The following is a 56,984-nucleotide window of genomic DNA, read 5'->3' as shown; positions in this document are numbered from 1 at the left end:
CGTCGTCGCGCGCGACGGAAAAATGTATTTCACGGCAATGCGCGAAGATGCACCGTCGATCGACATCGTGCTGAATCTGCCGGGCACCCACAACGTGCAGAACGCGCTCGCAGCGATCGCGATCGCGACCGAGCTCGAAGTGAAGGACGAGGACATCCAGCGTGCGCTCGCCGACTTCAACGGCGTGGGCCGCCGCTTCCAGCGTTTCGGTGAAATTCCGGTCAACGGCGGCGGCACTTATACGTTGATCGACGACTACGGTCACCATCCGGTCGAAATGGCGGCAACCATTGCGGCTGCGCGCGGCGCGTTCCCGGATCGCCGTCTCGTGCTGGCGTTCCAGCCGCACCGCTATACGCGCACGCGCGACTGCTTCGAGGATTTCGTGCGGGTGCTGTCGACCACCGACGCGCTCGTGCTGACCGAAGTCTATGCGGCCGGCGAAGCGCCGATCGTCGCGGCGGACAGCCGTGCGCTTGCGCGCGCGATCCGCGTGGCGGGCAAGGTCGAGCCGGTGTTTATCGAAACGGTGGATGAGATGCCGGACGCGCTGGCCGCGGTGGTCCGCGACGGCGACGTGGTGATTACGATGGGTGCGGGTTCGATCGGCGGTGTGCCGGGCCGGATCGCACAACAGGAACAGAAGGCGTGAGTGACATGAGCAGCATCGATCCGAAATTCGATCCGAAGCAGTTTGGCAAAGTGGCGGTCCTGTTCGGCGGCGTGTCCGCCGAGCGCGAGGTGTCGCTCAAGTCCGGCTCGCTCGTTCTTCAGGCGTTGCAGAGCGCGGGCATCGACGCGCATGCGTTCGATCCGTCCGTGCGGCCGCTGTCGGCGCTCAAGGACGAAGGCTTCGTGCGCGCGTTCAACGCGCTGCATGGCGGCTATGGCGAGAACGGCCAGATCCAGGGCGCGCTCGACTTCTACGGCATCCGTTACACGGGTACGGGCGTGCTGGGTTCGGCGCTCGGCCTCGACAAATTCCGCAGCAAGCTGGTGTGGCAACAACTCGGCATTCCGACGCCGCCGTTCGTCGCTGTCCTGCGTGGCGACGACTATGCCGCCGCAGCGCCTGGCATCATCGCGAAGCTCGGCCTGCCGATCTTCGTGAAGCCCGCGAGCGAAGGCTCGAGCGTCGCCGTCATCAAGGTGAAGACCGAAGCCGAACTCGTGCCGGCGCTCGAAGAAGCCGCGAAGCACGACAAGATCGTGCTGGCGGAAAAGAGCATCGAAGGCGGCGGCGAATACACGGCGTGCGTGGCGGGCGACCTCGATCTGCCGATCATCAAGATCGTGCCGGCTGGCGAGTTCTACGACTACGACGCGAAGTACATCCTCGACACGACGCAGTACCTGATTCCCTGCGGCGTCGCGCCGGAGAAGGAAGCAGAACTGAAGAAGCTCGCGCGCCGCGCGTTCGACGTGCTCGGCTGCACCGACTGGGGCCGCGCCGATTTCATGATGGACGGCGCGGGCAACCCGTACTTCCTCGAAGTGAACACGGCGCCCGGCATGACCGATCACTCGCTGCCGCCGAAGGCCGCGCGCTCGGTGGGCATCGAGTATCGCGACCTGGTGGTGCGCGTGCTGGCGCTCACGCTGAAAGACTGAACCTGAACACCCCGACCAATCCGTTGCACGAACCCGATTCGCCGATAGCGCACTGAACCGACGACCTCGACATGTGGAATAACGTACGCCAGCTCAACCTCGCCGCCAACGTGTTGCACGTGCTGCTCGTGCTCGCGCTCATGGTGGCCGGCTGCTACTGGCTGGTGCAGCGGCCGAATTTCGCGCTGCGCGAAATCCGCATCGAGGGCGACACCGAGCACATCAACTCGCCTACGGTGCGCGCGAGCGTGGTGGGCCGCCTGAAGGGCAACTTCTTCACCGTCGATCTGGACACGGCGCGCGCCGCCTTCGAGCAGATGCCGTGGGTGCGCCATGCGAGCGTGCGCCGCGTCTGGCCGAATGCGCTCGCGGTGTCGCTCGAAGAGTACAAGCCGCTTGGCACGTGGGGCAGCGATCAGCTCGTGAGCACCGATGGCGAGCTCTTCACGGCCAACCAGGGCGAGCTGGACGAAGACCTGCCCGCGTTCGACGGCCCGGACGGCACCGCGCCCGAAGTGGTCGCGCGCTATCGCGACTTCGTGAAGTGGTTCGCGCCGCTCGGCCTCGAGCCCGACGAAGTGACGCTCACGCCGCGCTACGCATGGACGGTGAAGTTGTCGAACGGCATGCAGGTGGAACTCGGTCGCGAGCGTAACGCCGACACGCTGGCGGAACGCTCGCATCGCCTCATCGCCGCGTGGTCGGCGCTCACGCAACGTTGGGGGAAAGACATCGAATATGCGGACTTGCGCTATCCGAACGGTTTTGCGATTCGGGCGGCGGGCATGCGCTTCATCAGCGACACGCCAGGCCCGGGCAAGAAGTAACAGCACATCACACGCAACGAGCACGATATGAGTAAAGACTATAAGGATCTGCTGGTCAGCCTCGACATCGGGACGTCGAAGGTGGTGGCCGTCGTCGCTGAAATGAAGGGGGATGGCCATTACGAGGTGATCGGCCTCGGCCAGAGCGAATCGAAAGGTCTCAAGAAGGGCGTGGTGGTGAACATCGAGGCCACGGTGCAGTCTATTCAGCGTGCGCTCGAAGAAGCGGAACTGATGGCCGACTGCAAGATCACTAATGTGTTCACCGGCATCGCGGGCAGCCATATTCGCAGCTTCAACTCCAGCGGCATGGTCGCCATCAAGGAGAAGGAAGTCACGCAGACCGATGTGGCGCGCGTGATCGAAACCGCGAAGGCGATCAACATTCCGACCGACCAGCAGGTGCTGCATATCCTCACGCAGGAATTCATCATCGACGGTCAGGAAGATGTGCGCGAGCCGATCGGCATGAGCGGCATCCGCCTCGAAGTGAAGGTGCACATCGTCACGGGCGCGGTGAGCGCGGCGCAGAACATCGTGAAGTGCGTGCGTCGCTGCGGCCTCGAAGTGAACGACCTGATTTTGCAGCCGCTGGCTTCGTCGCTGGCGGTGCTCACCGACGACGAGAAGGAACTCGGCGTGGTGCTGGTGGATGTGGGCGGCGGCACGACCGACATCGCGATCTTCAGCGAAGGCGCGATCCGTCACACGGCCGTGATTCCGATCGCGGGCGATCAGGTGACGAGCGACATCGCGATGGCGCTGCGTACACCCACGCCCGACGCCGAAGACATCAAGGTGAGCTACGGCATCGCGAAGCAGGCGCTCGCCGATCCGGACGAGATGATCGAAGTGCCGGGGCTGGGCGAGCGCGGCCCGCGCACGCTGTCGCGCCAGGCGCTCGCGGCCGTGATCGAGCCGCGCGTGGAAGAGTTGTTCTCGCTCGTGCAGCAGGTGGTGCGCGAGTCGGGCTATGAGGAATTGCTCAGTTCGGGTGTCGTGCTGACGGGCGGCGCCGCGATGATGCCGGGCATGGTGGAGCTCGGCGAAGACATCTTTCTCAAGCCGGTGCGCATTGGCGTGCCGGAGTACGCGGGCGGTCTCGCCGACGTCGTGCGCAATCCGCGCTATTCGACGGCGATGGGCCTGCTCGTCGAGGGCCGCGCGCAGCGTATGCGTGGCCGCAAGGTCGCTGTGCAGTCGGGGTCGATGGGCCAGGTCTTTTCACGCATGAAAGACTGGTTCCTCGGCAACTTCTGACGCAGTGACTCGCGCATTGCAGGTGCAAGACAGGCGCGAAGGGTAAACGCAGGGACCGAATGAGCGCTGGTGACGGCGGCCAGCGCGCAGGAAAGGGTTGCCCGACTCTTTCCTGAATAACGGCCGAGGAGCGGAAATCTTTTTCTTGACGGAGGCAACATGGAATTCCAGATGCTGGAAACGGAAACCAACGGCACCATCATCAAGGTGGTGGGCGTAGGTGGCGCTGGCGGCAATGCCGTGCAGCACATGATCAATCGCGGCGTCCAGGGCGTCGACTTCATCGTGATGAACACGGACGCACAGGCGCTGTCGCGTTCGCGTGCATCGGCCGTGATCCAGCTCGGCAACACGGGTCTTGGCGCTGGCGCCAAGCCGGAAATGGGCCGCGCAGCGGCTGAAGAAGCGCGCGAGCGTATCGCCGATTCGCTGCTCGGCGCGCACATGGTGTTCATCACCGCGGGCATGGGCGGCGGCACGGGTACGGGTGCAGCACCCGTGGTCGCGCAGATCGCCAAGGAAATGGGCATTCTCACGGTCGGTGTCGTGAGCAAGCCGTTCGAATTCGAAGGTGGCAAGCGCATGCGCGTGGCGGAAGCCGGCTCGCAGCAACTGGAGGATCACGTCGACTCGCTGATCGTCGTTCTGAACGACAAGCTGTTCGACGTGATGGGCGATGACGCCGAGATGGACAAGTGCTTCCAGTGCGCGGACGACGTTCTGAACAACGCAGTCGCAGGCATCGCCGAAATCATCAACGTCGACGGTCTGGTGAACGTCGACTTCGAAGACGTGAAGACGGTGATGGGCGAGCAGGGCAAGGCGATGATGGGCACGGCGACGGTTGCCGGCGTCGATCGCGCGCGTCTCGCGGCGGAACAGGCCGTGGCGAGCCCGCTGCTCGAAGGCGTCGATCTGTCGGGCGCGCGCGGCGTGCTGGTCAACATCACGTCGAGCCGTTCGCTGCGTCTGTCGGAAACGCGTGAAGTCATGAACACCATCAAGAGCTACGCGGCGGAAGACGCCACGGTGATCTTCGGTGCGGTCTATGACGACGCGATGGGCGACGCGCTGCGTGTGACGGTCGTGGCGACGGGCCTGGGCCGTGCGGCCTCGACCCGCCAACAGGCTGCGCCGATGACGCTGCTGCGCACGGGCACGGACAACCATCCGGTTGCCGCTGCTCAGCACACCTACGCACCGCAGCAGGCGCAAACGGCCGACTACGGCGCGCTCGACACGCCGGCAGTCTGGCGCACGTCGCGCGACACTGCGGCTTCGCACGTGCAGGCGCTGCAGGAAAAGGGCGTCGATACGTACGACATCCCGGCGTTCCTGCGCAAGCAGGCCGACTAAGGTCTGCTTCAAGCGGACTGCGCGACGAGCGAGTTCTGGCTGCGGCGCCGGGCACGGCGGTAACGTGCCCGTCCGCGGGCGGAGCGTTCGGCATGACGTTGCGATGAGAGCGAGGAAGACCCGCAAGGCCGTATCCGTGAGGATGCCCGGCAGGGACGCGTGCCCGCTGCGTTTTGACGCGCGGCACGGCGTATGCGCCGGTGGCAGGGTGGGCTTTGGCGCGATATCGCGCGTGGTGGCGGGCGTGCTGGTGACTCATCAGCAAACATCAGCGAACTCAAGCGCTTTGCGCATCGATGTGAAGGACGAGTGATGATCAAACTGGGTGAAACGCTGCCCGACGCCACGCTCTTCGAATTTGTCGAAGACGAGCGCGCGGGCTGCACGCTGGGGCCTAACAGCTTCAGCGTGCGCGAGCAGACGGCGGGCAAACGCGTGGTGATCTTCGGATTGCCGGGCGCGTTCACGCCCACGTGCTCCGCGAAACACGTGCCGGGTTATGTCGAGCACTACGACGCGCTGCGCGCGGCGGGTATCGACGAAATCTGGTGCGTATCCGTCAACGACGCGTTTGTGATGGGCGCGTGGGGGCGAGATCAGCGGACCTCGGGCAAGGTACGCATGATGGCCGACGGCAGTGCGGCGTTCACCCGTGCACTCGGTCTGGAGCAGGATTTGTCGGGGCGTGGCATGGGCATCCGGTCCCAGCGCTACGCCATGGTGATCGACGACGGCGTGGTCAAGACGCTGAATGTCGAGGCGCCCGGCAAGTTCGAAGTCAGCGATGCAGCGAGCGTACTCGCCGCGTTGAGCTCCACATGAGCGCTTTTGCTGCGCTCGCGTTGCCGCAATGCAACGGGCCGGCAGGGCAAATGTGACGGGCTATTACTACCAGCCGTGCGGGCCGATGGCCGGGAACGCCTCCGTTCCGGCCATCGGCCCGTCGTCCATCGCCGTGGAGTAACAACGGGAAACAGATTGTCACGCCCGGGACAACGACGGACTTGCCATACTTGGAGTATAATTCCCGCTATGAGTTAAAAAGTCCCGATTGGGATTTTCAATGAGCAGAACACTATGTTGAAGCAGCGAACCATCAAATCGATCGTGAAGACGGTTGGCATCGGCCTGCACTCGGGCCGCAAAGTCAATCTGACGCTACGCCCGGCGGCGCCGGACACGGGCATCGTGTTTTCGCGCGTGGATTTGCCGAACCCGGTGGACATCCCCGCGTCGGCGATGGCGATTGGCGACACGCGCCTCGCCTCGGTGCTGCAAAAGGACGGCGCACGCGTCTCGACGATCGAGCACCTGATGTCGGCGTGCGCAGGTCTTGGCATCGACAACCTCTATATCGACGTTACCGCGGAAGAGATTCCGATCATGGACGGCAGCGCATCGTCGTTTGTGTTCCTGATCCAGTCGGCGGGCATCGAAGAGCAGAACGCCCCCAAGAAGTTCATCAAGGTGAAGAAGACCGTCGAAGTGCGCGATGGCGACAAATTCGCACGCCTCGATCCGTTCTTCGGCTTCAAGCTCAAGTTCACCATCGACTTCCGTCACCCGGCCGTCGACAAGACCGGTCAGGCGCTCGAAGTCGACTTCGCGAATACGTCGTACGTGCGCGAGATCGCGCGTGCCCGCACCTTCGGCTTCGCGCATGAAGTCGAAATGATGCGCGAGCTGGGCCTCGCACGCGGCGGCAGCATGGACAACGCGATCGTGCTCGACGAGTACCGCATCCTCAACAACGACGGTCTGCGTTACGACGACGAGTTCGTGAAGCACAAGATGCTCGACGCGATCGGCGATCTCTACGTGGTCGGCCATCCGCTGCTGGCTTCGTACGATGCGTACAAGTCGGGGCACGGGCTGAACAACGCGCTGCTGCGCGAGCTGCTGGCGCATGAAGATGCGTATGAAATCGTCACCTTCGACGACAAGCAGAAGGCCCCGCGCGGCTTCGGTTACGAGGCGCAGACGGCGTTTGCCTGATCCGCATCAAGCGTGAGACAAAATGAAAAAGGGTGGCCATGCCACCCTTTTTCATTTGGTGCGACTTTTTAGCGCCGCTTCAGATGCCGTGCCGCCATCTTCGCGAGCGCTTCCTGTAGCGGCGAAGGCGGAAGGCTTTCGCTGAGGGTGGCGAGGGCGGCGGCGCCCACCGGCGTCATACGTGCCTGCTTGGGCTGCGGCGGCTCCTTCACGGCTTGCGGACGCACGCGGATGCGCACGCCGTCGAGCGCCCAGCCGCGCGCCTGAAGATCGGCCACGAGGCGCGGCTCCAGATGCCGCAGACGCGCCGCGAGCGCGTTATGCGCCGCGAAGAGCGCGAGCTTGCCGTCCTTGATGAAGCCTGGTTCGATGCTGGCCGCGAGATAGTCGGGCAGCAGCGCGTTGAGGTCGCGCTGGATCGCCGCGATCTGCTCGACGCCGGCTCGCAGCGGCGCAAATGCGTCGGTGCGGCTCAGGACTTCAACGAGCGGCTGCGGCGCGCGGGCCTTGCCCAGCGTGCGCGTGGAGCGTTGCGCGCGCGGCGCAGCGGCGGCTCCCGGCCTTGAAATCGGCGAAAAACGGCTCATGTGGCGAATAGAGGTGCGCGCGGGCTGCGCGGCGATGATGGAATTGTAGCTTGCGGGTCCTGGCTGCATGTCGTCGGCTTTTCAGCCCCCGTTTCACCTCGACGCGCTGTGCTCCGTTACGGAACCACCAGGCTTTCGTCATGCCGCTCGAAAACGGGCTGCATGAGCGGCTCGCGAGGCGCGTCAGCGTGGGCGTTTCACGCTGTACCCATCATGGTGCTGACACGGGCGGTGCCCAGGGTGCGTGCTAAAATGCCCGATTCGAATCCACCAATTTGGGCTTAAGCCGCCGAGGTCCTTCCGATCCGGGTGCGTGGCGCAAAACGTATGCAAACCAGATGGATTGCAACGAGCCGCGCAGGAATCCTGGCCGAAGCCGCGACGCAGACACCGATCCGATGACCACCGGTTTCTTACAGAAAATCTTTGGCAGCCGCAATCAGCGCCTGATCAAGCAATATCAGAAGACGGTCGTGGCGATCAACGCGCTCGAACCGACCATCGAGCAATACACCGACGAACAGCTGCGCGCCAAAACCGTTGAGTTCCGCGAGCGCGTCGCTAACGGCACGTCGCTCGACCAGCTGCTGCCCGAAGCGTTCGCTGTCTGCCGTGAGGCCAGCAAGCGCGTGCTGAAGATGCGTCACTTCGACGTTCAGCTGATCGGCGGCATGGTGCTGCACTACGGCAAGATCGCCGAAATGCGCACCGGCGAAGGCAAGACGCTCGTCGCCACGCTGCCCGTGTACCTGAACGCCCTGTCGGGCCGTGGCGTGCACGTGGTGACGGTGAACGACTACCTCGCCCAGCGCGACGCCGAGTGGATGGCGCGTCTGTACAACTTCCTCGGCCTGTCCGTCGGCATCAATCTGTCGCAGATGGACCATGGCATGAAGCAGGAAGCCTACGGTGCGGACATCACCTACGGCACGAACAACGAGTTCGGCTTCGACTACCTGCGCGACAACATGGTCTACGAGACCGAGGCTCGCGTGCAGCGCGCGCTGAACTTCGCCGTGGTCGACGAAGTGGACTCGATCCTGATCGACGAAGCGCGTACGCCGCTCATCATCTCGGGCCAGGCCGAAGACCATACCGAACTCTACGTGCGCATGAACGCGCTGCCGCCGCTGCTCGAGCGCCAGATCGGCGAAGAGAAGGCCGACGGCACGGGCGTGGAAAAGCCGGGCGACTACACGCTCGACGAAAAGGCGCGCCAGGTGTTCCTGACGGAAGCCGGCCACGAAAAGGCCGAGCGCATGCTCGCCGAGTGGGGCCTGATTGGCCAGGGCGAGAGCCTCTACGCGCCGCAGAACATCACGCTGATGCACCACGTGTACGCCGCACTGCGCGCGCACACGCTGTTCTTCAAGGACCAGCACTACGTGGTGCAGAACGGCGAAGTCGTGATCGTCGACGAATTCACGGGCCGCCTGATGGCGGGTCGCCGTTGGTCCGACGGCCTGCACCAGGCCGTGGAAGCGAAGGAACACGTCAAGATCCAGAGCGAGAACCAGACGCTCGCCTCGATCACGTTCCAGAACTACTTCCGCATGTACGCCAAGCTCTCGGGCATGACGGGTACGGCGGACACGGAAGCCTACGAGTTCAACGAGATCTACGGCCTCGAAACTGTCGTGATCCCGACCAACCGTATTCCGAAGCGGATCGACAAGCAGGATCAGATCTACAAGACCGCGAAGGAGCGCTACGACGCGGTGATCCGCGACATCCGCGACTGCCACGAGCGCGGTCAGCCGGTGCTGGTCGGTACGACCTCGATCGAGAACTCGGAAGTGCTCTCGCATCTGCTCACGCAGGCGGGTCTGCCGCACGACGTGCTCAACGCGAAGCAGCACGGGCGTGAAGCGGCCATCGTCGCCGAAGCCGGCCGTCCGAAGCGCGTCACCATCGCCACCAACATGGCGGGCCGCGGTACCGACATCGTGCTGGGCGGCAACGTCGAGAAGCAGGCCTCGTTCATCGAAGCCGACGAATCGATTCCCGCCGACGAAAAGGCGCGCCGCATCCAGCAACTGCACGACGAATGGCAGACGCTGCACGATCAGGTGAAGGCCGCGGGCGGTCTGCACATCATCGGCACCGAGCGTCACGAGTCGCGCCGTATCGACAACCAGCTTCGCGGCCGTGCGGGCCGTCAGGGCGATCCGGGTTCGTCGCGCTTCTATCTGTCGCTCGAAGATCCGCTGCTGCGCATTTTCGCGGGCGACCGCGTGCGCGCCATCATGGACCGCCTGAAGATGCCGGAAGGCGAGGCGATCGAGGCGGGCATCGTCACGCGTTCGATCGAGTCGGCGCAGCGCAAGGTCGAAGCGCGCAACTTCGACATCCGCAAGCAGCTGCTCGAATACGACGACGTGTCGAACGACCAGCGCAAGGTGATCTACCAGCAGCGTAACGAACTGCTCGAAGCGCATGACATCACGGAAACCATCGGCGCGATGCGTCATGGCGTGATCACGGACATCGTGCGTCAGTTCGTGCCGGCCGGCAGCATCGAAGAGCAGTGGGACGTGCCCGAGCTCGAGGAAGTGCTGCGCAACGAATGGCAGCTCGATCTCGCGATCCAGGAAATGATCAACGAGTCGTCGTCGATCAGCGCGGACGAAATCCTCGAAGCCGTGCTCGCCGCCGCCGACGAAGCCTATGAGCAGAAGGTGGCGCTCGTGGGCCGCGAATCGTTCAGCGGGTTCGAGCGCTCGGTCATGCTGCAGACGCTCGACCGCAGCTGGCGCGAACACCTTGCCGCGCTCGATCACCTGCGCCAGGGTATCCATCTGCGCGGCTATGCGCAGAAGAATCCGAAGCAGGAATACAAGCGTGAAGCGTTCGAACTGTTTGCCGCCATGCTCGACGCCGTGAAGCAGGAAGTCACGCGCATCGTCATGAATGTGCAGATCCAGTCGCCGCAGCAACTCGAAGAAGCCGCCGAACAGATGGAAGAGCAGGGCGGCCATCTGGAGAACGTTGAATTCCGTCACGCCGAATTCGCGGAAACGGGTGCCGATGCGGCGCCGGTCGCAGCAGCGGCGCCTGTGGCCGACGCGGCCGCAGCGATGGTCGGTGCGGCCATGAGCCACGAGGCGCTCGACGCCGACGGCGTGCCGAAGGTCGGCCGCAACGATCCCTGCCCGTGCGGCAGCGGCAAGAAGTACAAGCAGTGCCACGGCAAGATCGCGTGATGAACCGCAACGGTGCGCGTATCGTCAGATGGACTTCGATACCCGCACCGCGCGCTTCATGACGCACTTGCGCGTCGATTCCGGTGGCCCGCTCTCCATGGCGGGCCTTGCGTTTTGAATCCCCAATGCCGGCCAGGCTGACAGACGTCACGGCCGGCATTGCCTTTTCGACAGGTCGCCATCATGGCTGTCAATTTCCCTTCGATCGATCCCGCACAACTTCATCCGGTCGCCGGCGTGACGCTCGGCTGGGCGGAAGCCCATATTCGCAAGCCCAACCGCAAGGACGTGCTGGTGATTTCCGTCGATGAAGGCGCGAGCGTCGCGGGCGTGTTCACGCTCAACCGTTTCTGCGCTGCGCCGGTCACGGTGTGCCGCGAGCATCTCGCGAACGTGCGCGAAGGCGGCAAGGGCATTCGCGCGCTGGTCATCAACACGGGTAACGCGAACGCGGGCACGGGCGAGCCGGGTCTCAAGCACACGCGCGAAACCTGCGACGAACTTGCACGTCTCGCGGGCATCGAGCCTTCGCAGGTGCTGCCGTTCTCGACGGGCGTGATTCTCGAGCCGCTGCCGGTCGACCGTCTGAAGGCCGGTCTGCCCGCCGCGCTGGCGAACCGCAAGGAAAACAACTGGTACGACGCCGCCCAGGCGATCATGACCACCGATACGTTGCCGAAGGCGGCTTCGCGCCAGGTCACGATCGACGGCCACACCGTCACGCTCACCGGCATCAGCAAGGGCGCGGGCATGATCAAGCCGAACATGGCGACCATGCTGGGCTTCCTCGCGTTCGACGCGAACGTTGCGCAGCCGGTGCTCGACGAACTCGTGAAGTACGTGGCCGATCGCTCGTTCAACTGCATCACGATCGACGGCGATACCTCGACCAACGACTCGTTCATCCTGATCGCCTCGGGCAAATCGACCCTGCCCGCGATCACCTCGATCGATTCGCCAGCCTACGCCGCACTGCGCGACGCCGTCACGGAAGTGGCGCAGACGCTCTCGCAGCTGATCGTGCGCGACGGCGAAGGCGCAACCAAGTTCATGACCGTGCAGGTCGAAGGCGGCAAGGATGTCGCCGAATGCCGCCAGATCGCTTACGCGATCGGCCACTCGCCGCTCGTGAAGACCGCGTTCTACGCATCGGACCCCAACCTGGGCCGCATCCTGGCCGCGATCGGCTATGCGGGCGTGACGGACCTCGACGTCGGCAAGATCGACCTGTACCTGAATGACGTGCTCGTCGCGAAGGCGGGTGGCCGCAACCCCGACTACAAGGAAGAAGACGGCCAGCGCGTGATGAAGGAAAGCGAGATCCTGATCCGCGTGGTGCTCGGCCGCGGCAACGCCGAAGCCTTCGTCTGGACCTGCGACCTGTCGCACGACTACGTCAGCATCAACGCCGACTATCGTTCCTGAACTCTTCCCGGCAAGACGCAATGGACAAGCTCGAACAGTTTCTGACCCGCGCCGAAGCGCTGCTCGGCCGACTCGAAGCCGTGCTGCCGCCGGCAACGCCTGAAGTCGACTGGAGTGCGGCGATCGCGTTCCGCTGGCGCAAGCGCCAGGGCCGCGGTTTCCTGCAACCGGTGCCGGCGATCTCGACGATCGCGCTCGATGATTTGCAGAACATCGATCGCCAGAAGGACCTCATCGACCGCAACACACGTCAGTTCGTGCAGAAGAAGCCCGCGAACAACGTGCTGCTGACGGGCGCGCGCGGCACCGGCAAGTCGTCGCTGATCAAGGCCTGCCTGAACGCCTACGCGAACGACGGCCTGCGCCTGATCGAAGTCGATAAGGACGATCTCCACGATCTCGGCGATATCGTCGATCTGATCTCGACGCGCCCCGAGCGCTTCGTCGTGTTCTGCGACGATCTCTCGTTCGAGGAGGGCGAATCGGGCTATAAGGCGCTGAAGGTGGCGCTCGATGGCTCGGTGGCTGCGCAGTCGGACAACGTGCTGATCTACGCGACCTCGAATCGCCGCCATCTGCTGCCCGAGTACATGAGCGACAACGAGTCCTACAAGCACATGCCCGACGGTGAGATTCACCCGGGCGAGGTGGTGGAGGAGAAGATCTCGCTGTCGGAACGCTTCGGTCTGTGGGTGAGCTTTTATCCGTTCAAGCAGGACGACTATCTGACGATCGTCGGACACTGGCTGCGTCACTTCGGCTGCAATGACGCCGAAGTCGAGGCGGCGCGCGGCGACGCGCTGATCTGGGCACTGGAACGCGGTTCGCGTTCGGGCCGCGTGGCGTGGCAGTTCGCGCGCGACTGGTCGGGCAAGAAGGCGCAAGAGGCATGAGCGAGGCAACCGGCGACAAAGCGCAGACGCGTCCGGTCACGGAAGTGGCCGTGGGCGTGATGGTGCAGCCCGACGGCCGCTATCTGCTGGCGCAACGCCCCGAGGGCAAGCCCTACGCGGGCTACTGGGAGTTTCCCGGCGGCAAGCTGGAGAAGGGCGAGACGGTCGAGGCGGCGCTGGCGCGCGAACTGCACGAGGAACTGGGTATCGACGTGAAAGCGTGCCATCTGTGGCATACGCTCGAACACGACTACCCGCACGCCTATGTGCGCCTCTTCTTCTGCAAGGTGACGCAGTGGAGCGGCGAGCCGCATGGCCGAGAAGGACAGGCGTTGGCCTGGCAGGCGCTGCCCGCAAGCGTCGAGCCGCTGCTGCCCGCGACGATTCCGGTGCTGGAGTGGCTGGCGGCGGAGTGAGCCGCCGTAGCTCTTAAAGCGCAGAAACACAAAAGCCGCTGCACGATCGACGTGCAGCGGCTTTTTTCTTGTCTGGCGCGAGAGGCTGATTGACGCACTTACTGGCGCGTATCGGTGGGCGGCGCCTCGTCATCGGGCGGCGTGTCTTCCTCATTGCCGCCGATCCGGTACTTTTCAGCCGCCCACGCACCGAGATCCATCTGCTTGCAGCGCTCGGAGCAGAACGGGCGGAAGCGGTTTTCCGGCACCCAGCGGACATCCTTGCCGCAGGTTGGACATTTGACGACGGTGGTCATGCGATTGAATGTTCAGTGGCTGGGCGGCACCCTGAGGACGGCGCCGCCGCGGTTGGCAAAATTCGCTAAAACAAACCCGGCTAAAACAATGCTGGCGATGGTGCCAGATTGTGCCGAATGGGTCGTTTTTAAAGGCTGCAGAGCGTGAGCTGGAACGGTACGTCCTGATCGACGGCACGCGGACGCAGATCGCCGTCCTGCACCGTGAAGCGCACCCACAGCATGTACTTGTTGGCGCTCGCTTCAGGAATGACGCGCAGATCGGGCGCCACGCGCACCTGCATCAATTGATACGTGCGGCCCGACAGCATCTGCTGGTAGCTGCCCTGCATAGCCATGACCTTCGACGCCTGACCGGACTCGCGCGCCAGACGCAGCACGATGCTGGCGGCGTCGCGCAATGGCAGCAGCGGTGTCACCCACTTGGCGATGTCCTGGCGGCGCTGGTCGGGATGCAATTGCTGCCATGCGTAGTACGAAGGCAGATCGAACTTGCAGGTGCCGCCCGGAATGATTGCGCGGCTACGGATGCTGGTGAGCCATTCGTTGTCCGCAAGATGCTGGCCGGTCTTGCCCTGCATCTGCGTGAGGCCGGCGAGGGTCTGCTCGATTTCACCGAGCACGCTCTCCAGTGCATTCTGTTCAATGCCGGGATTGCCGCGGAACGGCGCGAGCGTCTGACGCTGCCTTTCGAGCTCTTTCATCAGGTCCGATTTGAGATCGGCACGACCTGCGACTTCCGCAATTTCGAACAGCGTCGTGAGCGCGACGTGATGTTCCCTCGGATCCTCCTGGGTCAGGAAAAACGTGAAACGCTCGAACAGGTCTTCGAGGCGCAGCAGCGTCCGGATTCGCTCGTTGAAGGGATACTCGTAAAGAATCAAGCGCGCTCGCCTCGGGCGTGGTCGGTGAAGGATTGCAGGACATTCTAATGCGCTGGGACTAGCGTCGCAATCGCACGCGAGCGCGCAAGCCTGCCACATCCGTGTTTTCTTGCAGATTCCCGTGAGTTTTCGCTTGATGTCCCGTATTTGCGTCCTGGCGGCGCTGCTGCAAGCGCAGCTGGGACACTACGCGCGCGCGAGGGCGAGATAACGCTGATGCAACATTTCGACGTTCTGCGCGAGCGTGTCGAGCGTGGCGCCATCATTGACGATCACATCGTCGGCGGCGGCGAGGCGGGCTTCGCGCGTGGCCTGACGCGCGATGATCGCCAGCACCTGCTCGCGTGCGAAGCCATTGCGCTGCATCACGCGAGCGATCTGCGTTTCCACGCTGCAATCGACGCTCAGCACGCGATCCACGCGCGATTTCCACGTGCCCGATTCGACCAGCAGCGGCACCACGATGATCACGTAAGGCCCGTTGGCTTCGCGCGTTTCGCGCTCGGTTTCGGCGCGGATCAGCGGATGCGTGATCGCTTCGAGTTGCTTGCGCGCGGCCTCGTCGCCGAACACGAGCGCACGCATGCGCGCGCGGTCCATCGAGCCATCGGCCGCGACAAATTCAGGGCCGAATTGTGCGGCGATCTGCGGCATGGCCAGGCCATGCGGTGCGGTGACGCGATGCGCAATTACATCGGTATCCACGAGCGGTACGCCGCGCGCCGCGAACAGATCCGCGACCGTCGATTTGCCGCTGCCGATACCCCCAGTCAATCCGACCGCAATCATCGTTTCATTCCCTTACGCAAAACTTCAGGCAAAAACGCCATAGAGGGGAGTGCCCATGAACAGCGTGACGAACGCACCCGCGGCCAGATAGGGGCCGAACGGCAACGGTTCTTCGAAACGCATGCGGCCACTCAAGGTGGCTGCGAGGCCGACCACCGCGCCGGCCACCGCGCCGATCACGACGATCTGCGGCAACGCGGCCCAGCCAAGCCATGCCCCGAGCGCGGCGAGTAGTTTGAAGTCGCCATGTCCCATGCCTTCGACGCCACGCAACAGACGGAATATCCAGTACACGCACCAGAGCACCAGATAACCTGCCACCGCGCCGATCACTGCGCTTTGCAGATCGGTGAAGGTATCGGCGAGATTCACAAGCAGGCCGGCCCAGACGAGCGGCAGCGTAATGGCGTCGGGCAGCAGGTGATGTTCGAGATCGATTGCGCTCGCAGCGATGAGTGCCGCGCTCAGTGCAAACGCAGCAAGTGCCTTGCCCGTGGGCCCGAACGCGAGCAGCGCACCCACGGCGCAGACAGCGCCTGCGAGTTCGATGGCCGGATAACGCACGCTCACGCGCGTGCCGCAGTGCGAGCAGCGGCCGCGCAACGCGAGCCAACTCAGCAGTGGAATGTTTTCCCACGCACGCAATACGTGACCGCAGTGCGTGCACGCGCTGCGCGGCAGCCAGAGGTTGTAGCGTGCGGGCAGGCCGTCGCTGAAAAGTTCGCCGCTCGTGGGCGTGTGGCCCAATGCTTCCTCGGCGTCGGCGCGCCACGCGCGCTCAAGCATGATCGGCAAGCGATGCACGACGACATTGAGAAAGCTGCCGATCACGAGGCCGATCACGATCGCGAAGCCCATCAGCAAGCCGGGGGGCAGAGCACTGAGCGCGACGGAGAGCGGCGTGGACGCATCGACGGTCGAGGCGAGTAACGCGGGAGCAGCGGAGGGCGATATCAGGACGGACATGTGCGGGAACCGTAATCTGGCAGCGATGCTACACCACGTTGCCCAGTTGAATGATGGGAAGATACATCGCGACCACGAGGCCGCCGACCAGCGCGCCGAGCACCACGATGATGAGCGGCTCGCACAGGCTCGCGACGAGCGCGATCTTTTCGTCCACCTGACGGTCGGCGAGCGCGGCGACATCGAGCAGCATCGCGTCGAGCGCGCCCGATTCCTCCGCGACCGCGACGGGCTGGATCACGTCATCGGGAAAGCAACCTGCCGAGCGCATGGCGGAGGCCAGTCGCTCGCCATGACGCAGTCTTGCACTGATGCCCGCGCTCGCATGATCGAAGAAGGCGTTGCCGCTGGCGTGCGTGAGCGAATCGAAGGCGTCGGCGAGTGGCGTGCCGGCACCGAGCAGCGTGCCGAGCGCGCGGCTCCAGCGTGCGGCGCATAGCGTCGTGAGCAGTGCGCCGGCGAGTGGCAGCGCAAGTACGAAGCGCCCAAAGGCCAGGCGTGCCGCTAAGGATTTGCGCAGCAGGGCATGGAGCGCGAAGGTCATCGCCGCTACGCTTATTACGACCGGCACGCTCCAGCGCGCAGCCGCCGCCGAGAGCATCAGTACGAACTGCGTGGGCGCGGGCAGCGCGGCGCCGAAGCCGTCGAAGATCTGCTTGAACGTGGGTACGACCCAGATCAGCAACGCCGAGGTGATCGCGAGCGCGAGCAGGAGCACCGCGACCGGATAGGTGAGCGCCGCCCGCACCTTGGCGCGTTGTGCCGCAGCGCGTTCGCGATCGTCGGCGATACGTGCAAGCACACCGGCGAGCGCACCTGAAGCCTCGCCCACGGCCACGAGCTGGCAATAGAGCGAACCGAAACGCGATGGATGCTGCGCAAGCGCTTCGGCGAAACGCCGGCCTGCCGTGATTTCGCGTGCGAGTGCGGCGGCGATGCGCGGCAGCCCCTGCGGCCCTGGCGCCTGCGCAAGCAGTTCAAGCGCGCTGGCGAGCGGCAAGCCCGCGCGCAGCAGACTCGCGAGCTGACGCGTGAAGCGCGTGATATCGGCTTGATTCGCGCGTGGCGGCGGCGCGGGTCCGCGCCGCTCAAGCAAAGTGGCGGTGATGCGCTGGCGTTTGAGCGCGATGCGTGCCGCCGTGGCGTCAAATGCGATCAGCGTGCCGCGTCGGGCGACGCCGGATGTATCGAGGCCGCGCCACGCAAAGCGCGAGTCGGGAGCGGCGCGCGCGGGCGTCGTCACGATTCGTCCGTTGCGGCGATGGCTTCGGCGAGGCTCGTCGTGCCATCCCGCACGCGGGCGAGCGCGGCGTCGCGCAGTGTGGCGACACCTTCCATGCGCGCCTGGCGTGCGATGTCGTGCGCGCTGCGCCGCGCGACGATCATGTCGCGCATGGCGGCGCTCACCGGCATGACTTCATGGATACCCACTCGTCCGCGATACCCGATGCCGTGGCAGGCTTCACAGCCTTTGGCGACAAAGGGCTGCGCATCGTCGAGTCCTGCCGCGCGCAAGGTCGCGGGCGATTCGTCCGCGCGCTGGCGGCATTCGCGGCATAAGCGCCGCACGAGTCGCTGCGCTGTGACGAGCCGCAATGCGGCCGCGAGGTTGTACGGTTCGACGCCGATGTCGATGAGCCGCGCGAGTGCGGTGGGCGCATCATTCGTGTGCAGCGTGGAGAGCACGAGATGGCCCGTTTGCGCGGCCTTCACCGCGACGCTGGCGGTTTCCTCGTCGCGGATCTCACCGATCATGATGATGTCGGGATCCTGACGCAGCAGGGCGCGCAATGCGAGTGCGAAGGTGAGACCGGCTTTCTCGCGCACGTTGACCTGGTTGATGCCGGCAAGCTGGATTTCCGCGGGGTCTTCGACCGAGCAGAGATTGCGCGAGGCATCGTTGAGCATTTGCAGGAAGCAGTAGAGCGAGAGCGTTTTGCCGCTGCCGGTTGGGCCCGTGACCAACACAAGCCCATGCGGGGCGCCGATCGCCGCGCTCAGTGCATCGCGCTGAGTGTCGTCGAGGCCGAGCGCCGCAAGCGAGAGATCGGCGGGCAACGCTTCGAGTCGTCGCAGCACGAGCTTTTCGCCGTGCAGCGTGGGCAGCGAGTTCACACGATAGTCTTCGTGCGCCAGGCTCTCGCCGCGTGGCGCAAGCCGAAGACGACCGTCCTGGGGAATGCGGCGCTCGGCGATGTCCATGCGCGCGAGCACCTTGATACGCGTCACGAACGCGTCGCGCAGATGCGCGGGCGGGCGGCCGATCTCATGCAGCACGCCGTCGATGCGCAGGCGCACGCGCCAGCCCTGTTCCAGCGGTTCGATATGCAGGTCGGAGGCGTTGCGGCGCGCGGCTTCGCGCAGGGTGTCGGCGAGCAGGCGTACTGCGGGGGCATCGTCGGATGCGGCCGATGAAGACGGGGGCGAAGCCGCGGGCTTAGCCAGGGCGCCGAAGCCGCCGCCCGGTGCGGAATCGACCGCACGTGCAGCGGTGCCCTGTGCGCCAGAACGATCAGGAGTGGAAAACATCGATTGCCGGCCCGAAGCCGCCGTGAGCGAGTAATGGCTTCATGATCGGCTGACGCGTCTTTACGCGCTATTCGGCCGAATGGCTAACGACCCGGCAGGAGCTTCTTCGCCTTCTCCAGCGTGCTTCGTGCGGGCTTGCCCGGCATCGTGCCCGGCTTGAAGAGCTTGACGGTGCGCACGGCCTGATCGTCGGCGCGCATGACTTCGAGCTTCACGTCGCCGATCTGCACGCACACATCGCCTTCGGGAATCTCCTCGAGCACTTCGAGGATCAGACCGTTGAGCGTCTTCGGCCCGTCCGTCGGTAGCGTGATGTGCAGCCAGCGGTTGAGCTCGCGCAAGGGCATGCTGCCCGGCACGATGCACTCGCCCTGATCGTTCCAGCCGCCGCGGCCGGTGCCGCTGCGCGGCATGGTCGTGGTGAATTCGCCGATCAATTCTTCGATGATGTCCTCGGGCGTGACGAGCCCCTCCATCTCGCCGTACTCGTTCACCACGAGCGCGATGCGATGGCGACTTTCCTGGAAGTACTGAAGTTGCTGGAACACCGGCGTGCCGGTCGGAACGAAGTAGGGTTCCGTGAGCAATTCGCGCAACGTCTCGCGCTCGAAATCCTGGTTGTGCAACGCAGCCAGCGTCTTGCGCACGTGCAGCACGCCGAGCACACGGTCGATGTCGCCTTGATAGACGATCAGCTTGTTGTGATAGCAGGTTTCGAGTTGATGCAGGATGTCGTCGAGCGGCGCATCGTAGTCGAGCGCTTCGATGCGACGACGCGGAATCATCACGTCGTCGACGGTGATGTTTTCGAGATCGAACAGGTTCAGCAGAATGCTGCGGTGCTTGGTCGGCATGAAGCTGCCGGACTCCAGCACGATGGTGCGCAATTCCTCGGTCGACAGGCGCTGGTCGTGCGCCTTGCTCGTGTTGATGCGCAACATGCGCAGGATCGCGTTCGCGAACATGTTCACGAACCAGATGAGGGGTTTCGTCACGCGCATGAGCGGCGCGATGACGAGGCTCGCGGGCAGCGCGATCTTTTCCGGGAAAGTGGCGCCGGCGATCTTCGGCGTGATTTCCGCGAACACGATGATGAGGAACGCGACGATGCCGGTCGCGATCGACAGCACGACGTTGTTATGCCCGAACGTATGCAGCGCGATCGAGGTGGTGAGCACCGGGATGATCGTGTTGAACAGATTGTTGCCGATCAGGATGACCGAGAGCAGCAGGTCGGTGCGGCCGAGCAGCTTCTGCGTGGTCTTCGCGCCGAGCGCGCCGTGACTCGCGAGAAATTTCAGGCGATGGCGGTTGAGCGCCATCATCGCCGTTTCGGAGATGGAGAAGAAGCTGGAACAGATGAGCAGGACGAAGACGGCGCAAATCTGCGCCCATAAGGGAATGTGGTCCACGCTTGAGGAAAGAGTGAGGGGAGCGGATGGGGAAACTATAGCAGAGGGGTGTTGCCGGGCAGTCGCTGTGGGAAGTGCGCTGGCCATTCGGCCAAGGCCTGCCTGTGCTGAAGGTGCGAGTGCGTTTGCGACAGGCGAAAAAAAAACCGCACAACACGTGTGCGGTTTTTTTCAGAATTCTGGTCGGGGTGAGAGGATTCGAACCTCCGGCCTCTACGTCCCGAACGTAGCGCTCTACCAGGCTAAGCTACACCCCGAATTTTACTGCTTTACTCTTCTGACCTGCTTCGTCTTCTTCAAGACTGGCGCGTCGTCGAGTAAGAACATAATTCTAGCAGGCTCTCTTTGTATTGGGAAGAGGGAAATGAAGAAATTGCATCGGCGGCTGCCTGGGCCTCTGCCTTCGCGCATTGGAGCGTGTGATCGAGCGCGCCCGAACGCGTGATGGCCGCGAAGATTTCGTCGAAGCGCGTCGTGCCGCCCTGTTCGATGGCTTCGCGTGCGAGTGCCGCTTCGGCGGCCGTGCCGTGCTCGATCAGCCAGATCAGCGGCAGCGTGGGCTTGCCTTCGCGCAGATCGTCGCCGGCGTTCTTGCCCATCGATTCGGCCGTGCCGGTGTAATCGAGCCAGTCGTCCATGATCTGGAACGCCGTGCCCATGCGTCGGCCGTATTCCGCCGCTGCTTCTTCAGTACGCGCATCCGCCCCCGACAGCACCGCTCCCAGCTGCGCTGCCGCTTCGAACAGCTTGGCCGTCTTGTAGCGGATGACCTGCATGTAGCGTTCGGTGTCCACGTCCGCATCATGCATGTTCAGGAGTTGCAGCACTTCCCCTTCGGAAATGATCGTGGTGGCCTGCGAGAGGATTTCCATCACGCGCATCTTGCCGACGCCCACCATCATCTCGAACGAGCGCGAGTACAGATAGTCGCCCACCAGCACGCTGGCCGCGTTGCCGAATAGCGCATTGGCGGTCTGGCGACCGCGCCGCAGGTCGGATTCGTCGACGACATCGTCGTGCAGCAGCGTGGCGGTGTGGATGAACTCGACAACCGCCGCGAGCGTGTGGCGGTGCGTGCTGCGATCGCCCAGTGCACCGGCCACGAGCAGCAGCAGGGCCGGGCGCAGCCGCTTGCCGCCCGCACCGATGATGTACTCGGAGATCTGGTTAATCAGCATCACCTCGGACGCCAGACTTTGCCGGATGACACGGTTCACCTGCTCCATGTCGCTGGCGATGGGCGCGAGCAGGGTGGCTGCGCTGGGGGTAGGGGTGGCGGTGGACGACATGATGGCAAATATAGGTAGTGCCGCGGATTATAAGGCGAATCCGGCGCAGGCCGGACCCAGCTCTACCGTTCGGCTGATGCTTCCCTCTATTTTGACCTTGTCTGGCGGGGCGATGGCGACGGCTGGAGAGCCTTGCTGCGACACGTGCGGAAGCACCTCGCACGCACTTGTCAATCCTTTTTGACCGCGCAGCTAACTCTATGTATAATCTAAGGTTTCGGGCGCGCAGTGTGCCTGAAATTATTGCAGAGTGAGGTTCTCAATGTACGCGGTCATAAAAACCGGTGGCAAGCAGTACAAGGTTGCCGTTGGCGAAAAACTTAAAGTAGAACAGATACCGGCTGACATTGACGCAGAAATCACGCTCGACCAGGTTCTCGCAGTGGGCGAAGGCGAATCGATTAAGTTCGGTACGCCGCTGGTCAGTGGGGCTTCCGTCAAGGCCACCGTTGTGTCGCAAGGCCGACACGCCAAAGTGACCATCTTCAAGATGCGTCGCCGGAAGCACTACCAGAAGCATGGCGGCCACCGCCAGAACTACACCGAACTGCGCATCGACGCGATCAACGCGTAAGCGCACGCAGGTAAAGGAGCAAACAAATGGCACACAAAAAGGCAGGCGGGTCGTCACGTAACGGCCGCGACTCAGAGTCGAAACGACTTGGCGTGAAGGTGTTCGGCGGTCAGGCAATCCTCGCAGGCGGCATCATCGTTCGCCAGCGCGGTACGCGTATGCACCCGGGCCTGAACGTCGGCATCGGCAAGGACCACACGCTTTACGCACTGGTCGACGGCCACGTCTCGTTCTCGACCAAGGGCGCAGCGAACAAGCACATGGTCAACGTCACTCCGGCAGCGGCTTAAGTTCTAGTCCGTTCGCAAGCGACGCAAGGAAGGCCCCGCGAAGTCTGCGGGGCCTTTTGTTTATCTGCGCATTTGTCCGTGCGTTTTTCGCGCGCCGGCCGACACGCGGCGCGCGAAAAGCGCACAGATCGCTGGCCATTCGGCCTGGTGGGCAAGCATGGCCCCGGCGAGCACAATACGTGGGCACAATAACGAATTACCGACGATTCCCGGATTGACGGGACGGAGTAACGCATGAAGTTCATTGACGAAGCGAAGATCGAAGTCATCGCCGGCGATGGGGGCGATGGCAGCGCGTCGATGCGACGCGAGAAGTTCGTCCCGTTCGGCGGGCCGGATGGCGGCGACGGTGGCCGTGGCGGCAGCGTCTACGCGGTCGCCGACCGCAATATCAACACGCTGATCGACTACCGCTATACCAAGAAGCATCTGGCGCGCAACGGCGAAAACGGCCGTGGCGCGGACTGCTATGGCAAGGGCGGCGAAGATATTACGCTGCGCATGCCGGTGGGCACGACCATCAGCGACATGGATACGGGCGAGTTGATCGCCGACCTGACCGAGCACGACCAGCGTGTCGTGGTCGCGACGGGCGGCGCGGGTGGCCTCGGCAACCTGCACTTCAAGTCGTCCACCAACCGCGCGCCGCGTCAGAAGACCGACGGCAAGCCCGGCGAGCGCCGCATGCTCAAGCTGGAGCTGAAGGTGCTGGCCGACGTCGGCCTGCTCGGCATGCCCAACGCGGGCAAGTCCACCTTCATCGCCTCGGTTTCCAACGCCAAGCCGAAGATCGCCGACTACCCGTTCACGACGCTCGCGCCGAATCTCGGCGTGGTGCGCGTGGGACCGACCCGCAGCTTCGTGATCGCCGACATTCCTGGCCTGATCGAAGGCGCCGCAGAAGGCGCGGGCCTCGGTCACCAGTTCCTGCGACACCTCCAGCGCACCAACCTGCTGCTGCATCTGGTCGACCTCGCACCGTTCGACGAGGCGGTCGATCCGGTGGCGGAAGCGAAGGCGATCGTCGGCGAGCTGCGCAAGTACGACGAGTTGCTGTTCGAGAAGCCGCGCTGGCTTGTGCTGAACAAGCTCGACATGGTGCCGGAAGACGAGCGCGCCGCGCGTATCGCCGACTTCGTGAAACGCTTCGAGTGGGATGGTCCGGTGTTCGAGATCTCGGCGCTCACGGGGCAGGGCTGCGAAAACCTTTGCTACGCGATCTACGACTACGTGTCCGAGCATTCGGACGCACGCCGTGCCGAGGAAGCGGAAGATCTCGCCTCCGACGTGCGCTTCCGCGATGGCGCTGCAGGTAAGGGCGTCGCGCAGGAACCGCAGGAATAAGTCACCGTTCGGGCCGGCGTGCGGGCTGCGCCGGCTGTTTCACGCGTCATCAGTCATTTGGGGAGACCGCGCAGCATGCGTTCCGTCATCGCCGATTCCCGGCGTCTGGTAGTGAAAGTCGGTTCGAGCCTCGTCACGAACGATGGCCGCGGGCTCGATCATGCGGCCATTGGCCGATGGGCCGCGCAGATCGCGGCGCTGCGCGCGCAGGGCAAGGAAGTCGTGCTCGTGAGCTCGGGCGCCATTGCCGAAGGTATGCAGCGTCTCGGCTGGACGAAGCGGCCGCGCGAGATCGACGAACTTCAGGCGGCGGCGGCGGTGGGCCAGATGGGGCTCGCGCAGGTCTATGAAAGCCGCTTTGCGGAGCACGATATCCGCACCGCGCAGATCCTGCTCACGCACGCCGACCTCGCGGATCGCGAGCGTTATCTGAATGCGCGCTCGACGCTGCTCACGCTGCTGCGTCTGGGTGTGGTGCCGATCATCAACGAGAACGACACGGTCGTGACCGACGAAATCAAGTTCGGCGACAACGACACGCTCGGCGCGCTGGTGGCGAACCTCATCGAAGGCGATGCGCTCGTCATCCTCACCGATCAGAGCGGCCTGTACACGGCCGATCCGCGTAAGGATCCGTCTGCTACGCTCGTGCAGGAAGCCGATGCCGGCAAGCCAGAGCTGGAAGCGATGGCGGGCGGCGCGGGTTCGAGCATCGGGCGTGGCGGCATGCTCACCAAGATTCTGGCGGCCAAGCGCGCTGCGCACAGCGGCGCAAATACCGTGATCGCCAGCGGGCGCGAAGAGCAGGTGCTGGTGCGTCTCGCGCAGGGCGAGGCGATCGGCACGCAGTTGATCGCTCGCACCGCGCGCATGGCGGCGCGCAAGCAATGGATGGCCGACCACCTTCAGGTGCGTGGCCACGTCGTGATCGACGACGGTGCGGTGCAAAAGCTCACGGCGGACGGCAAGAGCCTCTTGCCTATCGGTGTGGTGGGCGTGCAGGGCGCGTTCGCACGCGGCGAGGTGATCGCCTGCCTGAATCCGGCGGGTGTGGAAGTCGCGCGCGGTCTCACGAACTACAGCAGTGCGGAAACGAAGCTGATCCAGCGTCATCCGAGCGGCGAGATCGAAGGCGTTCTCGGCTACATGCTGGAGCCTGAACTGATCCACCGCGACAATCTCGTGCTGATCTGAAGCCCGTCAGGGCATCGAGAAAAAAGCCGCAACAGTCATTAGCTGTTGCGGCTTTTTTATATGCGGCGCCTAAGTGAGCCAGCGAGCCGGACGGCCCGCGCAGACATCAGCGCACGAGCGTCGATTGCGTGCGGCCGAAGCGAATGTTTTCGCTGATCACCGGCGCCTTGCCGATCGGCATCTTGTTCGCGCAGAAGTAATCCTGGTACAGCCGCGACTGGTACGCGTTGAGCGTGCCGTTTTCGATGCGCGACCAGTCGTTCGCCACGGTCTGATCCCAGCCGTTGTGGTCGGCGTTCAGGCTCGCGTAGAGGCGCCACTCGTACGTATCGCAGCGAATGCCCTCGTAGTTGATATTGCGCGCGCCGTTGGGGCTCGTGATGACGATCACGTAGCGCACCACGCCGTCGGTACCGACGGTGAGCGAGGCCGGATCGACGGCGAACTTCAGCGGCGTGTTGTTCGAGACGTCGAAGCCGTACAGCGTGGACGCCGGGCCAGGCAACGCCGGCAGGCCTTCCAGCTTGTTTTCCTGCCAGTCGCCCTTGCGGTCGAGCAGGTAGGTGAACGCGCTGTCGTCCTTGTTGGTGGGGCCGGAGCTGCCGCAACCGGACAGCAGGACGCTACTTGCGGCCGCGGCGCACACCGCAGCAAGAGCCAATCGTTTCAAATTGATATTCCTTCGATGCACCGGCGCTGCGCGCACGAATGCGCGGCGCCGCGAATGCGGATCGCCATGCGCTGCGCAGAGGACTGCGCAGCACCGGCCTGGCGGGTCCGGGCGTTGGGTGCGACGACGCGAGCCTTCGAGTGGCTTTGCAAACTGGCTGCGAACTACTCGTGCTCGTCCGGCGCAGGCTCGATCATACTCCCCGCCGGGTCGCACTCGCGATCCAGCGCGGCATGGCTTGCGTCGTCCACAAGCGTAGGCTCGAGCAGCACGGCCTCGGCGTGCGCCGACGTAATGAGGCGCGGGTAGCGCACCTCATGTCCATGCGGGCCGTGCGTGCTGATGCGCTCGACGCGCGGCATGGCCGGGCGCCGCAAAAAGCGCGACAGCTCGGTCAACGCCAACTGATAAACATCGCGCTTGAACTCGATGACCGCTTCGAGCGGCACCCAGTACTCGTTCCAGCGCCATGCGTCGAACTCGGGATGCTCCGTCGCCCGCAGGCAGATATCGCAGTCGCGCCCGACCATCCGCAGCAGAAACCAGATCTGTTTCTGACCGCGATAATGGCCGCGCACTTCGCGTTTGATGAACTTGTCCGGCACCTCATAACGCAGCCAGTCGCGTGTGCGACCGACGATCTTGACGTGCTCAGGATGCAGGCCGGTTTCTTCGTGCAACTCCCGATACATTGCCTGCATGGGGGTTTCACCATATTTGATGCCCCCTTGCGGAAACTGCCAGGAATGTTCGCGAACCCGCTTGCCCCAAAACACCTCGTTTCGCGCGTTCAAGAGGATGATGCCGACGTTCGGGCGAAACCCCTCACGATCCAGCATACAACCACCTTCGAATCCTTTAAAATTGCTTTGATTATAAACAGATAACGGTCCTCACGCACCCGGCGGCCAGAAGTTTGGAGCGTTTTGCCGCGAAGGCGCAAGAAGCACTCGCCGCGGCGCACGCCGGCCTCACCTGCGCGACGCCCGCAGCGTTGTCATAATGTCGGGTCTGTGATCTCCACCGTTGGACTCTTTCGGACGGCCTCCCGTCGCCGCCGCTTTTGGAAAAAACTCTGAATGAAAGCCTCCCGTTTCTTTATCGGCACCCTCAAGGAAGCGCCGGCTGACGCCGAAATCGTCAGCCACAAGTTGATGATCCGCGCCGGCATGATCCGTCGCGTCGCGGGCGGCATCTACAACTATCTGCCGATCGGGCTGCGTTCGATTCGCAAGGTCGAGCAGATCGTGCGCGAGGAAATGAACCGCGCGGGCGCCATCGAACTGCTGATGCCGGCGGTGCAGCCGGCCGAACTCTGGCAGGAATCGGGTCGCTGGGAGAAATACGGGCCGGAACTGCTGCGTTTCAAGGACCGCAAGCAGACCGATTTCGTGATGGGTCCGACGCACGAGGAAGTCGTCACCGACATCGCGCGCAACCAGATCAAGAGCTATCGTCAGATGCCGGTGAACTTCTACCAGGTGCAGACGAAGTTCCGCGACGAAATCCGTCCCCGTTTTGGCGTGATGCGCGGCCGTGAATTCATCATGAAGGACGCGTACTCGTTCGATAAGGACGTCGACGGTTTGAAGCTGTCGTACGAAAAGATGTACGACGCCTACGTGCGCATCTTCACGCGCCTGGGCCTGAACTTCCGCGCGGTGGTGGCCGACAACGGCTCGATCGGCGGCAGCGGCTCGCACGAGTTCCACGTGATCGCCGAAACGGGCGAGGACGACATCGCTTACTGCCCGACTTCGGATTTCGCCGCCAACGTCGAAGCGACCGAAGCCCTCCCGCTGATCGCCACGCGCGCAGCACCGGCCGAAGCGCTCACGAAGACCTCGACGCCTGGCGCCGCGAAGTGCGAAGCCGTCGCGAAGCTGCTCGACATTCCGCTCGAAAAGACCATCAAGTCGATCATTCTGGCAACCGACAACGAAGGCGCCGAGCCGACGATCTGGTTGCTGATGCTGCGCGGCGACCACGATCTGAACGAGATCAAGGCCGGCAAGCTCGAAGGTCTTTCGGGTTTCCGCATGGCGACCGAAGCCGAGATCGTCGAATGGTTCGGCACGCCGCCGGGCTACCTCGGGCCGCTGAACACGAAGAAGCCGGTCAAGGTGATCGCAGACCGCACGGTCGCGAACATGAGCGACTTCGTGGTGGGTTCGAACGAAGTCGACTTCCACACCACGGGCGTGAACTGGGGCCGCGATCTGCCGGAGCCGGTCGTTGCCGACATCCGCAACGTGAAGAAGGGCGATCCGTCGCCGGATGGCAAGGGCGTGATTGACATCTGCCGCGGTATCGAAGTGGGCCACGTGTTCCAGCTCGGCACCAAATACTCGGAAGCGATGGGCGCGACTTTCCTCGCTGAAAACGGCAAGCCCGCACCGATGCAGATGGGCTGCTACGGCATTGGCGTTACGCGTATTCTGGGTGCTGCGATCGAGCAGAACTTCGACGACAAGGGCATCATCTGGCCGGAGTCGATCGCCCCGTTCCAGGTGGTCGTGTGCCCGATGGGTCTCGATCGCAGCGAACTCGTGCGCGAGCACGCCGAGCGCGTGTACAACGAACTGGTCGCAGCCGGCATCGACGTGATCCTCGACGATCGCGGCGAGCGTCCGGGCGTGATGTTCGCCGACTGGGAACTGATCGGCGTGCCGCATCGTCTGGTGATCGGCGATCGTGGCCTGAAGGAAGGCAAGATCGAGTACCAGGGTCGCCGTGACACCGAAGCGACGCTGCTGCCGGCTGAAGAAGCCGCGCAGACGGTGGCGCAGAAGGTGCTGGCCGCACTCGCGGCCTGATGCATCCCTCGATCGTCCCGATGATCAACCCCAGCTAAAGGAGCGTTGCGAACGTGGAGTACAGCTTCCTGTCCGCGACGATCCTGCTGCTGCTCATCACCGATCCGCTCGGCAATATTCCGCTCTTCATCGGCTGCCTGCATCACGTGGCGCGGGAGCGCCGGGCGATCGTGATCCTGCGCGAGGTGGCGATCGCGTTCGTGATCCTGCTTATCTTCATGGTGGCCGGCAACGGCTTCCTGCGCATGATGGGGCTCACGGACACGTCGCTGCGTATCGGCGGCGGCATCGTGCTGTTCCTGATCGCCCTGCGCATGATCTTTCCGCATCCGGGCGGCCCGTTCGGTGGTGGCGACAAGGGCGGCGAGCCGCTGATCGTGCCGCTGGCGATTCCGGCGCTGGCGGGGCCCTCGGCTCTGGCCACGGTCATGCTGCTGACCTCGCAAGCGCCCGGCAAGTTGTTCGAGTGGATCGGCGCGTTGATGGTGACGATGGCGATCTGCGCGATCGTGCTGGTGCTCGCGGAGCGTATCCAGCAGTGGTTAGGCGAGCGTGTGGTGACGGCCTTCGAGCGTTTGATGGGCCTCGTGCTGGTGGCGATTTCGGTGGAGATGATTCTCGCGGGCATCGCCGCATTCGTACATCACCTTTGATTCAGCAGCGCGCATTAGCCCCAAAAAAAACGGCCCGAAAGGGCCGTTTTTTCATGGTGCGTTTGAACGCGCGACGCCAGCTTACGCGCCTTCCGTCAGTGCGCGAATGGTCGGCAGATTGCGCCAGTAGCCTTTCGCGTCCATGCCGCAGCCGAACACGTAGCGATCCGGCACCGAAAAGCCGCAGTAGTCCGGATGCAGCGGTTTCGCCTTCGGAATGATCTTCTCGCACAGCACGGCCGAGAGGAATCGCTTCGCGCCCATGTCCATGATGCGGTCGCGGATCGCGGCCATCGTCTCGCCTTCATCGAGGATGTCGTCGAGCACGATCACGACGCGGTCCTTCACCGACTCGCGCGGCGCCACGCGCCATTGCATCTCCGCGCTGCCCTTGATGGCGTTGCGGTAGCGCGTCAGGTGGATGTAGTCGAACTCGAGCGGGAAATCGAGATGCGGCAGCAGCATGCCGGTGAACACGGCCGCGCCACCCATCACCGACAGCACGAGCGGGAAGTCCTCGCTGATATCGGCGCGAATGGCTTCGGCCATCCGGCCGATCGACGCGTTGACCTCGCTCACCGAAACGATTTCTTCGGAGTGGCGGAAAATGTGGAGGGCTTCTTCGCGATTCATGACTCTGGCGGGGCGGTGGCTGTAGCTATTCAGTGTGGAAAATAACGACGGCGCGCGCTACAGCAAAAACCCGCGCTTCATGATCCAACTCGCGCGCCGCGTCGTTTCGGGCCGCCCGCGCGCCTGTGCGCCGCGCGGCCCGGATATCAAAAAATCGTCGATCAGCGCATGCCGGGCATCATGCCCTTCATGCCGCGCATCATCTTTTGCAGGTTGCCGCCCTTGAGCTTCTTCATCATGGTGCGCATCTGGTCGTACTGGTTGAGCAGACGGTTCACTTCCTGCACCTGCACGCCCGCGCCAGCCGCGATACGGCGCTTGCGCGTGGCCTTGATGAGGTCGGGCTTGGCGCGCTCCTGGGCGGTCATCGAATTGATGATGCCTTCCATGCGGCGCATCTGCTTTTCGGCCTGACCCATGTCGGCGCCCGAAGCGGCCTGCTGGAACTGCGCGGGCAGTTTGTCCATGAGCGATGACAGGCCGCCCATCTTCTTCATCTGCGAGAGCTGCGCGCGGAAATCGTTGAGGTCGAAGTCGCCGCCCTTCTTGACCTTGTCGGCGAGCTTCTGCGCGGCCTGCACGTCCACGCCGCGCTGGGCTTCCTCGACGAGGGCGAGAATGTCGCCCATGCCGAGAATACGGTTGGCCATGCGATCCGGGTGGAACACTTCCAGACCGTCGAGCTTTTCCGCGACGCCGACGAACTTGATCGGCTTGCCGGTGATGTGGCGCACGGAAAGCGCCGCGCCGCCGCGCGAGTCGCCGTCGAGCTTGGTGAGCACGACGCCGGTGAGCGGCAGGGTGTCGTTGAACGCCTTGGCCGTGTTGACCGCGTCCTGACCGAGCATCGCGTCGACCACGAAGAGCGTTTCGGCGGGCTTGAGCGAGGCGTGCAGCGCGGCGATCTCGTTCATCATCGCCTCGTCGATACCGAGGCGGCCGGCCGTGTCGACGAGCAGCACGTCGTGATAGTGTCGCTTGGCCCAGTCGACCGCGGCTGCGGCGATCTCGACGGGCTTCTGGTCGGGCTGCGAGGGGAAGAAGTCGGCGCCGACCTGTTCCGTCACCGTCTTCAACTGCGCGATAGCAGCAGGGCGGTAGACGTCGCAGGAAACGGTCAGGACCTTCTTCTTGTACTTCTCGCGCAGGAGCTTGGCGAGCTTGCCGACGGTCGTGGTCTTACCCGCGCCCTGCAGACCCGCCATGAGGATGACGGCGGGCGGCGTGACGGCGAGGTTCAGCTCGACGGCCTTGCCTTCGTAGTCGCCGCCAATCACGGCGGTCAGCTCGCGCTGCACGACGCCGACGAGCGCCTGGCCCGGCGAGAGGCTGGAGATCACTTCCTCGCCTAGCGCCTTTTCCTTCACCTTGGCGATGAACTCGCGCACGACGGGCAGCGCCACGTCCGCTTCCAGCAGTGCGAGGCGCACCTCGCGCAGCATTTCCTGCGTATTGGCTTCGGTCAGCCGGGCTTCGCCGCGCAGCGTCTTGACGACGCGCGCCATCCGTTGAGTGAGATTGTCGAGCATGGGGAGGCGGTGAGCAGTGCGGCCCGGTGCGTGGAGCGGGAGGGCGGCGCGAATCGTTGCCGATTCGTCGCGATCCCGCGCGGCCAGGGGGCCTATAGTAAACTTCGAACATGGATATTGTACTGTATGCCCTCACCGTGCTCCTGTACGGCGGTCTGTGCGCCGCCGACTGGCGCGCATTGCGTCGCGCGAGCGTCGAGCCGCTCTTCGGCAGCGTGCCGCCGGTTCCAGTGACGGCCGGCCCAGCGGGCCGCATCGGCGCGAACGGCGGCGCTGGCGTCGCAGGTGGCGAAGCTGCGCGTGCGCGCAGTTTCGGTGCGCTTTCGCGCGCGCTGTTGTTCGTCGCGCTCGCGGCGCACGGCGTGCTGCTGCACATGACGATCTTCCCCGCCCACGAAATGATCTTCGGCTTCGCGTTCGCGCTGTCGGCGATGTTCTGGCTCGGTGCGGTGATCTACTGGATCGAGAGCTTTTTCTTTGCACTCGACGGACTGCGCCTGCTGCTGCTGCCGCTGGCCGCCGTGGCGTCGATCCTGCCGCTCGTGTTCGGCGGTGTGCGCGTGCTGCCCTATGCGGCCGCGCCGCTCTTCAAGCTGCACTTCGTGATCGCCAACGTGGCCTACGGGCTGTTCGCGATCGCCGCGCTCCATGCCGTGCTGATGCTCGCGGTCGAGCGTCGCCTGCATGCGCTCAAGGGCGTGGGCTTCCAGCGCAACGCGGGCAACAAGGGCGGCGGGTGGCTGTCGAACTGGGTCGAAACGTTGCCGCCGCTGCTGACGATGGAGAAGCTGTTGTTCCGTCTGATCGGCGCTGGTTTTGTCTTGCTCACGGCCACGCTGATCTCGGGCATCGTGTTCAGCGAGCAGTTGATCGATCGTCCGCTTTCGCTCGATCACAAGACGGTGTTCGCGATTCTCTCGTGGCTGATGTTTGGCGCGCTGCTAACTGCCCGCAAGATTTCGGGCTGGCGCGGGCGTTCCGCGCTGCGTTGGGTGATCGCTTCGTTCGTCGCGCTGTTGCTCGCCTATGTCGGCAGCCGCTTCGTGTTCGAAGTGCTGCTGCATCGTCCCGTCGTTTGACGCGCGGCGCCGTTCGCGGCGACGCGCCCTGGTTCGCACATTGATTCCATGAGACAGATTCTTCTCCTGATCCTGCTGTTTTTCGTCGGACAGTGGTTCTTCAAGACGCTGCGCCGTGCGCAGCCGCACGCACGCACTGGCGGCGATCCGCGTCAGCCGGGGCAGGGCGCAACGCAGGGCAATAGCCCGTTCGGCGCTAACCGTGCGAACGGTGCGGGCACGAACGCGGCGGGCGCATTGCCTGAGCCGATGGTGCGCTGTGCCGAGTGCGGCGTGCATGCGCCGCGCAGCGAGTCGGTGAGCGCGGGCACGCAGGTCTTCTGCAGCGCCGAACACGCGCGCGCCTACGATGCGCGCAAGAGCGGCCAGGACCGTCCTTCGCGATGAGCCAGGCAGTATCGTCGCAAGCATCGCCTTACGTCGTCGATGCGCAGGGCTGGGTTTCTCCGGCACATCGTCTGCCGTCGCCGAACTTCGAGGCGCGTCCCGGTGGCATGGTGCCGACGCTCATCGTCGTGCACAACATCAGCTTGCCGCCCGACACCTTCGGCGGCCCCGAGATCGCCGACCTGTTCCTCAATCGCCTCGACTGCGATGCGCATCCGTACTTCGATACGCATCTGCGCGGCGTGCGCGTCTCGGCGCATTTCGTGATCCATCGTGACGGCACGCTCGAGCAGTTCGTCTCGTGCGACGAGCGCGCGTGGCATGCGGGCCTGTCGAACTTCTTCGGGCGCGAGCGCTGCAACGACTTCTCGATCGGCATCGAACTGGAGGGCAGCGACACGCGGCCCTTCGAACCCGCGCAATATGCGACACTCGCGCCCCTCGTGCGAGCGTTGTGCGCGCACTATCCGATCGATGCGCTCGCGGGCCACTCGGATATCGCGCCGGGCCGCAAGACCGATCCGGGACCCCATTTCGACTGGGCGCGTCTGCAGCGCGAGACGCAACTGGGCGAGGTGTTCTTTCCCTATCTTCATGCGCGCGATGCGTCTTGAAGTGACGGCAGCGTCGTCTTGACGCATGAAGCGCAACTAAACAGATGACCTTTTGCCGCGCTAACCGTAGCGCGGCGTATGGGCTTTTTCGACGAAGGGAAATGGGCGTCGCGCGCAAATGCCCGCGCCGTCTAGGCTTCACGCGCTGTCAAGACTCCAGGCCGAAATTTTCTTCGTTTTTTCTTCTTTGACCGACCGGCGCTTCCACTATACTTCGTACCCGAAGCACTGATTTACACCATATGTTGTGTTGTTCGGCGGCGCCCCGCTCGGTTGAGCATGGCGCCGCACGCATTAGCGGCATAGGAAAAACTTGTGCGGTGCAGTCGGCCGAATAGCCGGCGCACCGGCTGATATCGAGAGAAAAGGTACAGCCAATGATCGCGGCATCCACGATGAAGACCGAAACGTTACGTGGTTCATCTGCCTTGCCGCATCCGGCAGCCTCGCCAGGCTGGCTTGCTCTCTCCGCTTGATCGTCCGCGCACACGGGGGCGCGGCATCCGTATCCGTATTAATTCGCGAATTTCCTTCGCACATTTCCAGGACCAGGAGCTTTGCACATGCAAACGACCGATAACGTCTCGACCCGGTATGAAGGCGCGTCTGCCGCGCACACGCTGGGTGGCCAGCCGCAGGACGGCCAGGCCGCAGCGCAGTTCGCCGACCATAAGGTGATTCGCCGTAACGGCAGCGTTGTGGGCTTCGAGCCGTCGAAGATCGCGCTCGCCATGACCAAGGCATTCCTGGCCGTCAACGGCGGGCAGGGTGCGGCTTCGGCACGCGTTCGCGAGCTCGTCGAGCAACTCACGCAGAACGTCGTGCGCGCACTCGTGCGCAGCCGTCCGAACGGCGGCACGTTCCACATCGAAGACATTCAGGATCAGGTCGAACTCGCGCTGATGCGCGGTGGCGAGCACAACGTCGCGCGCGCCTACGTGCTGTATCGCGAGAAGCGTTCGCAAGAGCGCACGCATGCGCCGGAAGCGGCAGCTGCGCCCGGCATCAACGTGACCGACAACGGCGTCACGCGTCCGCTCGACATGAACGCGCTGCGCGCACTGATCGCCTCGACCTGCGAAGGCCTCGGCGACGCAGTGAGCGCCGACCCGATCGTCGCGGAAACGGTCAAGAACCTGTACGACGGCGTGCCGATGTCGCAGGTCTACGACTCGGCGATCCTGGCCGCGCGCACGATGATCGAAAAGGACCCGGCCTACAGCCAGGTCACCTCGCGCATCCTGCTGCACACGATCCGTCGCGAAATTCTGGAAGAGGAAGTCACGCAAGCCGACATGAGCTGGCGTTATGCGGAGTACTTCCCGCAGTTCATCAAGCGCGGCGTCGAAGCCGGTCTGCTCGACGACAAGCTCCAGCAGTTCGACCTGAAGCGTCTCGGTAACGCGCTGAACGCGGGCCGCGATCTGCAGTTCGGCTACCTCGGTCTGCAAACGCTGTACGACCGCTACTTCCTGCACGTCGGCGGCACCCGCATCGAAATGCCGCAGGCATTCTTCATGCGCGTCGCGATGGGCCTGTCGCTCAACGAAATCGACCGCGAAGCGCGTGCGATCGAGTTCTACAACGTGCTGTCGTCGTTCGACTTCATGTCGTCGACGCCCACGCTGTTCAACTCGGGCACGCACCGCTCGCAGCTCTCGTCGTGCTACCTCACGACGGTCGCCGACGATCTCGACGGCATCTACGAAGCGCTCAAGGACAACGCACTGCTGTCGAAGTTTGCGGGCGGCCTGGGCAACGACTGGACGCGCGTGCGTGCACTCGGTTCGCACATCAAGGGTACGAACGGCAAGTCGCAAGGCGTGGTGCCGTTCCTGAAGGTCGTGAACGACACGGCAGTCGCGGTGAACCAGGGCGGCAAGCGCAAGGGTGCGGTCTGCGCCTACCTGGAAACGTGGCACCTGGACATCGAAGAATTCCTCGAGCTGCGCAAGAACACGGGCGATGATCGTCGCCGCACGCACGACATGAACACGGCGAACTGGATTCCCGATCTGTTCATGAAGCGTGTGATGGAAGGTGGCGACTGGACGCTGTTCTCGCCGTCGACCTGCCCGGATCTGCACGACCTGTTCGGCGCCGATTTCGAGAAGGCTTACGTCGCTTACGAAGAGAAGGCCGCGCGCGGCGAGATCAAGCTGTTCAAGAAGCTGCCGGCCGCGCAACTGTGGCGCAAGATGCTGGGCATGTTGTTCGAAACGGGTCACCCGTGGATCACGTTCAAGGATCCGTGCAACATCCGTTCGCCGCAGCAGCACGTGGGCGTCGTCCACTCGTCGAACCTGTGCACGGAAATCACGCTGAACACCAGCGACACCGAAATCGCCGTGTGTAACCTCGGCTCGGTGAACCTCGTCGCGCACATGGTCGAACAGGCCGACGGCACGTTCGCACTCGACCACGAGAAGCTCAAGCGCACCATCAGCGTGGCGATGCGTATGCTCGACAACGTCATCGACATCAACTACTACGCGGTGGCGAAGGCGCGTAACTCGAACCTGAAGCACCGTCCGGTCGGCATGGGCATCATGGGCTTCCAGGACTGCCTGCACGTTCTGCGCACGCCGTTTGCTTCGCAAGAGGCCGTGGAGTTCGCTGATCGTTCGATGGAAGCCGTCTGCTACTACGCTTACTGGGCGTCGACGGAGCTGGCAGCCGAGCGCGGTCGCTACTCGACCTACCGCGGCTCGCTGTGGGATCGCGGCATCCTCCCGCAGGACACGCTCAAGCTGCTCGAGGAAGCACGCGGCGGTTACGTCGAAGTCGACTCGAGCGAGACGATGGACTGGACCTCGCTGCGCGAGCGTATCGCGTCGCACGGCATGCGTAACTCGAACTGCATCGCGATCGCACCGACCGCGACCATCTCGAACATCATCGGCGTGTCGCCGTGTATCGAGCCGACGTTCCAGAACCTCTACGTGAAGTCGAACCTCTCGGGCGAATTCACGGTGGTGAACGACTACCTCGTGCGTGACCTGAAGTCGCGTGGCCTGTGGGACGAAGTCATGGTCGCCGACCTGAAGTACTTCGACGGCATGCTCTCGCGTATCGACCGCGTGCCGGCCGATCTGCGCGCGGTGTACGCGACGGCGTTCGAAGTCGATCCGACGTGGCTCGTCGAAGCGGCTTCGCGTCGCCAGAAGTGGATCGACCAGGCGCAATCGCTGAACATCTTCATGTCGGGTGTCTCGGGCAAGAAGCTCGACGAGATCTACAAGCTCGCATGGGTGCGTGGCCTGAAGACGACGTACTACCTGCGCACGATGGCGGCGACGCACGTCGAGAAGTCGACGGTTGCACACGGCGCGCTCAACGCGGTGCCGACGGGTGGTGCAAGCGGCGGCGGTGCAGCCGGTGGCGCGAACGGTGGCGCAGGCTTTGGCGCCGCTGGCGGCAACGGTGGCTCGACGGTGCTGCAATCCGCGCCGCAGCAGGCAGTCGAAGCCGCACCGGAAGCAGAAGGTCCGGTGTGCATGATGCGTCCGGGCGACGATGGCTTCGAAGAGTGCGAGGCTTGCCAGTAATGCGGCAGCGCGCGGTGCAAGACCGCGCGCATCGAGCAGGACTTCAAGCAGGACTTCAAGCAGTACGCGGGTAGTCAACAATAGTAGTCGTAGCGTTTGAAAGGCGGTGCGCGCAACGTGCGCCGCCTGTCTCTCCCGGCAGCTCCCGGCGATACGCGGCACGCGCGTTGCGTGCGGCAGGCTTCAGGAATCCCTGGGGTTTTTCACGAGGCTCGGGATGGGCTGCGCAAAGACATACGATGCGCGCAGCGAGACAGCAACATCGAGGCAGACGAACATCGCGAAGTCTGTCGTTGCAGCAGCGCAGGACGCATGACACGCGAAGTGAAAAGAGGCAGCAGGCAACGTGTGAAAGACACGCGATGCACACGCTCTTTCATCGACGCTCACGATCGCGCGAAGACCCGCAATCGCGTCTCAACAGTGACGCTCGAGCAACGCAGAAGCGAAGCTTGCGCACCGTTCACGCGAGTCGATCAACACGATGCGATAACAAAGTGTTGTATCGAGGTCGCAACGCGAATCGAAAACAGGTTTTTTCGTGTGCGAACCCTTTTACCGCTCACGAAAAGATGGTACAAACCGTTCTAAATTGATGGTGACATTTATGCTCAACTGGGATGACGAGAACACGGCCGTAACTCCGTCGAGCGGTGCGCAGCAAAACGCAATGCGCAACCTCGCGGGCCAGGCTGTCTCTGTTCCGGGCATGCAGTCCACACTGCACTCCGCTCCTCAGTCTTCTTCGGCGCAAAACATCTTCGCCGCCGACTTCGCAGTCGCATCGCCGCAGCAAGCGCCGGTCTCGGCCGAAGGCCGCGTGAATGTCGCCGACAAGCGCATCATCAACGGTCAGACCGACGTGAATCAGTTGGTCCCGTTCAAGTACAAGTGGGCCTGGGAGAAGTACCTGGCTGGCTGTGCGAATCACTGGATGCCGCAGGAAGTGAACATGTCGCGCGACATCGCCCTGTGGAAAGACCCGAATGGTCTGACCGAGGACGAGCGCCGCATCGTCAAGCGTAACCTCGGCTTCTTCGTGACCGCCGACTCCCTCGCCGCCAACAACATCGTGCTCGGTACCTACCGGCACATCACGGCGCCCGAATGCCGCCAGTTCCTGCTGCGCCAGGCGTTCGAAGAGGCGATCCACACGCACGCGTACCAGTACATCGTTGAATCGCTCGGTCTCGACGAAAGCGAGATCTTCAACGCGTACCACGAGGTCAAGTCGATCCGCGACAAGGACGAGTTCCTGATCCCGTTCATCACGACGCTGACGGATCCCTCGTTCAAGACCGGAACGCTCGAAGCCGACCAGACGCTGCTCAAGTCGCTGATCGTGTTCGCCTGCATCATGGAAGGTCTGTTCTTCTATGTGGGCTTCACGCAGATTCTCGCACTCGGCCGCCAGAACAAGATGACCGGCGCCGCAGAGCAGTATCAGTACATCCTGCGCGACGAGTCGATGCACTGCAATTTCGGTATCGACCTGATCAACCAGATCAAGCTCGAAAATCCGCAGCTGTGGACCCCGGCGTTCCGCGCGGAGATCACCGAGCTGTTCAAGGAAGCAGTCGAACTCGAATACCGTTACGCGGAAGATACGATGCCGCGTGGCGTGCTCGGCCTGAACGCATCGATGTTCAAGAGCTATCTGCGCTTCATCTGCAACCGTCGCTGCCAGCAGATCGGTCTCGACGCGCTGTTCCCGAACGAAGAGAACCCGTTCCCGTGGATGAGCGAAATGATCGACCTGAAGAAGGAACGCAACTTCTTCGAGACGCGTGTGATCGAGTATCAGACGGGCGGTGCGTTGTCCTGGGAGTGATCCGGACGCACTGCGGAGTCAGTCTTTTGGGGTTGCCGCGAGGCGCTACGCGAGCGCCTTCGCCGGCATGACGATTAGGAGCAGGAACGCCTGATGCAAAGCGTGCCCGGAGCCCTGGTGGCTCGATTACGTGCAAGGCACTTTGCGAACCCTTCAGAGGGATGGGCAAACTTCCCCCCGGAAAAAGGCGCGAGCCGTGTGGCTTGCGCCCTCAACGAACGTTGCCTGGTGTCGGTAGCCGACGCCGGAAAGACTTGGCGCGCCGTGCTTTTCAGCACGGTGCGCCTTACCGCATTCATTAGCGTAAGCGCGCGGGACCAGCGTACGCCGATGAATAGCCCGCTTTGTAGCGTGCGCCCTGAGAAGCGTTTGCGGGAAGCGGGTTTTGACGAAGGGTGTAGTTTGAACTGACTCTCATCTGAACCTGAAGGAGAAAAAAATGGCAACTGCCAAGAAGAAACCGGCGGTCAAGAAAGCCGCAGCAGTGAAGAAGGTTGCAGTCAAGAAGGCTGCTGCTCCGGCGAAGAAGGCCGCAGCGAAGAAGGTCGCAGTGAAGAAGGTTGCTGCGAAGAAAGTCGCCGTGAAGAAGGTTGCTGCAAAGAAGGCAGCACCGGCGAAGAAGGCAGCACCGGCGAAGAAGGTCGCAGCGAAGAAGGTTGCAGCCAAGAAGGTCGCCGTGAAGAAGGTTGCTGCGAAGAAGGCAGCGCCGGCCAAGAAGGCCGCACCGGCGAAGAAGGTTGCAGCCAAGAAAGTCGCGGTGAAGAAGGTTGCCGCGAAGAAGGCAGCACCGGCCAAGAAGGCCGCCGTGAAGAAGGTTGCTGCGAAGAAGGCAGCGCCGGCGAAGAAGGCTGCGGCTGCGAAGAAGGCTGCACCGGCGAAGAAGGCAGCTGCCAAGAAGGCCGCGCCTGCGAAGAAGGCTGCTGCCAAGAAGGCTGCGCCTGCGAAGAAGGCAGCGCCTGCCAAGAAGGCCGCAGCGAAGAAGGCTGGCAAGAAGGCTGCCGCTGCTGCGCCTGCTGCTCCCGCTGCGCAACCGGCTGCGCCCGCAGCAACGGTCAAGACTGCCCTGAATCCGGCCGCAGCATGGCCGTTCCCGACCGGCAGCCGTCCGTAAGCAGTACGAGCCGAAGCGCGCGAGAGTCAGTTAAACAACGCGTGCTTCGGTGGTCGGGCCGGGTGGCGAGTCCATCGGGTCCGATCTGCAATCCCGTCGCTGGATATTCCGCGACGGGATTTTTTTCGTCTGCTGGTTTTGTCGGCGGGCGGTGAGACGGGCGCGGACATGAAAAAAGGCGCATGCACAGGGGAGAGCATGCGCCTGAGGTTCCGCAGGGTAGGCACAAAGCGCCGCGCTGCGGTACAGGGGAAACCGGTCTTCAATTCGCTGGCGTGGATGTAGCCGAACGCCAGGTCAGCTTAGTGCGTCACGCGCGTCACACCGCCGCTCGAGACGAGGCGAACGCGTTCGCCCGCCTGGAACACTTCGCCCGTGGCCGACTGCGTGATGGCTCGGTAGTCGCCGTTGTCGAGGCGCACGGTGATCTCGAGGCCGTCGTGCATTGCCACGCCGTTCTCGACCGCGTTGCCGGCCACGGCGCCCGCGATGCCGCCGATGATGCCGGTGACGATCGAACCGCGCCCGCCGCCGATCGCGCTACCCGCTACGGCGCCCAGTGCGCCACCGCCAACCGCGCCCAGACCGCTGGGCTGGCCGTTGTTCGAGCTGATCTTCACCGCACGCACGCTGTCGACCGTGGCCATGCGCACGGTGGCTTCACGCTGCGCCTGCGAGGCCGTGTAGACGTCGGCGGAGCTGCTGTTATAGGCACAACCCGTCATGGCGAGCGAGCCCGCGATCATGACGGCCACAATCAGACGACTTGTTGTTTTCATTTCCCGTAACTCCAGTGCGCGCCGTTCCTGCGGCGCTGCGTATTCAGAGCGACAGTTCGTATCCGAACGCCGCCTTGAATCGTTCCTTGATCTGCGCCTTCGTGGGCGCATAGTTCTGCGGACCTTGCTGCTCGATCTTGAGCGCGCCCATCAAACTGGCGAGACGCCCGGTGGTCGCCCAGCCGAGGTTGTTCTCGATGCCGTAGAGCAGACCACCGCGGAAGGCGTCGCCGCAACCGGTCGGGTCGAGCACCTGCTCGGCCTTCACCGCGGGGATCTCTTCGATCGTGCCGCTGTGGTAGATCTGCGAGCCCTGCTCGCCGCGCGTGATGATCAGCGCATCGACCTTGCTGGCCATCTCGTCGATCGACCAGCCGGTGCGGTGGCTCACAAGGTTGGCTTCGTAATCGTTGACCGCCACATAGGTCGCAAGTTCAATCGCGCGACGCAGCGACGCACCATCGAACAGCGGCAAACCTTGACCCGGATCGAAGACGAACGGGATTCCCGCCTTCGCGAACTGCTCGACGTGCTGGACCATGCCGTCGAAGCCGTCCGGCGCGACGATGCCGAGCTTGATGCCAGGAGCTTCGTCCGCCTTGTTCACGTGCGACTGCATCATTGCGCCCGGGTGGAAGGCCGTGATCTGGTTGTTTTCGAGATCGGTCGTGATCATCGCCTGCGCCGACCACATGTCGGGCAGCACGCGCACATGCGCCGTGTTCAGGCCGAGTGCGTTGAAGCGGTCCATATAGGGCTGCGCATCGGCAGCGCCGAGCGTCCCCATGATGCGCGCGTCGCCGCCCAGCAGGTGCAGCGAATAAGCGATGTTGCCCGCGCAGCCGCCGAATTCGCGGCGCATCGTCGGCACGAGGAAGCTCACGTTCAGGATGTGCACCTGCTCGGGCAGGATGTGCTCCCGGAAGCGACCCTCGAAGGTCATGATGTTGTCGTAGGCGAGCGAGCCGCAGATGAGCGTAGCCAAGGCGGGTAGTCCTGTGATGCGTGTGATGAAAGAGGGCGGCGCGCGGCGGCATGTGCCGTCTCGCGCGCCGCCGCTCGTGATTACTTCAGCGCGGCGAGGGCGGCGTCGTAATTCGGTTCGTTCTTGATTTCACCGACGCGCTCGGCGTACACGACGTTGTCGTTGGCGTCGATCACGACCACGGCGCGCGCCGTGAGGCCGGTCAGCGGGCCGCTCGTGATGTCCACGCCGTAGGCTTGCGCGAACTCATGACCGCGGAAGGTCGAGGCCGTGACGACGTTCTCGATGCCTTCGGTCGTGCAGAAACGCGTAGCGGCGAACGGCAGGTCGCCCGAGATCACGACGACGGCCGTGTTGTCGAGCTTGGCGGCCGCTTCGTTGAACTTGCGCGTGGAGGTGGCGCAGGTCGGCGTGTCGAGGCTCGGCACAATGTTCAGAACCTTGCGCTTGCCGGCGAAATCGGCGAGTGCGACGGGCTTCAGATCCTTGCCGACGAGCGAGAACGTCGGGGCCTTCTGGCCGGGCGCCGGGAAGGTGCCTGCGACGTCGATCGGGTTACCGCCTAGCGTGACTTGACTCATGATGTGCTCTCCGGATTCAAAGCTGTTGTGGTGAGTGGCGCACCCGGCGTGGCCGGGCGCTTGGGGCGCGCGCCCGCGCGACGCACGGGCGCAGGCGCATTTACGGATAGAAGATCTCGATGCGGAAGTTCGACGCGATGACGTTGCCGGTGTCGAGCCTCACGATCATCGTCTGGGTGGTGTGCGCGGCGATCCCGGCGTCGATGGGCGTGCCGGGCGGGGCATAGTCCTGCGGCCACAGCACACGGCGCAGCACGACGTTGTTCTGGCGATCGAGCAGCGTGAGCTCGATCGCCGGATAAGCGAGCGCCACCTGGAAGCGGTTGCGCAGCGGCACCTTCAATTCGAGATGGTGCGGGTCGTCCACCTGGCGCAGATCGGACGGTTGAACCTGAAGACCGTCGATATCGCGCGGCGGGCTCACGTGGCAGCCGAGCTGCGCGCAGGCCTGCTGATAGAGCGGCTGCGACGCGGGCCAGTAGACCATCACGGTTTCGCGTTGCCACCAGGCAAGCTGGAGCGCGAGCAGCACGATCAACAGCAGCGTGATCAGCGCACCAAGGACACGCCAGCCGGTGCGCCGTTTCGCGCGCGCAGGCGCCTCGCGGGTGAGCGCAAAGGGCTCGGCGCCGTCGTTGGGTTCGAGCGCGGTGAAGGCGGGGGCGGCGGCGCCTGCCGCGGCGATGGCCGTGGCGGACGACGCGCTACGAAACCCTGGTTCGGCGTCGGCGATCGGCGTGCGCTGCGTTTCGTGCGACGAAAGGCCCGGTTCGGAGCGTGTGGGCTGCAAGGTAGCCGGTGCGACCGGCTCCGGCGGGACCAGTTCGGGTTCGACGGGCGTCCAGTGCCCGGCAGGCGCAGGTTCGTCGGCTCCGGTGGCAGGCGTGGACGCGAGCGTGGGCTCGTCGTCGCGGATCACGCGCATGTCGGTGGGGTGCCGCGGGCGGGTTGCGGCTGCGGCGAGGCTCGGCTGCGGCAGATGCCCGGCGTCGTACTGGAGGCTCGGGTCGATGTGGCTGTCGGGCAGCGGTGCCCACGGATCCCATGACGGATTCGAAAAATTCGGTCGCGTGGCGGCTGCGGCAGGTTCGGGCGCTGCCGGTTCGGGCGCGGCAGCAGGTGCGGGTTGCGCCTCCTGTGGCGGCGCTTCGACCGGTTCGACCGCGTCGACCGGTTCGGCAGGAGCGGGATCGGCGAGTTGAGCGAGATGGGCCGCAGCCTGCGTCCCATGCGGTGTCGTCAGGCTCGCGGCGATATCGGCCGCAACGGGGACGGCCAGCCCGAAATCGCCGCCCTCGGGCATCTCGTACAGGCTACCCGATGCGTCGAAAGCTTCCTGGCAATGGCCGCAACGCACGAGGCCGCGGCGCGTGGCGAGCTGTGCCGGCTGGATACGGAATACGGTTTCGCAGAAGGGGCAGCGCGTGGCCAGGAGCATGTGTGCCGTGGACCCGGATGGTTGGCGATACCCGCCATTCTAATGGCAATCCACGGCGCTTAACGACTCGGAGCCGCCGCGCCCGTGGGGCGCGCGGCTCCGATCGCGTCCAAACGCGCTTATGCGCGCCGCGTACCCGCGAGACAGACCCAGCCTTCGTGCTCTTGCCAGACCGAGATATCGATCCACTGCGCGTACACCTGGGCCACTTCCTCGGCCTGGCGGGCGAGAATGCCCGACAGTGCGAGGCGTCCGCCCGGCTTCACGCGCGCGCTGAGCATCGACGCCATCAGCTTGAGCGGATTCGAAAGAATGTTGGCAACGACGATGTCGAACTCACCCGGCTGAAGGTCGTCCGGCAGGCCGTAGGTGACGTCCGCGTGGTTGCGTTCGCTGTTCAGACGTGCCGATTCGACCGCCTGCGGATCGATGTCGATGCCGATCACCGGGTTCGCACCGCACTTGCGCGCCAGGATCGCGAGGATGCCCGAGCCGCAACCGTAGTCGAGCAGCGTGTTGCCCGGCTGCACGTGCTGCTCCAGCCATTCCATGCACAGACGCGTGGTGGGATGGCTGCCCGTACCGAACGCGAGGCCCGGATCGAGTTCGAGCACGAGCGCGTCAGGATCGGGGGCGTCGTGCCACGAGGGCACCACCCAGATGCGTTTGCCGATCTGGATCGGATCGAACTGCGATTGCGTGAGACGCACCCAGTCCTGTTCCTCGACTTCGCGCAGCGAAAACTTCGGCGCGTCGGCGAGGCCCAGTTCATTGGCTGCGGCGGCGAGCAGGACGGCGGGATCGTGATCGTTGCCGATCAGCGCGATCACGCGCGAATGCTGCCACGCGGTGCGCTCGGGCGTGAGGCCCGGCTCGCCGAAGAGCGGTTGCTCGTCGGGCGTGTCGGCGTCGGCGTCTTCCACCGTCACCGAAAGGGCGCCGAGTTCGATCAGCGCGTCGGAGAGTTCCTCCGCGCGGTCGCGTTCGAGCTCGACGATCAGTTCCCTGTAGCTCATGGAGTTACGCTTCGTCCTTCTTCACGGCCTGACGCTCGGCCAGACGGGCTTCGAGGTAGTGAATGCTCGTGCCGCCTTCGACGAACTTGGCGTCGAGCATCAGCTCACGGTGCAGCGGGATGTTGGTCGAGATGCCTTCGACCACCATTTCCGACAGCGCGATACGCATGCGCTGGATCGCCTGCTCGCGCGTCGCGCCGTAGGTGATCAGCTTGCCGATCATCGAATCATAGTTCGGCGGCACGAAATAGCCATTGTAGGCATGCGAGTCGACGCGCACGCCCGGGCCGCCCGGCATGTGCCACGAGGTCAGACGACCCGGCGACGGCGTGAACTTGAACGGATCTTCGGCGTTGATACGGCACTCGATCGCGTGGCCCTTCAGCTGGATGTCGCGCTGGCGGAACGAGAGCTTTTCGCCCGCGGCGATACGGATCTGTTCCTGCACGATGTCGATGCCGGTGATCTGCTCCGTGACCGGGTGCTCGACCTGCACGCGCGTGTTCATTTCGATGAAGTAGAACTCGCCGTTTTCGTACAGGAATTCGAACGTGCCCGCGCCGAGGTAGCCCATCTTCTTGCAGGCGTCGGCGCAACGGTCGCCGATGCGATCGAGCAGGCGGCGCGCGATGCCCGGCGCCGGCGCTTCCTCGATCACCTTCTGGTGGCGGCGCTGCATCGAGCAGTCGCGCTCGCCGAGCCACACGGCGTTCTTGAACGAGTCGGAGAGGACCTGGATCTCGATGTGACGCGGATTCTCGAGGTACTTCTCCATGTAGACCTGCGGGTTGCCGAAGGCGCGGCCCGCTTCTTCCTTGGTCATGTTGACCGCGTTCACGAGCGCCGCTTCCGTGTGCACCACGCGCATGCCGCGACCGCCGCCGCCGCCCGACGCCTTGATGATGACCGGGTAGCCGATCGTGCGCGCAATCTTCACGATTTCTTTCGGATCGTCCGGCAGCGCGCCTTCCGAGCCCGGCACGCACGGCACGCCGGTCTTGATCATGGTCTGCTTGGCCGTGACCTTGTCACCCATCATGCGGATCGTGTCCGGACGCGGGCCGATGAAGGTGAAGCCCGATTGCTCGACGCGCTCGGCGAAGTCGGCGTTCTCCGACAGGAAGCCGTAGCCGGGGTGGATCGCCTCGGCATCGGTGACTTCCGCCGCGCTGATCAGCGCCGGCATGTTCAGGTAGCTCAGGTTCGAAGGCGCCGGGCCGATACAGACGGCCTCGTCGGCGAGCTTCACGTACTTGGCTTCCTTGTCGGCTTCCGAATAGACGACGACCGTCTTGACGCCGAGTTCGCGGCACGCGCGCTGAATGCGCAGCGCGATTTCGCCACGATTGGCAATGAGGATTTTTTCAAACATGGTGGGTATTCGACTCGTCAATGGGCGCCGCATGACCGTGCAGGCGGGCCGCCAGGGAGGACCGGTGGTGCGCGCGGCGCTGGTGGCCGCGCGCGCCGCGACCGGCGAGGGCGGTGCGGCGCCAGAGGGATGTCGCGCGAAGCGCCGGCGCGCTCATGCGATCACTCGTGATCTGCGGGTGGGCTGGCTTACGCGACCACGAAGAGCGGCTGGCCGTATTCGACCGCCTGGCCGTTCTCGACGAGGATTTCCTTGACCACGCCCGCGACGTCCGACTCGATTTCGTTGAGGAGCTTCATGGCTTCGATGATGCACAGCGTCTGGCCTTCCTTGACCGTGTCGCCAACCTGCACGAACGGATCGGAGCCCGGCGACGGCGAGCGGTAGAACGTGCCGACCATCGGCGAGGTCACGACGTGGCCTTGCGGTGCGGCCGGTGCGGCAGCGGCGGGCGCTGCGGCCTCGCCAGCGTGAGCGGGTGCGGCGGCCAGCGGGGCGCCAGCCATCGGCGCCGCGAATTGCGCTGCGCTCGGTTGCACATAGACCGGGGGCGCGTTCTTGACGATGCGCACCTTGCCTTCGCCCTCGGTGACTTCGAGCTCCGAGATGCCCGATTCGGAGACGAGGTCGATCAGAGTCTTCAGCTTACGTAGATCCATGGTGCAGCCCCTTTGCTTGAATACGTGAGGTGCCGGGGCGCGCGCGTCCCGGCACGGGATAAGAGTTGTCTTTCAGAGTGCGTCGGTCATCCGGCGCCGAAGTCAGGCGGCCGATCGGGCAGCGAGCCGGTCGAGCGCATATTCGAGCGCGTAGAGATAACCCTTCCAGCCGAGGCCGCAGATGACGCCTTCGGCCTGGTCGGAAAAATACGAGTGATGCCGGAAGGCTTCGCGGCGATGCACGTTCGAGAGATGGATCTCGACGAACGGAATGCCCACGCCTGCCAATGCGTCCCGGATCGCCACGCTGGTGTGCGTGTACGCCGCCGGGTTGATCAGGATGAAATCCGTTTGCTCCGTGCGGGCCGCCTGGATGCGGTCGACCAGCGCGCCTTCGTGATTGCTCTGGAACGACGCAAGCTCAACGCCTGCGTCGGTGGCACGGTCGGCCAGCGCCTGATCGATCTGCGGCAACGTCACGCGCCCATAGACCTCCGGTTCCCGGGTGCCGAGAAGATTGAGGTTGGGGCCGTGCAAAACCAGCAGTCGCGTCATGGTCGCTTCTTTTTCCGTGGAATTGCGCGAACTTTAGCGCCGATTAGAGAAATTTGTCTAGTTTTCCAAACGGCTGATATGGCCCCTGGAACGTGCTGTAAGGCGCGGTGAGGCCGATCTTCAGTCAATTGCGTCAATCTCTGCGGCAAAAAGTGCCGTACGGTCGTTAAGCTCGGGTCAATTGTCCTGACGCGTCAAAGTGCGTCAAGCGTGCGGCGCAGCTCGTCCGGTTTGATTTGGCCTAATTTTGTCGCGCGAACGGCGCCGTTCGCGTCGATTACGACCGTGTAAGGGAGTCCTCCGGCATTGTTGCCGAAGGCCCGCGCAACGTCCGCGCCGCCGAATCCGGCAATGTAGATCGGGTAGTCGACCTTCACCTTGGAGAGAAAGGTTTTGATGTTGGCCGCCGAATCGACGCCGAGACCGACGAACTGGATGCCCTTCTTCGCGTACTCGCGATGCAGCGCGGAAAGCTCCGGCATCTCCTCGACGCACGGCCCGCACCACGAGGCCCAGAAGTTCACCACGATCGGATGACCTTTATAGATGGCGAGCGACTGGGGCTTGCCATCGGGATTGGTGACGGCGGCGCTCCAGAGCTGGTCCACCGCGTTCTGCTTGCCGGCGACCGTTGCCGCGTCCGCGATGCCTGCGCTTGCCGTGTTTTGTCCACTCGCGAAATGCCCCGCCAGAATACCGCCGCAGGCTGCCACCGCCGCCACTGCGACGCCGGCCAGAATCCGTTTAGTGTTCATTGCTTGAGTCAGGTGGTGGAGGTGGCGCCGCTCTCGTCGATCAGCGCCTGGAGTGCCTGCGCATTCGCACGCGGCAGACGCCCGCGCCCATCGGCGCGCACGGCGCCGCGCAGGTCGTCGGTATTGTAGAGCGCAACGTGAATGCCAACCGGCTCTTCGCCGCGCGAGGGCTTCCACAGGAAACTCAACGTCTCCACATAGCCGCGCGCGGCAAAGTGGCGCGTTTCCGAGACGTCATACTGCACATTCGCATTCAGCAGCCAGATGGCGACGTCCTTCGCGTTGTCGCAGAAGATCTGCAGATGGATGTCCGAATGCTCGCCCGCCGTGCCATTGAGCACTGCGCCCGTGAGAAACGGGTTGAACGGCGCGAGCTTGACCATCCAGTCGAGCGCGACCTCGCGCAAGTGCCGCAGGACCGCCGGCTGGCTGTCGCCTTGAAAAAGGGCCTGATATTCGCGGATTTCTTCTTCGATCTGGTCGTTATCGGGCAGCCAGATGCCCTCGATACGCGTGTCCCCCACCACCTGCCGCGCGGCCTTGCGCTTGGCAGTGGCGTAATCCATGCCGTCCTCGGCAATCATCCTGGCGGCCGCGATGGCGATTTCCTCGCGCACGCGCTGGGGATCGAAATGTGATCTGCGAATCATGCACCCATCATACTAGAGAACGTCCGGCGCTCCCGGCCTCGGCCCCTGCGCGCCAGCGTGCCTGGCCGGCTGTCCGGCCGCGCCCTGGCCCGCCGAGGCGAAAAAGCCCCTGGGCGTCGGGTACAATAACGTCCTTTGCTCCGGTGGCTAAGCGCCGCCGTTCCGCTTCACCCATCCCAATAAACCGATCAACCCGTTCACGACGCCCGCGCGGCGCGACTGGCTTATGCACATCCATATCCTCGGCATCTGCGGCACGTTCATGGGCGGTCTCGCCGTGCTCGCGCGCAGTGCAGGCCACACGGTCACTGGCTGCGACGCGGGTGTGTACCCGCCGATGAGCACGCAGCTCGAAGCGCAGGGCATCCGCCTGATCGAGGGTTACGACGCGAGCCAGACCGAGCTGAACCCCGATCTCTACGTGATCGGCAATGTGGTGTCGCGCGGCAATCCGCTGATGGAGGAGATCCTCAATCGCGGCCTGCCGTACACGTCCGGCCCGCAGTGGCTCGGCGAGCATGTGCTGCGCGACAAATGGGTGCTGGCGGTGGCGGGCACGCACGGCAAGACCACCACGAGTTCGATGCTCGCGTGGCTGCTCGAAGACGCGGGCCTGAACCCCGGCTTCCTGATCGGTGGCGTGCCGCTGAACTTCGGCATCTCCGCGCGACTGACCGATTCGAGCTTCTTCGTGATCGAAGCCGACGAGTACGACACGGCGTTCTTCGACAAGCGCTCGAAGTTCGTTCATTACCGTCCGCGCACGGCGCTGCTCAACAACCTCGAATTCGATCACGCCGACATCTTCCCCGATCTCGCCGCCATCGAGACGCAGTTCCATCACCTCGTGCGTACCATTCCTGGCGTGGGCCGCGTCGTCTCGAACGGCCGCAGCGACGCGCTGGAGCGCGTACTCGCGCGCGGCGTGTGGAGCGATGTGGAACGTTTCGGCGTGGATGGCGGCTGGCAGGCCTTGCCCGCGGAAGAGGGCGTGGCAGTCGATCAGCGCTTCGCCGTCTATCACAACAGCGAACGCGTGGGCGTGGTGGACTGGGAAATCCAGGGCGAGCACAACCGCCTGAACGCGCTCGCGGCGATTGCCGCCGCGCGCAGCGTGGGCGTGCCGCCCGCGCAGGCCGCCCAGTCGCTCGCGGGTTTTCGCAACGTGAAGCGCCGCATGGAAGTGCGCGGCAGCGTCGATGGCGTGACCGTCTATGACGATTTCGCTCACCATCCCACGGCGATCGAGACAACCATCGCGGGCCTGCGCACGCGCATCGGCCATGACGAAGATGGCAAGCGCACGCGTATCCTCGCCGTGCTCGAGCCGCGCTCGAACACCATGAAACTCGGCGTGATGAAGGCGCAACTGCCCGCAAGTCTCGCCGATGCCGACCTCGTGTTTGGCTACGGCGCGCCCAGCGGCAAGGACGCGCTGGGCTGGGATCTCGCGGGCGCGCTCGCGCCGCTCGGCGAAAAGGCCCACGCCTATCACGACCTCGACGCGCTGGTGAAGGCGGTGGCCGCCGCCGCGCGTCCCGGCGACCAGGTGCTGGTGATGAGCAACGGCGGTTTCGGCGGCGTGCATCAGAAGCTGCTCGATGCGCTCGCGGCGCGGAGCGCGACGTGATCGTCTATCTGCACGGCTTTCGCTCGTCGCCCCAGTCGTTCAAGGCGCGCCTGCTGGCGGCGCGTCTGACGGAGCTGGGCCGTACGGGCGAATGGCTCTGCCCGACACTGCCGGTGTCGCCTGCCGAGGCGATCGCGCAGATCGAGCGCGAGATCGCGGAGTCGGTGAAACCCGGCGAGCGCATCACGCTGATCGGCAGTTCGCTCGGCGGCTACTTCGCCACTTACCTCGCCGAAAAGCACGGCTGGCGCGCCGCGCTGTTGAACCCGGCGATCGTGCCGCAACGCGATCTGTCGAAGTATCTGGGTGAGCAGCCGCTCTGGCACGGCGGCGGCAGCATCGTCGTCGAACCTCGCCATCTGGACGAATTGCGCGCGCTGGCCAAGCCGCAGATCAGCGAGCCGCAGCGCTACTATCTGATGGCCGCGACCGGCGACGAAGTGCTCGATTACCGCGAGATGCTGGCGCACTATCCGGGTGTCGCCACGCACCTGATCGAAGGCAGTGACCACGGCATCAGCGAATTCGCCGACTACGTCGACGAAGTGATCCGTTTCTGCGACGCGCCGCAGTAAGGCAAAGACGTCGCGCCGTTCGCGCCTTCGTGCGCGAGCGCCTATATGTATACAGCAGCACCGTCGGGGCGCGCCGCGCTCAATCGGTGAAAAGCAAGACTGAACGAGAGTGTTGAGTGAACGTTTTCTTTGAGGAATCGGGCAGTTTCAAGGCCGGCAGCGTGCTGTCGAAGCAGGGCGACGCGTTTCAGGTCGAGCTGCCCGGCGGGCGGCGCGCCAAGGTGCGCGCCAAAGACGTGCTGATCGAGTTCGAGAAGCCCGCCGCTGGCGAGCTGCTGGAGCAGGCCGACGCGGCCGCACAGGACATCGATCTCGATTTCCTGTGGGAATGCGCGCCCGCCGACGAATTTGCCTATACCGCGCTCGCCGGCGAGTACTTCGGCGAGACCTATGGCCCGGTCGAGCGCGCGGCACTGGTGCTGCGTCTGCACGGCTCGCCCGTGTACTTCCGCCGCAAGGGCCGTGGCCAGTATCAGCGCGCCCCCGAAGAGCAACTGAAAATGGCGCTGGCGTCGCTGGAGCGTAAGCGCCAGCTCGCGCTCGTCCAGGCTGGCTACGAAGACGAGATGAAGGCGGGCAAGCTGCCCGAGGCGCTCAAGGACAAGGCGCTGGGCCTGCTCACGAAGCCCGACAAGAACACCATCGAGTACAAGGCGCTCGAGGCCGCAGCGGCCGCGCGTGGCATTTCGATGCCGCGCCTGATGCTCGAGTGCGGCGGCATCGCGTCGCCGCGCGCGTTGCATGAAGCGCGTTTCCTGGCCGAATTCTTCCCGCACGGCACCGGCTTCCCGCCGGTCGAAGTGGGCGCGCTGCCCGACGACCTGCCGGACGCCGCCGAACACGTGCAGGCTTTCTCGATCGACGACGTCACCACGACCGAAATCGACGACGCCTTCTCCATCGAGCATCTGGCCGATGGCCGCGTGCGGATCGGTATCCACATCGCGGCGCCGGCGCTGGGCATCAAGCGTGGCGACACGGCCGATACGGTCGCGCGCACGCGTTTGTCCACGGTCTACATGCCGGGCGACAAGATCACCATGCTGCCCGACGATTTCGTCGATGCCTTCACGCTCAAGGAAGGCGGCATGCGCCCGGCGCTCTCGCTCTACAGCATCGTGAACCGCGAGACGCAGGAGATCGTCGCCACCGAAACGCGCGCCGAGCGCGTGTTCGTGAAGAACAACCTGCGCCACAACACGCTCGACGAAGTGGTCACGGAAGAGACGCTGGCCGCGGGCACGGGCGACTATCCGCACAAGGACGACATCGCCGTGCTGTGGCCGTTCGCGCAGGCGCTGTTCGAGAAGCGCCAGCAGGCACGCGCGGGCTACGGCCTGCGCCGCGAAGTGCAGCGCAACACCGACTACAACTTCTACGTGGAAGGCGAGCACGTCACGATCAGCCCGCGCCGTCGCGGTTCGCCGCTCGACATGATCGTCGCCGAACTGGCGATTCTCGCGAACTCCACGTGGGGCGCGTTCCTCAACGATCACGGCGTGCCGGGCATCTATCGCTCGCAACGCGCGTTTGGCGCGCCCACGGGCCCCAAGCGCACGCGCATGCAGACCAACGCCGCGCCGCACGAAGGGCTGGGTGTCGCGCAGTACGCGTGGAGCACCTCGCCGCTGCGCCGCTACGTCGACCTCGTGAACCAGTGGCAGTTGCTCGCGTGCGTGGAGCACGGCGTGGCCGCCAAGCTGGTCGCGCCGTTCAAGCCCAAGGACGCCGATCTGTTCGCCGTCGTGCAGGGCTTCGACGAAACCTATACGGCCTACGCCGACCATCAGCGCCGCATGGAGTACTTCTGGTGCCTGCGCTGGCTCCAGCAGGAAATGCGTGGTGAGGGTGGCGGCGAGGCGCGTCGCGAATTCCCGGCCACGGTCGTCAAGGACGATCTGGTGCGCTTCGAGGAAGTGCCGCTGCTCATGCACGTGCCCGCGCTCGGCGTGCACGCGCGCGGCACGCGCCTGATGATGGAAGTGCTGTCGATCGACGAACTCACGATCGAAGCGTCGGTGCGCATGCTGCGCGTGCTCGATGCGCCGGTCGTGACGAGCGGCGAGCAGCCCGAGGAAGAGGCGGGTGAAGACGAAGAGCTGATCGAAGCCGCCGACGAATCCGCGCAGAGCGAAGCCGAAGCGCTGGCCGAAAGCGATGCGAACGCCGATGCCAGCACCGACGCCAACGCAGCGCAGGAAGGCGGCGAAGAAGTGCAGCAAGCCGAACAGCACGCCACGGAGCCGCGCGAATGAGCGCCGATCAAGCCCAACTCAACCCGGGTCGCGATCGCTACGCGGTTGTCGGCAATCCGGTCGCGCACAGCAAGTCGCCGGCTATCCATGCACAGTTCGCGGCCGCCACGGGCGAGCCGGTCGACTACGACCGCCTGCTCGCGCCGCTCGATGGTTTCGTCGAGCACGTGCAGGCGTTTCGCGCCGCAGGCGGACGCGGCCTGAACGTGACGGTGCCGTTCAAGCTCGAAGCCCATGCGCTCGCGCATCGTCTGTCGCCGCGTGCGGCGGCGGCGGGTGCGGTCAACACGCTGCGTTTCGACGAAGACGGCATTTTCGGCGACAACACCGACGGTTTCGGCCTCGTTCGCGACATCGAAGTGAATCTGGGTGTGGCGCTCAAGGGCGCGCGCGTGTTGTTGCTGGGTGCAGGCGGGGCGGCGCGTGGCGTCGTGCTGCCGATGCTGGAACGTCATCCGCGCGAGATCACCATCGTCAATCGCACCGCGCAGAAGGCGCATGCGCTGATCGAGCAATTCGAAGGCGCGGCGCGCGAGTTCGATTGCCTGATCAACGGCGGTGGTCCGCAGACCGTTGATCCGAAGCCCTACGACGTGATCATCAACGCGACGGCGGGCAGTCTCGACGCCGCGCTGCCCGAGTGCGACGCGCGCGCGTTCGGCGCGGGCACGCTCGCCTACGACATGATGTACAGCGCTCAGCCGACCGTGTTCATGCGTCACGCCGAATCGCTCGGCGCGCGTGCATCGGACGGTCTGGGCATGCTGGTCGAGCAGGCCGCCGAGTCGTTCTTCATCTGGCGCGGCGTGCGTCCGGAAGGCGCGCCGGTGCTGGCCATGCTGCGCGCGCAGCTGGCGGCGCAGGTCTAGGCACGCGGGCTCACGACACCATGCGCAGGGAAGCGGCGGGACCGCAAACCGATGGCCTTGCGGCTCGGCGCTTCATGCCCGGCGTGGGCGCGCCGCGCGAGTCGCAAGGCAAGCGGCCGGGCGCGCTGCGCTGGCTGATCTATACCGTCTCGGTCTTCGTGGTCGCGTGGCTCGCGACCCAGGCGTTCTACTTCGCGCAGATCGCGGCGTGGAACGTCGTCGATCCCCAGTCCACTGCGTTCATGCGCTCGGACGCGGCGCACCTTGCCGCCGACCGGCCGGGTCTCGATATCCAGCATCAATGGGTGCCGTACGACCAGATTTCGCGCAATCTCAAGCGCGCGATCATCGCGTCCGAGGACGCCAACTTCGTCAACAACAACGGCTACGAAACCGACGCCATTCTTCAGGCGTGGGAGCGCAACAAGAAGCGCGGCCATATCGTGCGCGGCGGCTCGACGATCACGCAGCAACTCGCCCGCAACCTGTTCCTTTCGCGCGAGAAAAGCTACATCCGCAAAGGGCAGGAGTTGATCATTACGTGGATGCTGGAGACGCTGCTCGACAAGGAGCGCATCTTCGAGATCTATCTGAATTCGGTGGAGTGGGGCAACGGCATCTACGGTGCGCAGGCCGCTGCACAGCACTACTACAAAACCAGTGCGACGAAGCTCACCGCGTGGCAGTCGGCGCGCCTCGCGGTGATGCTGCCGCGTCCCAAGTTCTTCGACGACCATCGCAACTCGGCGTATCTGTCGCAACGTGCCGGCGTGATCGCACACCGCATGGGGGCCGCCGAACTCCCGCAGTCGCAGCCATAAATAGCCATAATCGCGTCTCGCGACCCGCAAAGCAAAAGCGCCGGAAACCCCGGCGCTTTTCTCATTCTACGGTCGCTTTCTGCGGCTTATTGACGCGCAAGACGCGCGTTATCCGGCATCGGCATGTTGAAGTTGGTGCGGAACGGATTGATGTCGAGTCCGCCGCGCCGCGTGTAGCGCGCGTAGACCGCGAGCCGGTCCGGTTTGCACTCGCGCAGGATGTCCATGAAGATGCGCTCGGCGCATTGTTCGTGGAAGCCCGTGTGATTGCGGAACGAGATGATGTAGCGCAACAGGCCTGCCTGGTCGATCTGCGGCCCGACATAGTGAATCTGCACGCTGCCCCAGTCGGGCTGGCCCGTGACCGGGCAGTTCGACTTCAGCAGGTTCGACACCAGCGTTTCTTCGACCGGCGCTTCGTCGAAGGCGGCCTTCAGCAGCGTCGGGTCCGGGTGATAAATGTCGGTGTCCAGATCGAGACGGTCGAGCGAGAGGCCTTCGAATTCCTCGAACGGGATCTTGCCGAATCCGCCCGGCTGATCGAGCCGCACGGACACCGACGCTCCACAGGCCGCCGACACATCGCGCTTGATCGTGTCGCGCACCGCATCGGCGGATTCGAACGCCGTCTGCGCGAACGAGCCCAGATAGAGCTTGAACGACTTCGATTCGACGATGTTGGGCGAATCGGCCGGAATGAAGAACGTGGCGATGGCGATCTGCGGCTTGCCGCGCGGGGTGAGCCACGACAGTTCGTAGGCGTTCCAGATATCGGTGCCGAAGAAGGGCAGTTGCGCGCCGATGCCGATCTGTTCGCGCGCGCCTGCACGCGGGATCGGGAACAGCAGGCTGGCGTCGTATTGCTCGGTGTAGCTCGATGTCTTGCCGAGCGGGGATTGTTCGGGAGTCATGATGCGCTGGTTTCGGTTGATGCGTCGTTCGTTGCGCCCGCGCGCGCTGCGCGTACGGCGTCAACGGGATTGGCCACGCCGCTCGCCACATGCCCGGTCGCCGTGACCGAGCGGGCCGATTCGCAGTGGCGGATCTGGTCGTCGAAGAAAAAGTCCGGTTCGAACTCGCGCAGGAACGGGCCTTTGTCGAGTCCACCGAGGAACATCGCTTCGTCGATTTCGATGTTCCAGGCCATCAGTGTGCGGATCGCGCGCTCATGCGCCGGCGCCGAGCGCGCGGTCACGAGCGCCGTGCGGATGCGCATTTGCGCATTGGCGTCCGCGAGTTTCTGCAGCCGGTTCAGCGCGGCGAGCAGCGGCTTGAGCGGCCCTTGCGCGAGCGGCAGTTCGCGATTGTCGCGCTCGTGGCTCACGAAGGCACCCAGGCCGTCGCGCTGGAAGATCTGCTCGGCTTCGTCGGAAAACAGCACCGCATCGCCGTCGAACGCGATACGAATCTCGTGCGCCGTGTGCTCCGCCATTGTCGCCGATTCCGGAAACACGCGTGCGGCGGGGAAGCCCGCGTCGAGCGCGCCGCGCACATCCTCGGGGTTCGCCGAGAGAAAGAGCGACGCGTTGAGCGGCTTGAGGTAATGCCACGGCTCGCGTCCGCGCGTGAACACGCCGCGCTGGATGTCGAGCTGGTGCTCGCGGCACGAACTGAACGCGCGCAGCCCACTGATCGGATCGCTGCGCGAGAGGATCACGACTTCGACGTGATGCGCGCCGTTGTTGAGCGCGAGCAGCTTGCGGATCAGCGCGAACGCGACGCCGGGCCGCGCGGGCAGATTCAGGCGCTCGCGCTGCAGCGCCTCGTAGGCGCGCAGGTCGCCGCCCTCGTAGACGCGGTTCTCTTCCTCGAAGTCGAAGAGCGCACGCGACGAGATCGCGACGACGAGTTTGTCGGAGAGCGAAACGGACACGATCGTGGGTCCCGGTTACGAGAGGAACAGGCGATACGCCGGATTCTGCGTCTCTTCCCAATGCGGATAGCCGAGCGTCGCGAGGAAGCGGCGGAATTCGGCGTCCTCGGCGGCGGGCACCTGGATGCCCACCAGGATCGAGCTGTAATCCGCGCCCTGA

Annotated in this window: 54 protein-coding genes, 1 tRNA gene and 1 pseudogene (1 of these 56 running past the window's edge); 29 read left to right on the top strand and 27 right to left on the bottom strand. The window is 64.3% G+C overall.

Features of this window, described 5'->3' with window-relative positions; all coding sequences use genetic code 11:
* The 7 genes from murC to lpxC all read left to right on the top strand — a co-directional run.
* Positions 1-652: the end of a UDP-N-acetylmuramate--L-alanine ligase gene (gene murC / locus U5782_RS38520; RefSeq protein WP_322049103.1), read on the top strand. The gene continues 743 nt to the left of window position 1, outside the view; only the last 652 of its 1,395 coding nucleotides appear in the window; the start codon falls outside the window, past its left edge; its stop codon occupies positions 650-652.
* A gap of 5 nt (positions 653-657) precedes the next feature.
* Complete coding sequence (locus U5782_RS38515; protein ID WP_322049102.1) at positions 658-1,611, top strand: D-alanine--D-alanine ligase; 954 nt, start codon at positions 658-660, stop codon at positions 1,609-1,611.
* Positions 1,612-1,682: 71 nt separating this feature from the next.
* Complete coding sequence (locus tag U5782_RS38510; protein WP_322049101.1) at positions 1,683-2,438, top strand: cell division protein FtsQ/DivIB; 756 nt, start codon at positions 1,683-1,685, stop codon at positions 2,436-2,438.
* A 27-nt stretch (positions 2,439-2,465) separates the two neighbouring features.
* The gene (gene ftsA, locus U5782_RS38505; RefSeq protein ID WP_322049100.1) at positions 2,466-3,698 is read left to right on the top strand and encodes a cell division protein FtsA; all 1,233 of its coding nucleotides are present in this window, start codon (positions 2,466-2,468) and stop codon (positions 3,696-3,698) included.
* A 159-nt stretch (positions 3,699-3,857) separates the two neighbouring features.
* Complete coding sequence (ftsZ, locus tag U5782_RS38500) at positions 3,858-5,054, top strand: cell division protein FtsZ (protein WP_322049099.1); 1,197 nt, start codon at positions 3,858-3,860, stop codon at positions 5,052-5,054.
* A gap of 312 nt (positions 5,055-5,366) precedes the next feature.
* Positions 5,367-5,876 carry a peroxiredoxin gene (locus U5782_RS38495; protein ID WP_322049098.1) on the top strand — a complete coding sequence of 170 codons (510 nt, stop codon included), beginning with the start codon at positions 5,367-5,369 and terminating at the stop codon, positions 5,874-5,876.
* Positions 5,877-6,131: 255 nt separating this feature from the next.
* Entirely contained in the window at positions 6,132-7,049 is a 918-nt protein-coding gene (gene lpxC, locus U5782_RS38490; RefSeq protein ID WP_322049097.1) for a UDP-3-O-acyl-N-acetylglucosamine deacetylase, read from the top strand.
* A gap of 68 nt (positions 7,050-7,117) precedes the next feature.
* Here the strand turns inward: lpxC and U5782_RS38485 are convergent, their stop codons facing one another.
* Positions 7,118-7,636, bottom strand: coding sequence for a DciA family protein (locus tag U5782_RS38485; RefSeq protein ID WP_322049119.1), 519 nt, complete (start codon positions 7,634-7,636; stop codon positions 7,118-7,120).
* Between the two features lie 398 nt (positions 7,637-8,034).
* On the opposite strand from U5782_RS38485, the gene secA reads away from it, so the two are divergent.
* The 4 genes from secA (at position 8,035) to mutT (ending at position 13,573) form a co-directional block, all read left to right on the top strand.
* Positions 8,035-10,839 (top strand): preprotein translocase subunit SecA, encoded by a 2,805-nt coding sequence (secA, locus tag U5782_RS38480; protein ID WP_322049096.1) that lies wholly within the window; start codon positions 8,035-8,037, stop codon positions 10,837-10,839.
* Between the two features lie 183 nt (positions 10,840-11,022).
* A complete protein-coding gene (argJ, locus tag U5782_RS38475; RefSeq protein WP_322049095.1) occupies positions 11,023-12,264 on the top strand; it encodes a bifunctional glutamate N-acetyltransferase/amino-acid acetyltransferase ArgJ in 1,242 nt (413 codons plus the stop codon).
* Positions 12,265-12,284: 20 nt separating this feature from the next.
* The gene (locus U5782_RS38470) at positions 12,285-13,157 is read left to right on the top strand and encodes an ATP-binding protein (protein WP_322049094.1); all 873 of its coding nucleotides are present in this window, start codon (positions 12,285-12,287) and stop codon (positions 13,155-13,157) included.
* Positions 13,154-13,573 carry an 8-oxo-dGTP diphosphatase MutT gene (gene mutT / locus U5782_RS38465; RefSeq protein WP_322049093.1) on the top strand — a complete coding sequence of 140 codons (420 nt, stop codon included), beginning with the start codon at positions 13,154-13,156 and terminating at the stop codon, positions 13,571-13,573. Before U5782_RS38470 ends, mutT begins: the two co-directional genes overlap by 4 nt.
* A gap of 98 nt (positions 13,574-13,671) precedes the next feature.
* Here mutT and U5782_RS38460 read toward each other — a convergent pair whose 3' ends face one another.
* The 9 genes from U5782_RS38460 to U5782_RS38420 all read right to left on the bottom strand — a co-directional run bounded on the left by U5782_RS38460 (position 13,672) and on the right by U5782_RS38420 (position 21,738).
* Positions 13,672-13,869, bottom strand: coding sequence for a DNA gyrase inhibitor YacG (locus U5782_RS38460; protein WP_027817984.1), 198 nt, complete (start codon positions 13,867-13,869; stop codon positions 13,672-13,674).
* A 128-nt stretch (positions 13,870-13,997) separates the two neighbouring features.
* Complete coding sequence (zapD, locus tag U5782_RS38455) at positions 13,998-14,753, bottom strand: cell division protein ZapD (RefSeq protein ID WP_322049092.1); 756 nt, start codon at positions 14,751-14,753, stop codon at positions 13,998-14,000.
* Between the two features lie 186 nt (positions 14,754-14,939).
* Entirely contained in the window at positions 14,940-15,542 is a 603-nt protein-coding gene (coaE, locus tag U5782_RS38450) for a dephospho-CoA kinase (protein WP_322049091.1), read from the bottom strand.
* A gap of 24 nt (positions 15,543-15,566) precedes the next feature.
* Positions 15,567-16,508: an A24 family peptidase gene (locus U5782_RS38445; RefSeq protein ID WP_322049090.1), complete on the bottom strand. Its 942-nt coding sequence runs from the start codon at positions 16,506-16,508 to the stop codon at positions 15,567-15,569.
* A 28-nt stretch (positions 16,509-16,536) separates the two neighbouring features.
* Positions 16,537-17,751: a type II secretion system F family protein gene (locus tag U5782_RS38440; RefSeq protein ID WP_322049089.1), complete on the bottom strand. Its 1,215-nt coding sequence runs from the start codon at positions 17,749-17,751 to the stop codon at positions 16,537-16,539.
* Positions 17,748-19,037, bottom strand: coding sequence for a GspE/PulE family protein (locus tag U5782_RS38435; RefSeq protein ID WP_322049088.1), 1,290 nt, complete (start codon positions 19,035-19,037; stop codon positions 17,748-17,750). Before U5782_RS38435 ends, U5782_RS38440 begins: the two co-directional genes overlap by 4 nt.
* An 83-nt stretch (positions 19,038-19,120) precedes the next feature.
* Positions 19,121-20,449, bottom strand: coding sequence for an HlyC/CorC family transporter (locus tag U5782_RS38430; RefSeq protein ID WP_322049087.1), 1,329 nt, complete (start codon positions 20,447-20,449; stop codon positions 19,121-19,123).
* A 180-nt stretch (positions 20,450-20,629) separates the two neighbouring features.
* A tRNA-Pro gene (locus tag U5782_RS38425) sits at positions 20,630-20,706 on the bottom strand.
* Positions 20,707-20,745: 39 nt separating this feature from the next.
* Entirely contained in the window at positions 20,746-21,738 is a 993-nt protein-coding gene (locus U5782_RS38420; RefSeq protein WP_322049086.1) for a polyprenyl synthetase family protein, read from the bottom strand.
* Between the two features lie 262 nt (positions 21,739-22,000).
* On the opposite strand from U5782_RS38420, the gene rplU reads away from it, so the two are divergent.
* The 4 genes from rplU to proB all read left to right on the top strand — a co-directional run bounded on the left by rplU (position 22,001) and on the right by proB (position 25,140).
* Complete coding sequence (rplU, locus tag U5782_RS38415; protein ID WP_007180329.1) at positions 22,001-22,312, top strand: 50S ribosomal protein L21; 312 nt, start codon at positions 22,001-22,003, stop codon at positions 22,310-22,312.
* A gap of 26 nt (positions 22,313-22,338) precedes the next feature.
* Entirely contained in the window at positions 22,339-22,602 is a 264-nt protein-coding gene (gene rpmA, locus U5782_RS38410; protein ID WP_322049085.1) for a 50S ribosomal protein L27, read from the top strand.
* 234 nt (positions 22,603-22,836) lie between these two features.
* A complete protein-coding gene (cgtA, locus tag U5782_RS38405) occupies positions 22,837-23,946 on the top strand; it encodes an Obg family GTPase CgtA (RefSeq protein ID WP_322049084.1) in 1,110 nt (369 codons plus the stop codon).
* Positions 23,947-24,021: 75 nt separating this feature from the next.
* Positions 24,022-25,140 carry a glutamate 5-kinase gene (gene proB / locus U5782_RS38400; RefSeq protein ID WP_322049083.1) on the top strand — a complete coding sequence of 373 codons (1,119 nt, stop codon included), beginning with the start codon at positions 24,022-24,024 and terminating at the stop codon, positions 25,138-25,140.
* Between the two features lie 106 nt (positions 25,141-25,246).
* On the opposite strand, the gene U5782_RS38395 is transcribed toward proB, so the two are convergent.
* Both U5782_RS38395 and U5782_RS38390 read right to left on the bottom strand, forming a co-directional pair.
* Positions 25,247-25,810, bottom strand: a complete 564-nt coding sequence (locus U5782_RS38395; protein ID WP_322049082.1) for a CNP1-like family protein — start codon at positions 25,808-25,810, stop codon at positions 25,247-25,249.
* A 164-nt stretch (positions 25,811-25,974) separates the two neighbouring features.
* Positions 25,975-26,649, bottom strand: a complete 675-nt coding sequence (locus U5782_RS38390) for an RNA pyrophosphohydrolase (RefSeq protein ID WP_322049081.1) — start codon at positions 26,647-26,649, stop codon at positions 25,975-25,977.
* A gap of 240 nt (positions 26,650-26,889) precedes the next feature.
* Between U5782_RS38390 and U5782_RS38385 the strand changes: the two genes are divergently transcribed.
* Together U5782_RS38385 and U5782_RS38380 are read left to right on the top strand one after the other, a co-directional pair.
* Positions 26,890-28,626 carry a proline--tRNA ligase gene (locus tag U5782_RS38385; protein ID WP_322049080.1) on the top strand — a complete coding sequence of 579 codons (1,737 nt, stop codon included), beginning with the start codon at positions 26,890-26,892 and terminating at the stop codon, positions 28,624-28,626.
* A 53-nt stretch (positions 28,627-28,679) separates the two neighbouring features.
* Positions 28,680-29,279, top strand: coding sequence for a MarC family protein (locus tag U5782_RS38380; RefSeq protein ID WP_322049079.1), 600 nt, complete (start codon positions 28,680-28,682; stop codon positions 29,277-29,279).
* 81 nt (positions 29,280-29,360) lie between these two features.
* Here U5782_RS38380 and U5782_RS38375 read toward each other — a convergent pair whose 3' ends face one another.
* Both U5782_RS38375 and ffh read right to left on the bottom strand, forming a co-directional pair.
* Positions 29,361-29,912, bottom strand: coding sequence for a hypoxanthine-guanine phosphoribosyltransferase (locus U5782_RS38375; RefSeq protein ID WP_183731506.1), 552 nt, complete (start codon positions 29,910-29,912; stop codon positions 29,361-29,363).
* A 161-nt stretch (positions 29,913-30,073) separates the two neighbouring features.
* Entirely contained in the window at positions 30,074-31,441 is a 1,368-nt protein-coding gene (gene ffh, locus U5782_RS38370; RefSeq protein ID WP_322049078.1) for a signal recognition particle protein, read from the bottom strand.
* Positions 31,442-31,551: 110 nt separating this feature from the next.
* Between ffh and U5782_RS38365 the strand changes: the two genes are divergently transcribed.
* The 7 genes from U5782_RS38365 to U5782_RS38335 all read left to right on the top strand — a co-directional run bounded on the left by U5782_RS38365 (position 31,552) and on the right by U5782_RS38335 (position 40,011).
* Positions 31,552-32,520 carry an inner membrane protein YpjD gene (locus U5782_RS38365; RefSeq protein ID WP_322049077.1) on the top strand — a complete coding sequence of 323 codons (969 nt, stop codon included), beginning with the start codon at positions 31,552-31,554 and terminating at the stop codon, positions 32,518-32,520.
* A 48-nt stretch (positions 32,521-32,568) separates the two neighbouring features.
* Complete coding sequence (locus tag U5782_RS38360; protein ID WP_322049076.1) at positions 32,569-32,907, top strand: PP0621 family protein; 339 nt, start codon at positions 32,569-32,571, stop codon at positions 32,905-32,907.
* On the top strand, positions 32,904-33,521 hold the full coding sequence (gene ampD / locus U5782_RS38355; protein WP_322049075.1) for a 1,6-anhydro-N-acetylmuramyl-L-alanine amidase AmpD: 618 nt from the start codon (positions 32,904-32,906) through the stop codon (positions 33,519-33,521). The genes U5782_RS38360 and ampD overlap by 4 nt, the downstream gene beginning before the upstream one ends.
* Before the next feature lie 563 nt (positions 33,522-34,084).
* Complete coding sequence (locus U5782_RS38350) at positions 34,085-37,069, top strand: ribonucleoside-diphosphate reductase subunit alpha (RefSeq protein ID WP_322049074.1); 2,985 nt, start codon at positions 34,085-34,087, stop codon at positions 37,067-37,069.
* Positions 37,070-37,676: 607 nt separating this feature from the next.
* Entirely contained in the window at positions 37,677-38,900 is a 1,224-nt protein-coding gene (locus U5782_RS38345; RefSeq protein ID WP_322049073.1) for a ribonucleotide-diphosphate reductase subunit beta, read from the top strand.
* A gap of 93 nt (positions 38,901-38,993) precedes the next feature.
* Complete coding sequence (locus tag U5782_RS38340) at positions 38,994-39,311, top strand: hypothetical protein (protein ID WP_322049072.1); 318 nt, start codon at positions 38,994-38,996, stop codon at positions 39,309-39,311.
* Positions 39,312-39,339: 28 nt separating this feature from the next.
* Positions 39,340-40,011, top strand: coding sequence for a histone H1-like DNA-binding protein (locus U5782_RS38335; RefSeq protein ID WP_322049071.1), 672 nt, complete (start codon positions 39,340-39,342; stop codon positions 40,009-40,011).
* A gap of 302 nt (positions 40,012-40,313) precedes the next feature.
* Here the strand turns inward: U5782_RS38335 and U5782_RS38330 are convergent, their stop codons facing one another.
* From U5782_RS38330 to U5782_RS38285, 10 genes are all read right to left on the bottom strand, one after another.
* Positions 40,314-40,790: a glycine zipper 2TM domain-containing protein gene (locus tag U5782_RS38330; RefSeq protein ID WP_322049070.1), complete on the bottom strand. Its 477-nt coding sequence runs from the start codon at positions 40,788-40,790 to the stop codon at positions 40,314-40,316.
* Between the two features lie 43 nt (positions 40,791-40,833).
* Positions 40,834-41,775: a carbohydrate kinase family protein gene (locus U5782_RS38325; RefSeq protein WP_322049069.1), complete on the bottom strand. Its 942-nt coding sequence runs from the start codon at positions 41,773-41,775 to the stop codon at positions 40,834-40,836.
* Positions 41,776-41,855: 80 nt separating this feature from the next.
* Positions 41,856-42,356: a thiol peroxidase gene (gene tpx / locus U5782_RS38320; protein WP_322049068.1), complete on the bottom strand. Its 501-nt coding sequence runs from the start codon at positions 42,354-42,356 to the stop codon at positions 41,856-41,858.
* 100 nt (positions 42,357-42,456) lie between these two features.
* Positions 42,457-43,794, bottom strand: coding sequence for a zinc-ribbon and DUF3426 domain-containing protein (locus tag U5782_RS38315; RefSeq protein WP_322049067.1), 1,338 nt, complete (start codon positions 43,792-43,794; stop codon positions 42,457-42,459).
* A gap of 119 nt (positions 43,795-43,913) precedes the next feature.
* Positions 43,914-44,810 (bottom strand): 50S ribosomal protein L11 methyltransferase, encoded by an 897-nt coding sequence (gene prmA, locus U5782_RS38310; protein ID WP_322049066.1) that lies wholly within the window; start codon positions 44,808-44,810, stop codon positions 43,914-43,916.
* Between the two features lie 4 nt (positions 44,811-44,814).
* Positions 44,815-46,182: an acetyl-CoA carboxylase biotin carboxylase subunit gene (gene accC, locus U5782_RS38305; RefSeq protein ID WP_322049065.1), complete on the bottom strand. Its 1,368-nt coding sequence runs from the start codon at positions 46,180-46,182 to the stop codon at positions 44,815-44,817.
* Positions 46,183-46,370: 188 nt separating this feature from the next.
* Complete coding sequence (gene accB, locus U5782_RS38300; RefSeq protein ID WP_322049064.1) at positions 46,371-46,841, bottom strand: acetyl-CoA carboxylase biotin carboxyl carrier protein; 471 nt, start codon at positions 46,839-46,841, stop codon at positions 46,371-46,373.
* Positions 46,842-46,943: 102 nt separating this feature from the next.
* A complete protein-coding gene (gene aroQ, locus U5782_RS38295; protein ID WP_322049063.1) occupies positions 46,944-47,396 on the bottom strand; it encodes a type II 3-dehydroquinate dehydratase in 453 nt (150 codons plus the stop codon).
* Between the two features lie 194 nt (positions 47,397-47,590).
* Positions 47,591-48,151, bottom strand: coding sequence for a TlpA disulfide reductase family protein (locus tag U5782_RS38290; protein ID WP_322049062.1), 561 nt, complete (start codon positions 48,149-48,151; stop codon positions 47,591-47,593).
* A gap of 8 nt (positions 48,152-48,159) precedes the next feature.
* Positions 48,160-48,801 (bottom strand): UDP-N-acetylmuramate--alanine ligase, encoded by a 642-nt coding sequence (locus tag U5782_RS38285; RefSeq protein WP_322049061.1) that lies wholly within the window; start codon positions 48,799-48,801, stop codon positions 48,160-48,162.
* Between the two features lie 226 nt (positions 48,802-49,027).
* Between U5782_RS38285 and mpl the strand changes: the two genes are divergently transcribed.
* The 5 genes from mpl (at position 49,028) to mtgA (ending at position 54,951) form a co-directional block, all read left to right on the top strand.
* Positions 49,028-50,431 carry a UDP-N-acetylmuramate:L-alanyl-gamma-D-glutamyl-meso-diaminopimelate ligase gene (mpl, locus tag U5782_RS38280; RefSeq protein WP_322049060.1) on the top strand — a complete coding sequence of 468 codons (1,404 nt, stop codon included), beginning with the start codon at positions 49,028-49,030 and terminating at the stop codon, positions 50,429-50,431.
* The gene (locus U5782_RS38275; protein WP_322049059.1) at positions 50,428-51,006 is read left to right on the top strand and encodes a YqiA/YcfP family alpha/beta fold hydrolase; all 579 of its coding nucleotides are present in this window, start codon (positions 50,428-50,430) and stop codon (positions 51,004-51,006) included. Before mpl ends, U5782_RS38275 begins: the two co-directional genes overlap by 4 nt.
* A 116-nt stretch (positions 51,007-51,122) precedes the next feature.
* On the top strand, positions 51,123-53,261 hold the full coding sequence (locus U5782_RS38270; protein WP_322049058.1) for a ribonuclease catalytic domain-containing protein: 2,139 nt from the start codon (positions 51,123-51,125) through the stop codon (positions 53,259-53,261).
* Complete coding sequence (gene aroE, locus U5782_RS38265; RefSeq protein WP_322049057.1) at positions 53,258-54,130, top strand: shikimate dehydrogenase; 873 nt, start codon at positions 53,258-53,260, stop codon at positions 54,128-54,130. Before U5782_RS38270 ends, aroE begins: the two co-directional genes overlap by 4 nt.
* 74 nt (positions 54,131-54,204) lie before the next feature.
* A complete protein-coding gene (gene mtgA / locus U5782_RS38260; protein ID WP_322049118.1) occupies positions 54,205-54,951 on the top strand; it encodes a monofunctional biosynthetic peptidoglycan transglycosylase in 747 nt (248 codons plus the stop codon).
* Between the two features lie 86 nt (positions 54,952-55,037).
* Here the strand turns inward: mtgA and queF are convergent, their stop codons facing one another.
* The 3 genes and pseudogenes from queF to U5782_RS38245 all read right to left on the bottom strand — a co-directional run.
* Positions 55,038-55,862, bottom strand: coding sequence for an NADPH-dependent 7-cyano-7-deazaguanine reductase QueF (queF, locus tag U5782_RS38255; RefSeq protein WP_322049056.1), 825 nt, complete (start codon positions 55,860-55,862; stop codon positions 55,038-55,040).
* A gap of 68 nt (positions 55,863-55,930) precedes the next feature.
* Positions 55,931-56,824 (bottom strand): annotated as a pseudogene (locus U5782_RS38250) (5'-nucleotidase); the annotation flags it as partial.
* Between the two features lie 15 nt (positions 56,825-56,839).
* A partial coding sequence (locus U5782_RS38245) for a hypothetical protein (protein ID WP_322049117.1) occupies positions 56,840-56,984 on the bottom strand: 145 nt, incomplete at its 5' end.

The sequence above is a fragment of the Paraburkholderia sp. J67 genome (assembly GCF_905220265.1).
Taxonomy (GTDB): Bacteria; Pseudomonadota; Gammaproteobacteria; order Burkholderiales; family Burkholderiaceae; genus Paraburkholderia.
This window is presented reverse-complemented; position numbering and strand designations above follow the sequence as displayed.

Excerpts from the sequence above, each read along its gene's own strand:
- U5782_RS38515 (WP_322049102.1), top strand. The coding sequence starts at position 658 with ATGAGCAGCATCGATCCGAAATTCGATCCGAAGCAGTTTGGCAAAGTG.
- U5782_RS38510 (WP_322049101.1), top strand. The coding sequence starts at position 1,683 with ATGTGGAATAACGTACGCCAGCTCAACCTCGCCGCCAACGTGTTGCAC.
- ftsA (WP_322049100.1), top strand. The coding sequence starts at position 2,466 with ATGAGTAAAGACTATAAGGATCTGCTGGTCAGCCTCGACATCGGGACG.
- ftsZ (WP_322049099.1), top strand. The coding sequence starts at position 3,858 with ATGGAATTCCAGATGCTGGAAACGGAAACCAACGGCACCATCATCAAG.
- U5782_RS38495 (WP_322049098.1), top strand. The coding sequence starts at position 5,367 with ATGATCAAACTGGGTGAAACGCTGCCCGACGCCACGCTCTTCGAATTT.
- lpxC (WP_322049097.1), top strand. The coding sequence starts at position 6,132 with ATGTTGAAGCAGCGAACCATCAAATCGATCGTGAAGACGGTTGGCATC.
- U5782_RS38485 (WP_322049119.1), bottom strand. The coding sequence starts at position 7,636 with ATGAGCCGTTTTTCGCCGATTTCAAGGCCGGGAGCCGCCGCTGCGCCG.
- secA (WP_322049096.1), top strand. The coding sequence starts at position 8,035 with ATGACCACCGGTTTCTTACAGAAAATCTTTGGCAGCCGCAATCAGCGC.
- argJ (WP_322049095.1), top strand. The coding sequence starts at position 11,023 with ATGGCTGTCAATTTCCCTTCGATCGATCCCGCACAACTTCATCCGGTC.
- U5782_RS38470 (WP_322049094.1), top strand. The coding sequence starts at position 12,285 with ATGGACAAGCTCGAACAGTTTCTGACCCGCGCCGAAGCGCTGCTCGGC.
- mutT (WP_322049093.1), top strand. The coding sequence starts at position 13,154 with ATGAGCGAGGCAACCGGCGACAAAGCGCAGACGCGTCCGGTCACGGAA.
- U5782_RS38460 (WP_027817984.1), bottom strand. The coding sequence starts at position 13,869 with ATGACCACCGTCGTCAAATGTCCAACCTGCGGCAAGGATGTCCGCTGG.
- coaE (WP_322049091.1), bottom strand. The coding sequence starts at position 15,542 with ATGATTGCGGTCGGATTGACTGGGGGTATCGGCAGCGGCAAATCGACG.
- U5782_RS38445 (WP_322049090.1), bottom strand. The coding sequence starts at position 16,508 with ATGTCCGTCCTGATATCGCCCTCCGCTGCTCCCGCGTTACTCGCCTCG.
- U5782_RS38435 (WP_322049088.1), bottom strand. The coding sequence starts at position 19,037 with ATGTTTTCCACTCCTGATCGTTCTGGCGCACAGGGCACCGCTGCACGT.
- U5782_RS38420 (WP_322049086.1), bottom strand. The coding sequence starts at position 21,738 with ATGTCGTCCACCGCCACCCCTACCCCCAGCGCAGCCACCCTGCTCGCG.
- rplU (WP_007180329.1), top strand. The coding sequence starts at position 22,001 with ATGTACGCGGTCATAAAAACCGGTGGCAAGCAGTACAAGGTTGCCGTT.
- rpmA (WP_322049085.1), top strand. The coding sequence starts at position 22,339 with ATGGCACACAAAAAGGCAGGCGGGTCGTCACGTAACGGCCGCGACTCA.
- cgtA (WP_322049084.1), top strand. The coding sequence starts at position 22,837 with ATGAAGTTCATTGACGAAGCGAAGATCGAAGTCATCGCCGGCGATGGG.
- proB (WP_322049083.1), top strand. The coding sequence starts at position 24,022 with ATGCGTTCCGTCATCGCCGATTCCCGGCGTCTGGTAGTGAAAGTCGGT.
- U5782_RS38390 (WP_322049081.1), bottom strand. The coding sequence starts at position 26,649 with ATGCTGGATCGTGAGGGGTTTCGCCCGAACGTCGGCATCATCCTCTTG.
- U5782_RS38385 (WP_322049080.1), top strand. The coding sequence starts at position 26,890 with ATGAAAGCCTCCCGTTTCTTTATCGGCACCCTCAAGGAAGCGCCGGCT.
- U5782_RS38375 (WP_183731506.1), bottom strand. The coding sequence starts at position 29,912 with ATGAATCGCGAAGAAGCCCTCCACATTTTCCGCCACTCCGAAGAAATC.
- ffh (WP_322049078.1), bottom strand. The coding sequence starts at position 31,441 with ATGCTCGACAATCTCACTCAACGGATGGCGCGCGTCGTCAAGACGCTG.
- U5782_RS38365 (WP_322049077.1), top strand. The coding sequence starts at position 31,552 with ATGGATATTGTACTGTATGCCCTCACCGTGCTCCTGTACGGCGGTCTG.
- U5782_RS38360 (WP_322049076.1), top strand. The coding sequence starts at position 32,569 with ATGAGACAGATTCTTCTCCTGATCCTGCTGTTTTTCGTCGGACAGTGG.
- ampD (WP_322049075.1), top strand. The coding sequence starts at position 32,904 with ATGAGCCAGGCAGTATCGTCGCAAGCATCGCCTTACGTCGTCGATGCG.
- U5782_RS38350 (WP_322049074.1), top strand. The coding sequence starts at position 34,085 with ATGCAAACGACCGATAACGTCTCGACCCGGTATGAAGGCGCGTCTGCC.
- U5782_RS38345 (WP_322049073.1), top strand. The coding sequence starts at position 37,677 with ATGCTCAACTGGGATGACGAGAACACGGCCGTAACTCCGTCGAGCGGT.
- U5782_RS38340 (WP_322049072.1), top strand. The coding sequence starts at position 38,994 with ATGCAAAGCGTGCCCGGAGCCCTGGTGGCTCGATTACGTGCAAGGCAC.
- U5782_RS38335 (WP_322049071.1), top strand. The coding sequence starts at position 39,340 with ATGGCAACTGCCAAGAAGAAACCGGCGGTCAAGAAAGCCGCAGCAGTG.
- U5782_RS38330 (WP_322049070.1), bottom strand. The coding sequence starts at position 40,790 with ATGAAAACAACAAGTCGTCTGATTGTGGCCGTCATGATCGCGGGCTCG.
- tpx (WP_322049068.1), bottom strand. The coding sequence starts at position 42,356 with ATGAGTCAAGTCACGCTAGGCGGTAACCCGATCGACGTCGCAGGCACC.
- U5782_RS38315 (WP_322049067.1), bottom strand. The coding sequence starts at position 43,794 with ATGCTCCTGGCCACGCGCTGCCCCTTCTGCGAAACCGTATTCCGTATC.
- prmA (WP_322049066.1), bottom strand. The coding sequence starts at position 44,810 with ATGAGCTACAGGGAACTGATCGTCGAGCTCGAACGCGACCGCGCGGAG.
- accC (WP_322049065.1), bottom strand. The coding sequence starts at position 46,182 with ATGTTTGAAAAAATCCTCATTGCCAATCGTGGCGAAATCGCGCTGCGC.
- accB (WP_322049064.1), bottom strand. The coding sequence starts at position 46,841 with ATGGATCTACGTAAGCTGAAGACTCTGATCGACCTCGTCTCCGAATCG.
- aroQ (WP_322049063.1), bottom strand. The coding sequence starts at position 47,396 with ATGACGCGACTGCTGGTTTTGCACGGCCCCAACCTCAATCTTCTCGGC.
- U5782_RS38290 (WP_322049062.1), bottom strand. The coding sequence starts at position 48,151 with ATGAACACTAAACGGATTCTGGCCGGCGTCGCAGTGGCGGCGGTGGCA.
- U5782_RS38285 (WP_322049061.1), bottom strand. The coding sequence starts at position 48,801 with ATGATTCGCAGATCACATTTCGATCCCCAGCGCGTGCGCGAGGAAATC.
- mpl (WP_322049060.1), top strand. The coding sequence starts at position 49,028 with ATGCACATCCATATCCTCGGCATCTGCGGCACGTTCATGGGCGGTCTC.
- aroE (WP_322049057.1), top strand. The coding sequence starts at position 53,258 with ATGAGCGCCGATCAAGCCCAACTCAACCCGGGTCGCGATCGCTACGCG.
- mtgA (WP_322049118.1), top strand. The coding sequence starts at position 54,205 with ATGCCCGGCGTGGGCGCGCCGCGCGAGTCGCAAGGCAAGCGGCCGGGC.
- queF (WP_322049056.1), bottom strand. The coding sequence starts at position 55,862 with ATGACTCCCGAACAATCCCCGCTCGGCAAGACATCGAGCTACACCGAG.